This window comes from Candidatus Aalborgicola defluviihabitans, assembly GCF_016705985.1.
GTDB lineage: Bacteria > Pseudomonadota > Gammaproteobacteria > Burkholderiales > Burkholderiaceae_C > Allorhodoferax > Allorhodoferax defluviihabitans.
Genome location: NZ_JADJKN010000013.1, coordinates 113,742 through 156,309 on the forward strand (window position 1 = coordinate 113,742; position 42,568 = coordinate 156,309).

The 42,568-nt window shown below is 56.0% G+C and carries 40 protein-coding genes, 1 tRNA gene, 1 pseudogene and 1 riboswitch; of the genes and pseudogenes, 23 read left to right on the forward strand and 19 right to left on the reverse strand.

What is annotated here, in order from left to right:
• Positions 1 to 120: 120 nt before the first annotated feature.
• Together IPI80_RS13960 and IPI80_RS13965 are read right to left on the reverse strand one after the other, a co-directional pair.
• Entirely contained in the window at positions 121 to 1,005 is an 885-nt protein-coding gene (locus IPI80_RS13960) for a DmsC/YnfH family molybdoenzyme membrane anchor subunit (protein WP_413861074.1), read from the reverse strand.
• Complete coding sequence (locus IPI80_RS13965; protein ID WP_413861076.1) at positions 1,002 to 1,649, reverse strand: 4Fe-4S dicluster domain-containing protein; 648 nt, start codon at positions 1,647 to 1,649, stop codon at positions 1,002 to 1,004. The genes IPI80_RS13960 and IPI80_RS13965 overlap by 4 nt, the downstream gene beginning before the upstream one ends.
• A gap of 209 nt (positions 1,650 to 1,858) precedes the next feature.
• On the opposite strand from IPI80_RS13965, the gene IPI80_RS13970 reads away from it, so the two are divergent.
• Both IPI80_RS13970 and IPI80_RS13975 read left to right on the forward strand, forming a co-directional pair.
• Entirely contained in the window at positions 1,859 to 3,961 is a 2,103-nt protein-coding gene (locus IPI80_RS13970; protein WP_413861078.1) for a CoA-binding protein, read from the forward strand.
• An 8-nt stretch (positions 3,962 to 3,969) separates the two neighbouring features.
• The gene (locus IPI80_RS13975) at positions 3,970 to 4,371 is read left to right on the forward strand and encodes a thioesterase family protein (RefSeq protein ID WP_413861080.1); all 402 of its coding nucleotides are present in this window, start codon (positions 3,970 to 3,972) and stop codon (positions 4,369 to 4,371) included.
• Between the two features lie 27 nt (positions 4,372 to 4,398).
• Here IPI80_RS13975 and IPI80_RS13980 read toward each other — a convergent pair whose 3' ends face one another.
• A complete protein-coding gene (locus tag IPI80_RS13980; RefSeq protein WP_413861082.1) occupies positions 4,399 to 5,343 on the reverse strand; it encodes a LysR family transcriptional regulator in 945 nt (314 codons plus the stop codon).
• A gap of 172 nt (positions 5,344 to 5,515) precedes the next feature.
• Between IPI80_RS13980 and IPI80_RS13985 the strand changes: the two genes are divergently transcribed.
• The 5 genes from IPI80_RS13985 to IPI80_RS14005 all read left to right on the forward strand — a co-directional run bounded on the left by IPI80_RS13985 (position 5,516) and on the right by IPI80_RS14005 (position 10,419).
• The gene (locus tag IPI80_RS13985) at positions 5,516 to 6,073 is read left to right on the forward strand and encodes a 2-oxoacid:acceptor oxidoreductase family protein (protein WP_413861084.1); all 558 of its coding nucleotides are present in this window, start codon (positions 5,516 to 5,518) and stop codon (positions 6,071 to 6,073) included.
• Positions 6,070 to 7,743 (forward strand): NAD(P)-binding protein, encoded by a 1,674-nt coding sequence (locus IPI80_RS13990; RefSeq protein ID WP_413861086.1) that lies wholly within the window; start codon positions 6,070 to 6,072, stop codon positions 7,741 to 7,743. Before IPI80_RS13985 ends, IPI80_RS13990 begins: the two co-directional genes overlap by 4 nt.
• Entirely contained in the window at positions 7,740 to 8,897 is a 1,158-nt protein-coding gene (locus IPI80_RS13995) for a transketolase C-terminal domain-containing protein (RefSeq protein ID WP_413861088.1), read from the forward strand. Before IPI80_RS13990 ends, IPI80_RS13995 begins: the two co-directional genes overlap by 4 nt.
• A gap of 5 nt (positions 8,898 to 8,902) precedes the next feature.
• The gene (locus tag IPI80_RS14000) at positions 8,903 to 9,784 is read left to right on the forward strand and encodes a thiamine pyrophosphate-dependent enzyme (protein WP_413861090.1); all 882 of its coding nucleotides are present in this window, start codon (positions 8,903 to 8,905) and stop codon (positions 9,782 to 9,784) included.
• A 179-nt stretch (positions 9,785 to 9,963) separates the two neighbouring features.
• Positions 9,964 to 10,419, forward strand: coding sequence for a MarR family winged helix-turn-helix transcriptional regulator (locus IPI80_RS14005; RefSeq protein ID WP_413861092.1), 456 nt, complete (start codon positions 9,964 to 9,966; stop codon positions 10,417 to 10,419).
• Positions 10,420 to 10,424: 5 nt separating this feature from the next.
• On the opposite strand, the gene IPI80_RS14010 is transcribed toward IPI80_RS14005, so the two are convergent.
• From IPI80_RS14010 to bzdN, 8 genes are all read right to left on the reverse strand, one after another.
• Positions 10,425 to 11,057: a CehA/McbA family metallohydrolase gene (locus tag IPI80_RS14010; RefSeq protein WP_413861094.1), complete on the reverse strand. Its 633-nt coding sequence runs from the start codon at positions 11,055 to 11,057 to the stop codon at positions 10,425 to 10,427.
• A gap of 25 nt (positions 11,058 to 11,082) precedes the next feature.
• Positions 11,083 to 11,535, reverse strand: coding sequence for a GNAT family N-acetyltransferase (locus IPI80_RS14015; protein WP_413861096.1), 453 nt, complete (start codon positions 11,533 to 11,535; stop codon positions 11,083 to 11,085).
• 47 nt (positions 11,536 to 11,582) lie between these two features.
• Complete coding sequence (locus tag IPI80_RS14020) at positions 11,583 to 11,867, reverse strand: hypothetical protein (RefSeq protein WP_413861098.1); 285 nt, start codon at positions 11,865 to 11,867, stop codon at positions 11,583 to 11,585.
• A 7-nt stretch (positions 11,868 to 11,874) separates the two neighbouring features.
• Complete coding sequence (locus IPI80_RS14025; protein ID WP_413861100.1) at positions 11,875 to 12,159, reverse strand: hypothetical protein; 285 nt, start codon at positions 12,157 to 12,159, stop codon at positions 11,875 to 11,877.
• Positions 12,160 to 12,222: 63 nt separating this feature from the next.
• A complete protein-coding gene (gene bzdQ / locus IPI80_RS14030) occupies positions 12,223 to 13,122 on the reverse strand; it encodes a benzoyl-CoA reductase, bzd-type, subunit Q (protein WP_413861102.1) in 900 nt (299 codons plus the stop codon).
• Between the two features lie 32 nt (positions 13,123 to 13,154).
• A complete protein-coding gene (locus tag IPI80_RS14035) occupies positions 13,155 to 13,967 on the reverse strand; it encodes an acyl-CoA dehydratase activase (RefSeq protein WP_413861104.1) in 813 nt (270 codons plus the stop codon).
• 22 nt (positions 13,968 to 13,989) lie between these two features.
• Positions 13,990 to 15,297, reverse strand: coding sequence for a benzoyl-CoA reductase, bzd-type, subunit O (gene bzdO, locus IPI80_RS14040; RefSeq protein WP_413861106.1), 1,308 nt, complete (start codon positions 15,295 to 15,297; stop codon positions 13,990 to 13,992).
• An 80-nt stretch (positions 15,298 to 15,377) separates the two neighbouring features.
• Positions 15,378 to 16,514 carry a benzoyl-CoA reductase, bzd-type, subunit N gene (bzdN, locus tag IPI80_RS14045; protein ID WP_413861108.1) on the reverse strand — a complete coding sequence of 379 codons (1,137 nt, stop codon included), beginning with the start codon at positions 16,512 to 16,514 and terminating at the stop codon, positions 15,378 to 15,380.
• A gap of 362 nt (positions 16,515 to 16,876) precedes the next feature.
• On the opposite strand from bzdN, the gene paaX reads away from it, so the two are divergent.
• Complete coding sequence (gene paaX, locus IPI80_RS14050; protein WP_413861110.1) at positions 16,877 to 17,818, forward strand: phenylacetic acid degradation operon negative regulatory protein PaaX; 942 nt, start codon at positions 16,877 to 16,879, stop codon at positions 17,816 to 17,818.
• 145 nt (positions 17,819 to 17,963) lie between these two features.
• On the opposite strand, the gene IPI80_RS14055 is transcribed toward paaX, so the two are convergent.
• The 6 genes from IPI80_RS14055 to cysS all read right to left on the reverse strand — a co-directional run bounded on the left by IPI80_RS14055 (position 17,964) and on the right by cysS (position 23,429).
• Positions 17,964 to 18,056, reverse strand: a tRNA-Ser gene (locus IPI80_RS14055).
• Between the two features lie 38 nt (positions 18,057 to 18,094).
• Positions 18,095 to 19,363 (reverse strand): aspartate kinase, encoded by a 1,269-nt coding sequence (locus IPI80_RS14060; protein WP_413861112.1) that lies wholly within the window; start codon positions 19,361 to 19,363, stop codon positions 18,095 to 18,097.
• A 26-nt stretch (positions 19,364 to 19,389) separates the two neighbouring features.
• Positions 19,390 to 20,352 (reverse strand): tRNA lysidine(34) synthetase TilS, encoded by a 963-nt coding sequence (tilS, locus tag IPI80_RS14065; RefSeq protein WP_413861114.1) that lies wholly within the window; start codon positions 20,350 to 20,352, stop codon positions 19,390 to 19,392.
• Between the two features lie 18 nt (positions 20,353 to 20,370).
• Complete coding sequence (locus tag IPI80_RS14070; RefSeq protein ID WP_413861116.1) at positions 20,371 to 21,348, reverse strand: acetyl-CoA carboxylase carboxyltransferase subunit alpha; 978 nt, start codon at positions 21,346 to 21,348, stop codon at positions 20,371 to 20,373.
• 33 nt (positions 21,349 to 21,381) lie between these two features.
• A complete protein-coding gene (locus IPI80_RS14075) occupies positions 21,382 to 22,035 on the reverse strand; it encodes a DNA-3-methyladenine glycosylase family protein (RefSeq protein WP_413861118.1) in 654 nt (217 codons plus the stop codon).
• Positions 22,035 to 23,429, reverse strand: coding sequence for a cysteine--tRNA ligase (cysS, locus tag IPI80_RS14080; RefSeq protein ID WP_413861120.1), 1,395 nt, complete (start codon positions 23,427 to 23,429; stop codon positions 22,035 to 22,037). Before cysS ends, IPI80_RS14075 begins: the two co-directional genes overlap by 1 nt.
• A 185-nt stretch (positions 23,430 to 23,614) precedes the next feature.
• Between cysS and IPI80_RS14085 the strand changes: the two genes are divergently transcribed.
• Genes IPI80_RS14085 through IPI80_RS14105 form a run of 5 tightly spaced genes read left to right on the forward strand, consistent with a single transcriptional unit; the run spans position 23,615 to position 27,796 of the window.
• Complete coding sequence (locus IPI80_RS14085; RefSeq protein ID WP_413861122.1) at positions 23,615 to 24,628, forward strand: tetratricopeptide repeat protein; 1,014 nt, start codon at positions 23,615 to 23,617, stop codon at positions 24,626 to 24,628.
• 15 nt (positions 24,629 to 24,643) lie between these two features.
• A complete protein-coding gene (locus tag IPI80_RS14090; RefSeq protein WP_413861124.1) occupies positions 24,644 to 25,888 on the forward strand; it encodes a L,D-transpeptidase family protein in 1,245 nt (414 codons plus the stop codon).
• Positions 25,888 to 26,472 carry a peptidylprolyl isomerase gene (locus tag IPI80_RS14095; RefSeq protein ID WP_413861126.1) on the forward strand — a complete coding sequence of 195 codons (585 nt, stop codon included), beginning with the start codon at positions 25,888 to 25,890 and terminating at the stop codon, positions 26,470 to 26,472. The genes IPI80_RS14090 and IPI80_RS14095 overlap by 1 nt, the downstream gene beginning before the upstream one ends.
• 3 nt (positions 26,473 to 26,475) lie before the next feature.
• Positions 26,476 to 26,982, forward strand: a complete 507-nt coding sequence (locus tag IPI80_RS14100; RefSeq protein ID WP_413861128.1) for a peptidylprolyl isomerase — start codon at positions 26,476 to 26,478, stop codon at positions 26,980 to 26,982.
• A gap of 16 nt (positions 26,983 to 26,998) precedes the next feature.
• The gene (locus IPI80_RS14105; RefSeq protein WP_413861130.1) at positions 26,999 to 27,796 is read left to right on the forward strand and encodes a UDP-2,3-diacylglucosamine diphosphatase; all 798 of its coding nucleotides are present in this window, start codon (positions 26,999 to 27,001) and stop codon (positions 27,794 to 27,796) included.
• On the opposite strand, the gene IPI80_RS14110 is transcribed toward IPI80_RS14105, so the two are convergent.
• Both IPI80_RS14110 and IPI80_RS14115 read right to left on the reverse strand, forming a co-directional pair.
• Positions 27,793 to 29,412, reverse strand: a complete 1,620-nt coding sequence (locus IPI80_RS14110) for an HD domain-containing phosphohydrolase (protein WP_413861132.1) — start codon at positions 29,410 to 29,412, stop codon at positions 27,793 to 27,795. The genes IPI80_RS14105 and IPI80_RS14110 overlap by 4 nt on opposite strands.
• Positions 29,413 to 29,488: 76 nt before the next feature.
• Positions 29,489 to 32,293, reverse strand: coding sequence for a DUF349 domain-containing protein (locus IPI80_RS14115; protein ID WP_413861134.1), 2,805 nt, complete (start codon positions 32,291 to 32,293; stop codon positions 29,489 to 29,491).
• 881 nt (positions 32,294 to 33,174) lie between these two features.
• Between IPI80_RS14115 and IPI80_RS14120 the strand changes: the two genes are divergently transcribed.
• From IPI80_RS14120 to IPI80_RS14165, 10 genes and pseudogenes are all read left to right on the forward strand, one after another.
• Positions 33,175 to 33,984, forward strand: coding sequence for a lytic transglycosylase domain-containing protein (locus IPI80_RS14120; protein WP_413861136.1), 810 nt, complete (start codon positions 33,175 to 33,177; stop codon positions 33,982 to 33,984).
• Positions 33,985 to 34,002: 18 nt separating this feature from the next.
• Positions 34,003 to 34,134: riboswitch (ZMP/ZTP riboswitch) on the forward strand.
• Positions 34,135 to 34,191: 57 nt separating this feature from the next.
• Complete coding sequence (gene glyA / locus IPI80_RS14125; protein ID WP_413861138.1) at positions 34,192 to 35,436, forward strand: serine hydroxymethyltransferase; 1,245 nt, start codon at positions 34,192 to 34,194, stop codon at positions 35,434 to 35,436.
• Between the two features lie 4 nt (positions 35,437 to 35,440).
• Positions 35,441 to 35,890: a transcriptional regulator NrdR gene (nrdR, locus tag IPI80_RS14130; protein WP_413861140.1), complete on the forward strand. Its 450-nt coding sequence runs from the start codon at positions 35,441 to 35,443 to the stop codon at positions 35,888 to 35,890.
• A 65-nt stretch (positions 35,891 to 35,955) separates the two neighbouring features.
• On the forward strand, positions 35,956 to 37,131 hold the full coding sequence (gene pilV / locus IPI80_RS14135) for a type IV pilus modification protein PilV (protein ID WP_413861142.1): 1,176 nt from the start codon (positions 35,956 to 35,958) through the stop codon (positions 37,129 to 37,131).
• Positions 37,128 to 37,229, forward strand: a pseudogene (locus tag IPI80_RS14140) (PilW family protein); the annotation flags it as partial. The gene pilV and the pseudogene IPI80_RS14140, both read left to right, overlap by 4 nt.
• A 60-nt stretch (positions 37,230 to 37,289) precedes the next feature.
• A complete protein-coding gene (locus tag IPI80_RS14145) occupies positions 37,290 to 38,174 on the forward strand; it encodes a PilW family protein (protein WP_413861168.1) in 885 nt (294 codons plus the stop codon).
• Between the two features lie 24 nt (positions 38,175 to 38,198).
• A complete protein-coding gene (locus IPI80_RS14150) occupies positions 38,199 to 38,789 on the forward strand; it encodes a PilX N-terminal domain-containing pilus assembly protein (RefSeq protein WP_413861144.1) in 591 nt (196 codons plus the stop codon).
• Positions 38,790 to 38,806: 17 nt separating this feature from the next.
• Complete coding sequence (locus IPI80_RS14155; RefSeq protein ID WP_413861146.1) at positions 38,807 to 40,018, forward strand: hypothetical protein; 1,212 nt, start codon at positions 38,807 to 38,809, stop codon at positions 40,016 to 40,018.
• Positions 40,002 to 42,038 (forward strand): pilus assembly protein, encoded by a 2,037-nt coding sequence (locus IPI80_RS14160; RefSeq protein ID WP_413861148.1) that lies wholly within the window; start codon positions 40,002 to 40,004, stop codon positions 42,036 to 42,038. Before IPI80_RS14155 ends, IPI80_RS14160 begins: the two co-directional genes overlap by 17 nt.
• 148 nt (positions 42,039 to 42,186) lie before the next feature.
• On the forward strand, positions 42,187 to 42,568 hold a 382-nt coding region (locus tag IPI80_RS14165; protein ID WP_413861150.1), incomplete at its 3' end, for a type IV pilin protein.

The following is a 42,568-nucleotide window of genomic DNA, read 5'->3' on the forward strand; positions in this document are numbered from 1 at the left end:
GTGATGTGACATATAAAGCCTATCGTTACCTATCGATCGTTTCCAGACGAGAACAACGTCAGCAATTTGTCTGTTCGGCGCCTATCGACGCGCAGGCAAGTCACCCCTGCATCAATGCCATTACAACTTTGCGCCCTGTCGCTGAACCGGTACTCCCCGGCCTCGAACCGGCAGACGTGGTAGCGCATAGCCTTGCAGAAAGGCCGCTGGCACAATCACGGTGTACTTAAGCAACCATCCGCCCGAAGCTGCCAGCAAGCCAGCGGCCGCAGCCAACCATGCACCGCCCATAGAAGGCATTGCCAGTGAAAGCAGCAGCAATGCCAAAGCAACCCAATGACCGATTTTGACAAACGCGAAATCGATGGAATCCAATGCTGCCAATGTTTGCTTGGGTGCTGCGCTGTCACCCAGTTCCGCACGATACGATCGCCACAGCAAAGCGCGCGCAATGATCAATAGAGCCAACACAACCACAACCCCGGTTACCGGCGACCGAGCACCCAAAAGCACTGCGCCAAGCACCAACAGACCCGCACCTTCGGTCAGCCCTGTCACAAAAAACAATGGCCCCGTGCGCCGCGCACGCCAAGCGGGAACCCCTTTGGCTGCGTAAACCATACGAGCCTGGCAATACAAGAATGAAAACGCCAGCAGCGCGGTTAGCCAGATCCACAATGCGCTCCCAGTCCACACTGCCATCGCGCCGCACATGAATAGTGGGCCAGCCACCATGGCTTCGCGGGTCATCCAGGACGTATGGACGTGACGAAACACATTCAAAGAGCGGAATGGGCGTCCGATCTCCAGTGCAACCGAGAAAAGCCCCAACGCAATCAAAAGGAGCCCAGAAATACCAAACGGTCGATAAGCCACTTCGGCCCCCGAAAAGACGGCAGCGAAGATCAACAAACTGCAACCACTGCCGCCACAGATGAAATTCCCGGCGGCCCGCCAGTCCCAGTTCGTCTGGTGACGGGCTTTGAAGAATGATTCGCTTTTCATGTCTTGTCCCACAAGTAATACAGCCCAGGATCGGTTCCCAATTCTTCATGCATGCGGAAGTGTTGATTCTCACGCAACAGGGTTGAGACGTTGCTATTCACATCGTCACGATCGCCGAATGCCATGGCACTGGTGATACATGAATTGACGCAGGCCGGCGTCACCTCGGGATCTACCCCCGGAGTAAGACCACTCAACTCGGCAGAGTCAATGCGGCTGATGCAAAAAGTACATTTGGTGGCAACGTTGACACGTTTGGGGTCAGCGCGCATGGCTTCCGATGCACTGGCAGTTTCGTTATAGGCAAAGTCCATCTTGTGCACAACGTCTCGCGCTTGGTAGGGACACGCAACCACGCAGTAGCCGCAACCGATGCAGACGTCGTAGTCGATGGTGACCAAACCATCCGCACGCTTCTTTGTTGCCTGCGAAGGACACACCTCCACGCATGGGGGCTCACCGCAGTGCATGCAGCCGACGGGCACGAAGCTGCGTCGAACGTCAGGGAATTCACCGGTTTCAACGTCAAGAACCTTGCGCCACTGCACGCCGGGCGGCGTGGCATTGGCGTGGCGACAGGCTGCAGTGCAGGTCTGGCAACCAATGCAACGCCGTAGATCCACGACCATTACATAACGTGTCATGCAGCCACCTTTATTTGATTCAGTTTTACAAATTTATTTAAAATTCCGTATCAGTTTATGATGGAACATATTCGATGTCAACATCGGCAGGAATACAACAACATTTATGTTTTATATGAAACAGTTTTGTAAACAACTTAAATCCTTTAAGATCGCCGACTTCCTCGGGGCCACTGACCGTCAGTTGAGTAGAGAAATTGGACCGTTTTATGCAATCTAGATCTGAATCAAGTGCCAGTTTTGCCGCGGCGGGCGCGCAACTGGCTGCACTCTTTGTGAACGCTACGGCAGCCGGACGTGATGTTCTAAACCAGCAAGAACTCACAAGCCTGCTTTCCAGCGGCCCCATTCCGTTGGTAACAGAGCCGCAGCTTCCAAACTTGGTGCCATTCGGTGAACTTCAAATCTGCCTGAACAACACCCGTGAATTTGGTCTGGTGATAAGTGCTGGATCCGGTGGACTTGATCGTGAGCTGGATGCCGGCAACTTCAAGTGGGGCCGCGTTGCTGTCCACGCGGTCGTAGAACTGACAGATGCACACGACTTCCTGACGCAATTCAAACGCACATTGGCCTACCAGAAACTAACGATTACTGCCAATCGCCGCGCCCACGCCGTTCCAGATGAACAGCTTACGCAGTGCTTCAAGTTCCTGCTCGAATTGGCAGGCACGTCAGCCCCCTCAATACCGGGTTCACGGCACACGCTGACGGGACTCACGTTGAACGTCGAGCAGGACGACGACCGTCTTGTGGTGCGCGGCGCAGAATGCACATTTGGCATCCAGCAAGCAGCACGCTTGGGTCGGCCCATCCACAAGATCGACAAGTTGATCCACCCTGGCTCGATTGGAATCATCGGGGTATCTGCCAGCAACATGAATTTTGGACGCATCATTTTGCACAACCTGCTGGGTAGCGGCTACAGCAAAGACAAACTGACCATCATTCGCGCTGGAGAAACGGAGATCGACGGTGTCCGGTGTGTTGAGAGCCTCAAAGCGCTGAGCGGAAAACTTGATCTCCTGATCGTTGCCGTAGCTGCCAGCGCTGTCTATGAACTGGTTGATGAGATCATCGATACCGACGCAGTGGAATCGGTGATGCTAATCCCCGGTGGACTGGGTGAAACCCAAAAGAGCAAGGAACCAGCAGCAGGGTTAGCAGACCGTATCAACGCAAACCACGGCAGGCCAGGTGGAGGCCCCATATTTCTCGGAGCAAATTGCCTCGGCGTTGTGTCGCATCCTGGTTCGTACGACTCTTGGTTCATCCCGCTGGAGCGACTTCCAAAGCCGCCAAAGAAGCCACAAAGAAATTCAGTCATGCTGAGCCAGAGCGGCGCCTTCATGATTACGCGACTAAGCCAGAATCCGTGGCTGGATCCACGCTACATGCTGGCGTTGGGAAACCAGACTGACCTGACCCATGGTGACCTGCTCAGATTCTTCGCCGAACAGCCTGAAATTGATACCATCGGCATTTACATTGAGGGATTCAAGGATCGGGATGGGCTCGACTTCGCTATAGCAGTGCGAGCCGCCGTCAAGAATGGCAAGCAAGTCGTGGTCTACAAGTCCGGAAAGACATCGCCCGGCGCAAGCAGCGTGATGGGGCATACCGCATCAATCGCCGGCGACACTGCGTTGTTTGTCTCGGTACTACGTCAAGCCGGCGCGATGGTAGCTGAAGACATCAGCACTTTTGACGACCTGCTTTATATCGCGGGCGCCCTGCACCATAAAACAGTCGGCAAACGACTAGGGGCAATCAGTGGGGCTGGCTTCGAATCTGTCGGCATAGCGGACTCAATCGATTCGGACAATTTTTCCATGGAGATGGGCACGCTGGAACCCGCAACCATCAGGCGAGTGGAAGACATTCTGATAGCCAAGAAATTGCAAGCGCTAGTGGAAGTTAGGAATCCGATTGACATCAATCCTGGTGCCGATGATGAAACGCACTTACAGATCACCGAAGCCTTTGTTCAAGACCCCAACATTGATGCCGTCGTCGTCGGGCTTGACCCCACAGCGCCATCGGTACGAGCGCTGGTCGAAAGCACACTACGCCCTGGCTTCGACATCCAGGACCCCAAGAGTACCGTGTACCTGATGCCCCCGATTGTCTTACGCAACGGAAAACCGATCATCGGCATTATTGATGGCGGTAGCCTTTACGACGCCATGGCGGCTAAGCTGATGGACCAAGGCGTATGCATCTTCCGCAATTGCGCACGAGGAACCAAAGCGCTGGTTCGCTACATCGAAGTGCGAATGTATGCAGACAATATCAATCACCGTAACCGATAGGAAAAAACATGAGCAACGCATTGTTACCTGGACTCACCGCATCCCGACACGTCGATATTGACCTCAATCGCACCATCAGCTTTATGGGCGATGACTGCAGGGTCTATTCCACTCCCAACCTTCTGTACGACATTGAGATGGCCTGTCGTGACCTTTTGCTCGAACACATTGAAGCGGGGAAAGATTCGGTTGGCACCCGGGTTGAGCTAGATCATGTCGGAGCAACATTGCTCGGGATGTGGGTCGATATTACGATCACCGTGACCGAAGTAAACGGTGGTGCAGTTTCGTTTGATTTTTCAGTGAGCGACGCCGTGGAGGAAGTTGCACGCGGTAAGCACAGCCGAGTTATTGTGGGAGTCGAAAAAACTGCGCAACGACTGAAGGCCAAAAAGGCCAAGGCTGGGTAGAAGACCGGAGAATCCGTGCGATAAGCCCTATTTTTGGGGATTGGTCGTGTCAACAGCGCTACGCTGAAACAAGCGTCGAACGACTGAGCGTAGCCAGCTATGTGACATATCCGAGGTCGCACTTTGGTGCCATACCATGCATACGTCATAGCTTGGTCCGTGCTCCGGCAGTTCCCAAGTGCGTACGTCATAGCGCGGCGCCAACGAATTGGCATACATTTGCGGGACTATTGCCATAAGGTCGGTCCGGGTTACCAATTCAGGCAGTGCTCCATAGTGGCGGGCGCGCAGCATGATTCGGTCATTGAGTTTAAGTCGGGTGAGCATTGAGTCCACACTCCCATGAAAGGTCGCTGCTGGCGCGGCCACTGCCAACGAGGCTGCAGCCAGTTGTTTGGCGCTCAGACTTGCCCCAACGCGACCACTTGCGGGACGCCAATCACCGGCAGTGATTGCAACGAAATGCTCCTGAAAAAGACGCTCACTGGCAATCGTGCCGTGACTCGGATCCAGAATACCTATCGCCAGATCGATGTCATGTGCATCCAGAGCACTGCTAACTTGGCGCGCCGCCACCGACACGTTGGACAGCTGGCTGTGCGGTGACTCTGCCCGCATGGCCTGCGCCAAAGGTGGCAAAAACATCATCTCCCCCAGATCGGACAGTGACAGACGCCATCGAACGCTGCTGCTGGCTGGCTCGAACCCCTCAACGCTTACTACGGTTTCCTCCAGCACTTGGAGCTGGGTGAGCAACGCCGGAACGATACGCTGTGCCTTGCGCGTGGGATGTAAACCACGCGGTGATCGAACAAATAATTCATCGTCGAAGAATGTGCGAAGGCGTGCCAACGCATTGCTGGTTGCAGGCTGAGACAAGGACAGCATGCGACCTGCCTCCGTCACAGATCCAGAGCGATAGATGGCACATAAAACGCGCAATAGGTTCAAGTCAAGTTGTCTGAAATTCATAGTCTGGCTTCATTCCGCTTATCAGCTTCATCAATACGCCAAATCTTAACAATCAATTAGACGAATGACTGAATAAGCCCTACATTGCGTCAACAAATAGCCGCATGCAATGCGCAACCAGAAGAGTCCTGTGCGAAGCACAACTCTCAGAATTTAAAAAGGAGACGAATTCGTGCTTCAAATCATCATCCAGGGTCGTGGGGGTCAGGGTGCCCAGACAGCCGGCAACCTGTTGGCGAGTGCCTTTCATGCTCAAGGTCGTCATATTCAGGGCTTTGCCAGCTATGGCGGCGCGCGGCGCGGAACACCGGTAACTTCGTATATCCGCGTGGATGACCGACCCGTGCGGGTGCGCTGCGATATCGAACGTGCAGACGCGATACTTTGCTTTGATGCCAGCCTGCTGGTTGGGCAACTAATCGCTACCGCAGGTCCGAACACGCTGATCGTTGTGAATTCCTCAAAAAGCGCTTCGGAGTTCGAAAAGGCCCTGCCTGGACTGCGTGTGATCCCGATTGACGCGCTCGCCATTTCCCGCCAGAAGGGACTCGGACGCATCGTTAACTCTGCGTTACTAGGAGCGTTGGTACGCGTGATAGAGGCCCCATCTCTTGAAATTTTGACCCAAACACTTGTGGAAAACGCACCCAAGCAGCACGATGAAAATATCGCTGCCTGCACCGAAGGCTATCGCTGGGCCGATGAGCAGTTGATGGAGATTGCAGCATGAACACCCCCAATCTAGCACCCATTCCAACCATCTGGACCACCGGCACTACCGAGTCCATAATGACCGGCACTTGGCGTGCTGCGCTGCCGCAGCATATTCGAGCACCCGCTCCCTGCCATGGCGCATGTCCGGTCAACGGCGACATCGCCGAGTGGATCGGCTTGGCGCGTGCTCGCGACTTCCATGGCGCATGGCAAGTGCTGACACGCCACAACCCCTTTCCAGCGATCGCCGGACGCATCTGTCATCACCCATGCGAGACGGCTTGCAACAGGGGCAGTTACGATAAGGCGCTGTCAATCTGCAAGCTGGAACGCTTTGTCGGCGACCAAGCATTGGAACAGGGTTGGACTTTCGACGTCGCTGATACACCGCCAAAGGGACGCGTGGCGATCATTGGCGGCGGCCCATCGGGTCTGTCAGCTGCGTTTCAGTTGCGTCGTAGTGGTTTCGCAGTAACCATATACGAATCACAGCCAGAGCTCGGTGGGTTGATGCGCTATGGCATCCCCGCCTATCGTCTGGCACGCAAAATTCTGGACGGAGAGGTCAATCGAATTATTGCAATGGGCATTGAGGTGCGGTGCAACCACCCGCACAACACGCCGGATGCAATCGCGCAGGTACGTCAGAAATATGATGCGGTTTACCTGGCAACCGGTGCTGCGGCCCAAAAGCACTTGCCAATTTTGGACTACAGTCAATCTTGGGTAACTGGTGGCGCAACATACCTGGCTGCCGCCAATGCTGGATCGCCTCTAACAATGGGCAAGCGATTGGTGGTCATTGGTGGCGGCAGCGCCGCACTAGACGCCGCCCGCAGTGCACGCCGCGCCGGCCATGACGTAACCCTTGTGTCCCTCGAACTGCGTGCTCAGATGCCCGCTCAACACGAGGAAGTCATCGAGGGCCTTGAAGAAGGTATTGTCTTGGTGGACGGAACACAACTTGACGGCGTCATCGATGATGGTGTTGCTGGTCTGCGGCTAACCTGCAGCCGGGTGCAATCAGCTGTGACCTCACGGCAGGGGCAATTCAGCGTGACGCCTATCGAAGGCAGCACATTTACGTTAATGGCCGACGCAATCGTCACATCCATCGGACAGAATCCCGACCTTACCCCGCTCGGAAATCATTTCGCCACCACTGGCCCGTTACTAAAAACCGATGCACACCATGCGACCAGTGAGTCGGGCTTTTACGCAGGCGGTGACTTAACCAGCATGGCACGGTTCGTGACCGAAGCGGTCGGCATGGGCAAGCACGCAGCGCACGCAATTGAGCGCAATCTGTGCCGCCATGATAAAGAATTGCCGGAAGATGATCTATACGGGCACGAAGCGATGGTACCGATCAGTGCCATCAATACCTACTACTACTCCAAGCAACCGCGAGCCGAAGCGCAACTGCTGGGAGCAAGTGAACGCTTGACACACAACGCCGAAGTGCAACTGGGTCTGGACATGGAACAGGCGCTGGCTGAGGGCGAGCGGTGCTTCTCGTGCGGCACTTGCATCGACTGCGACAACTGTGTCATCTACTGTCCGGACCTTGCAGTACAGCGAACAGAAGATGGCTACACCGTGCTGACCGACTATTGCAAAGGCTGCGGCCTATGCGTAAAAGAATGCCCAACGGGCTCTATGAAGATGCGAGAGGAAGTGCGATGACTAGCCAAGACAAACCGATACTACTGAACGGCAATCAGGCCATCGCTTGGGGTGCGCGACTAGCCCGACCCAAAGTGGTTCCGGTGTACCCAATCACACCGCAGACTCCGGTTCTGGAGCAACTCACCGAGTTCCAGGCACAAGGCACTTTCGATGCTGAGATCGTCCTACCGGAGTCAGAGCATTCCGTCATGTCGGCGTGTATTCCGGCATCACTGGTCGGCGTACGGGTGTTTACCGCTACAGCCTCGCAAGGATTGCTGCTGATGCATGAGTTGTTGCACTACGCGAGCGGTGCACGAGCACCTATCGTCATGGCCAACGTCAACCGCACGGTGGCCTCACCCTGGGCCTTTTGGCCCGACCAGACAGACAGCCTGGCGCAGCGCGATACCGGTTGGATTCAGTACTATGTGGAAAGTGCCCAGGAGGCGCTGGATACAGTGATTCAGGCCTACCGCGTAGCCGAGGAGGTCTTGGTACCCACCATGGTCAATCTTGATGCGTTTTATGTTTCGCACGCGGTTGAACCGGTCCAAGTGCCCTCGCAAGCATTGGTGGATGCCTATCTGCCCGCTTTCGCACCTCTGCATCGTCTCGACACTGAAAACGTTGAGTCATGGGGAAATGTGGTCACGCAAGACATGTTTTACCGTCACCGCCAAGCGTTGGACGAAGCAATGGCACTTGTCCCAGAACTGGCTGAGCAAGCCGATCAAGAGTGGCTTAAGCGAACCGGGCGCAGCCACGGCGTGGTCGAGCGATACCGCTGTGACGGAGCGAGTACCGTGATTGTCACCATGGGCAGCATGTGCGGAACAGCCCGCGATGCGGTCGATTCCATGCGAGCCGCCGGCATGTCGGTTGGGCTTGTCAAGGTGCGCCTATTTCGACCTTTGCCAACGGCTGCGCTACGCGAGGCATTAACAGGCATAGAGGAAGTCATCGTACTAGATCGCAATTACTCACCCGGTCTTGGCGGCGTATTACACCAAGAACTGCGTGCGGCCTTGTACGGCACATCGGTAACGCCCCGCATCCACGGCCTGCTGGCCGGCGTTGGCGGCGTGAATGTCTCCGTCGACAAAATCATCGAATTCGTCAATCAAGCGGGCATGCACGAAGCACAGCCCGAATCGCTATGGGTAAGGTGAGCGACATGATCAAAATTGAAGTAGCCAGTGACCCGATGTTGTGTTCAGGCCATGCGGCCTGCCCGGGATGTATTGACGCTTTGTCGGTGCGCCACGTGCTGGCCGCAATGGGGCCCGACACCATGGCAGTGATCCCACCCTCGTGCATGGCGATCATTGCTGGGCCACAGCCTATGAGTTCGCTTCGCATACCAGTTTACCAGCCAACGCTGGAAGCCAGTGCCGCTGCAGCAACCGGCTTACGCCGCGCACTCAACGCCCAAGGAAAGCATGACACACAGGTCATCGTTTTAGCCGGCGACGGGGGCACGTACGACATTGGGTTCCAGTGCCTGTCGTCGGCCGCCGAGCGCAACGAAGACTTCTTGTATTTTTGTCTCGACAATGAAGGCTATATGAACACGGGCGCTCAGAAGTCATCATCGACTCCTCATTTCGCGCGCACTGGATCCACACCTGCGGGAAAGACCTCGCGCAAAAAGAACCTGACAGAAATCATGGCCGCTCACGGTGTTCCGTACGTAGCTACGGCCAGCGCTGGTCACCTGCCGGACTTGCTGCGCAAGGTGGCCAAAGCAAAGGCTATGCGCGGCACTCGCATCATCTCGCTGCTGATTCCGTGCATGGATGGATGGGGAGTCGCTGACGATGACGGCTTAAAAACTGCACGCTACGCGGTCGAGTCTGGAGCCTATCCTTTGTATGAAGTCGAAGACGGGCGCAACTACACACTCAACCACACCACCAAAACCCGCCCAATTGCCGACTACTTGGCGCTACAGCGTCGCTATCGACACATGCAAGCCGATGACATCGAAACGTTGCAAGCAGAGATCGACGATGGTTGGGAGACGCTGCAGCATCGCGCTGCTGCAAGCCGACGTTGAGTCCGAGCGGCCTAGAATACGTGAGCACCATGAGACTTTCTGTATGATGCAGGAAAATTGTTTTATGTAAAAGCAACCAATACCGGGATACGCCCGGCATTGGATCAAGCGCTTTAACGCCTGCTCTGGGCGAACAGCCGATTGTTGGATCAGAGAAACAACTCTAATCCACTATTTCTATGAACAGTGAACCTTTAGCGGACGTCGATCTCGGCACCCTTCCCGACCTGGTTGGCTACCGTCTCAGAATGGCGCAACTCGTTGTTTTCAAAGACTTTGACCGCGAGTTCGTAGATGCTGACATGACCCCCGCAATATTTGGTGCACTGGAGGTTCTTTTTCACAACAAAGGCCTGACCCAAACCCGGCTTGCAACCGCAATCGGCTTGGATCGGTCTTCGTTGGTTCCGTTACTGGACAAGCTGCAGAGCCGCAACCTAGTCGCTCGTGAATCGTCTGTTCAGGACCGTCGCCGCAATCACTTATTCCTCACGCCAGAGGGGCGGCAGCTTTTGGTAAAGGCAAACAAGCGCGTCAAATCACATGAGCAGCGGGTTCTTGCTTCGCTCACTGCATCAGAGATCAAGACGCTGCTCAAGCTACTATCAAAAGTGGGTGACAAGCTCGTCGTATAGCGTATTCAGGGCTCCATGCTGTAGCCAGGGTAGTAGCCGCCAAGACAGTTGCCAGCTCGCACTGCACCAATAAAGTCGGCCATGTTGCTTACCGGTTGAAAGAACTCCGTCGCACACCGTCCTACGGCGGGCACCTTGTGGCAGTCGCTGCCACCAAGACCCGGTAGTACCATGTGCTTGGCCGCGTGGATCGCAAGGTCGTTATCGGTGTCCTGATTGTTGCCATTGTGCGTTTCGACAGCATCTAAACCGACGACATCCAGCAAGCGCTCTAGCAGGCAACACACTCCAACCTCCCGAAACGGATGTGCGGGAACGCAAATTGCACCAAGCTTCTGCAAGCGTTCAATCACTTCTTCCATCGGTAGCCAATGGTCTCGTCCCCATATGTTCCATGCGTCATCCTCAACGCCGTAAGCCAGCAGGTGACCGCGATCAGTTGCAATCTCGACACCTCGTAAAAGTAGCAGCCCTTCACCCTGTGCGATCGCTTCAACTGGCGCTGACGCTTCATAGGAGTAGTGCTCGGTAATGACGATACCATCCAACCCAAGCGCTTTGGCGCGGCGAATAAGCGCCACGGGCTCCAGCCAGTTATCGTACGAGTACTTGGTATGACAGTGAGTGTCTATCCACATGAGGCGCCAAACTCCAGCGCAACGATCAGGGTAGCTGGAGCTCCAGATTGACCCGCTTGGATGGTTGGAACTTGTGGTTGGCGAAGAACCTCTCCAACGTGAAGTCATTCCAGTTCACCAAGGTATAAATTCGCTTTACACCAACTGCTTTCATGTTGGTCAAAAACTGATCCATCAAGTCGTGTGCAACACCCCGGTTTTGAAAGTCAGGATGCACGCCGATGGTGTCAATGGTCGCACTGGTTTCAGGAATTCCGTACTCGCCAAAATATACATCCCCCATCATGAATCCAACAATTTTTCCATCCACTTCGGCTACCAGTGAAGTATTGATGTTGTTTGAGTTGGTCACGATCGAGTCAATCTTGCGCTCGTAATACTGGCGACGTTCCTGCTTTGACACCAGCGTATCAATTGCGACAACAGCATCAAGGTCATCGCGTTTCATCAAGCGCATGTTCGGTTCATTAATTGCCATGGGTTATCTCCTAATTGGGTATTGGTTCGTCAGCAATTTCGACAAAACTAGAACAATTCATCTTCTAGCGGTTTTGCAGCGCCGTTCAAACGGACATAGATATCGCCATACATCTGGGCAGCTTCCGCACCACCGGTAAAGCATGTGTTACAGCCACCTGCAGTCGTTTCGACCGGGTGCTCTATGACATGTACCTCGTACCCCATGTTCCGGTAGTTTTCAACAACTTCAGACAGGCGCGGCTCCCCAAGCGTTGTCTTCTTGGTCCAGCCTTGCTCGATGAGCACGCCTTCCTGTCCACCCTTCAGCAGCTTCAATAAGATCGGTTCCATACGATTCCTACCATGAGTGTTTGATGGCACCAGGCGTACAGGCTTTCGTGCACGGAAGGTCGGTGTATCCACTGGACGGCTTGCAGTCGGCGCAGTCGTAAGCGAGCGTCCGGCGAAATGGAGCTTTCACCGCAATGACTTCATCATCGTAGTCGTCTGTCATAGGTTCAAACATTTCCTTTGGACACGCCGTAAGGCAAGCCCGACCGGCCGTGCAAACAATGCACTGATCGGTGTCGATGCTGATGTAATACTCACCCGACCCGTCTTTGTAACCGTAGTTGGCAATCATGGGGCTCTCCTCTCTGCGCCAAGGGCGCATTGAATGTACGATTCCGTCGAATTTCGACCCGTTTTACGCTGCGACGGCCACCTTCGTTGCGGCCTGTTTTTGCATTAACGTATAGCCGAACAGCGCAGCGCCCAGGGCGCCAGCAATCTGACTGTCATACTTGGTCTGCACCGCTGTAGTGCCAAGCAGGCGTTCAATCCGCTTCACAACACCTGGGTTTTTGGCGATGCCACCAGTGATGAAAAAGTCGTTTTCAACCCCAATACGCGTAATCAACGAGACCACGCGCTCAGCCATCGCCTGGCAGTAAGCGGCAATCACCTTGTTTTTGGTGTACCCAGACTTGAGAAGGCCCAGTGCTTCCGACTTGGCGAACACCACGCAAGTCGATGACACCGCTTCCGGCTCAATATCCACATCAAACGAGCGTGCACCCAATTCTGCAATGGGTATCTGCATCAGGTCTGCAATTACTTCCATGCCACGGCCGGTTCCAGCAGCACACTTGTCGTTCATTAGAAAATTGGTGACCTTGCCCTTCTCGTCGCAGTGGATGGCCTTGCAGTCCTGCCCACCCATATCGAGAATGGTACGGACCGTTGAACCACCCATGTAATTGGCGCCCCGCGCATGGCAGGCGATCTCAGTAATCGCCTTGTGTGCGAACGGTACGTTGACGCGGCCATAGCCAGTACCAATCACATAAGTCACGTCTGACAGCTTCATGCCGGCCTTATCCAGCACACCGTTGATGGCATTGGTGGCTGAATCCGGACTGTTGTTACCCGTACGCATGCTGTTGTAGCCAAAAATCTCGCCATCGACACAAATCACCGCCTGCGAACTGACTGAGCCTACGTCAATGCCCGCCGTGATGATTTTGGCTGTGCGCCAGTCCTTGGATTCATCGATCCAGCAATTTTCTTGCCAGCGCCAGTACTCTTTCTTTTCCTCTGCTGCCATGATTTTTTCCTTTCAGATTGGACTAAGGGCGTTTACGCGGTTTCTTTTTCTGTCGCAATCAGCGCCGCACCCAGCGCGCTGACGTATTCGGGCATGTCGGGCAAATTCACATGATCCACTCCAAGAGCGTCTTTCAAGGAACGTACGAATCCCGGGTTATTGACCATGCCACCGATCAGGATTACATCGCCTTCGATTCCGACACGGCGCACCATCGCGCAAACGCGGCTGGCAACTGCATCCAAAACCGACTTGGCAATATCTTCCTTGGGAGTTGCCGAGTGAATCAGCGACACCACTTCAGATTCGGCAAATACCGTGCACTGCGCATTCATCGGAATGGTCCGATCGGAACGCAGGCTGGCTTCGCCAAATTCCTTGAGCGTCAACTGGAGTGCGCGTGCCATGGATTCGGCGAATGCACCGGCACCAGCAGCGCACTTCTCATTGCCTGCAAAGTCAACCACCTTGCCCGACCCGTTTGCCTTGATGCCGCGACCTTCTTCAGCGCCGACATCCACAACCGTCTGCGCCGACGGCAGCATAAAGACTGCACCGCGCGCACCAGCCGATACTTCGGTCACATCGGTATCTGCAAAACGGACCTGCTTGCGACCGGCACCGGTTGCCACGATGCGTGTGACCTGGTCGCGTGACAAGCCACACGCAGCCATACCGTCGGCCAAAGCCTTGTCGGCCGCAGCGTCCATGTCGAGTTCGTCCGGAAACATCATGTGCTTACCCTTGACGCCCCATTTCAATTCCGGTGCGCCGTCTACGTTGAGCTCCTCCAAAAAAACCACCTTGACGGTGCGAGAGCCCATGTCTATGCCTGCGGTAATCATCTTAAGCATCCTCCTAAGTTATTCATGCGTACGCGAATTCGCGTTTGAGGTTAAGGGTTTCCATGAAGGAATCAACACGGTTTTGCGTACGACCCAGATCGAATTCGCGTTCGTCACCCATGTTGCCTTCGTAGGTCATGACCGGTATTCCGGCAGAAGCCAAGCCCAAGCGGTTTTCCATAATTCCGAGCGACAGTCCTTCGCAACCACGGTTCAGGTGCAGCATGACGCCATCGACACCCCACTCCTTGACGATGGTCTTCATCATCTCGGTCTTCAAGCGCGGATCGTAAAAGTGCTGCCACTGGGGTTTGGACAGATTCCAATCGCAATACAGACGCATCGCCTGCTCGCGCGTGGTGATCTCAATACCCTGCTGCATTGGCGTGGTACGCGGTCCCCAGCTACCGTCCGGCTTGGTTTCCCAGATGCCTTCGAGGCCAAAGGTATAGAGCGAACCGATTGACACTGCACCGTACTCTTCCAGGTACCGGAAAATTTTTAGAAAACCCCATGGCGGTTGGGTGTCGGACATTACGCGGCAACGCTCATTGGCGACGGCAGCAATGCCACGGTTTACGCGATCCTGGACTTCATCACGACACTCTTCGTAAAAATCAGCGCACCACTTTGATGACTTCGACAAGGTTGCCAGAACGTACAGCGAGTACATCGTTTTTTCGTCAAGTGGCGCTGGCTTGGCCTTATTGAGCGTGCATATTTCAGCCCACAGCGATGTGGATCGCATTTCATTTTTGACCGCCTCAATGAACAACTCATCGTTGTACTCGCGGCCAGTCACTTTTTCCATCCACTCAATCGATTCCAGCCCCTGATTGACCACATACATGAGCCGATCTTCGGTCAGATCCTTGTAGGGTCCGACTGACACATCGATGAAGTTGACGGGCGTGTTTTCAATTTTGGAAGCATGCTGATACCACTTTGCGTGTGAACAGCAAATTTGGGACTGGAAATTGAAGTCTGGCTTTGGAAACTTGCCGCCGTCAATGTACTTGTCGAGATAGAGTGAACCCCAGTAAGTGCGCATGTAAGCACACAGATCGCGGGCAAATCCGGCTGATTCGGCTGCGTTTTGGGCCTCGGCATTGAGCTTTTTGTCCAACGCTACCGCAGCACCGTAGGGCTCGCCGGTAAGCGAATAGACATCGTTGCCAAGACCTGCAGGAATGGCATCCAACGCCCAGGCCGATCCGGACCAGCGTATGCCACCCGTTTCCTTGCAGCGGGCATAGTTGATGTAATACTGCTCGCGCAGTTCCTTTGCTTTCTTCCAGCACTTGAGCGGCTCGGTCTGATATTTCGCCATTTTTCGTAACTCCTGAAATTGATGTCTGCTCTGTCGTCTGCCGTCATTCCTGACGGGCTCAGTTATCTGAAGCGATGTGCTTAGAACAATTCTTCTTCGCTCATCGTTTCCAGGAAGGCCTCGATCCGGATGCGGAAAGGTCCTATTGGATTGGTGATGTCGAACTCCAGGAACAGAGTCGGAATACCGTTCTTTTCCAAGTGCTCCTTGAGATCCGGGTAGTCGCCCTCATGCGGGTCGCAGAATTTTTGCTGCAGGAAAACTGCGGCACGTGCGTTGTAGTCTTTGGCCAGTTTGAGCACATGGTCAAAGCGCGTGTGAACCGGATAGTCCTTGGTAGGGCATGCGGGCCTCTCGCAATAGCGGTCAGCAATGGTCGCGATGGGGTCGTCCTGGATGCGCGCCTCGTTCCAAAAATTGCGCGTACCAGAGCACTGGTCATCGATGACGATGGTTGAACCAACAGACTCGACCATGGCCATGAAAGATACGTCGTCGTTCTCCGACCCAATCGTCATGAAACGCACACCTTCGACGCGGTTGTTTGGCTGGCTTGGCAACAACGCCAGAACCCGCTTCAACTCACGGTTGTGGTCCTCTTTGTCGATGAACTGCGCGGTGATAGACGCATACAGTGCGTCAACACCGGTTACACGCGGATTGACTTCCTTGCGGTACTCGTAGAGTTCGTGCAGCAAGCGGCGGTTTTCGTTGACCAGTTCAGTCGATTTCCTGAGTTCGTCATCGGTGATCGGCTTGCCAATCACACCTTCCACAAACTTGCGGAATTCTTTGACTTCAGACTGATGCAACATCTTGGCGAACTTTGACTGCACTTCATTGGGCATGGGCAGGTAGTAGTCCCACTGCACGGTCGGCACGTGCTGGCGCCAGGATGTGAAGGTCTGGCGATACTGGATGCAGGACTGCGTCAGCGTTACACCCTCGCAGTAGTCATAGCGGCCCAACAATCCTTGGGCTAATGAATCACGGCTGAAAGGACAAAACATGCCAAAGATATGCGGCTCGGTCACGTTTTGCGGTTCGTGCGCGCCCAACACCCGCACCGGCAGCATGCCAGCGGCAATCAGGACTTCTTCAGGTGTGTAGGTACACATGGTCGCCACGACTCGACCGCCGGTTCTCTTCTTCCACTCCCTAGCGTAATCGTGCCGGTCTTCGTACCAAGATTTGAACTGGTCAAATAATTCGCTCATAAATGCGCCTCTTTATTGGTCGGTTAGGGTCTAGATCACTGCATGCAATATGCTGCATTTCAGATTAATCAAACTGCATTATAGTGCAATTAATTTGTTTTGGTGTGAAATAAGTTGCCTGTCGAAAAATAAATGCAAATTTGTTGAAAATGCGCTCCTACGCCAAGCAAACCAGCAGTTCGCCCACTTCAACCGACCAAAACGGGCAGTTGCAGAGGTCATTTGGCCTTTCGGTCTCACTGTCACTCGATCAAACGGGCCGAACGTCCTCATAGGAGTCTCGTATACGCAGACGCTCCCTGTATCATTTGACGCAGCGGCGATCTGCCGTTACTACTTAGCGAATTCGAACCTCGTTCACTATGCTTACCGCAAAAAGCCCAGCCATCAAACGGTGGCTCGACCACCAAATCGAAGAGAATCCGCCCCGAGCAAAGTCCGTTGTTATGACCTTGTTTGGCGATGTGATCGCCCCACACGGTGGACAAGTCTGGCTTGGTTGTCTGATAGAACTGCTGGCACCCTTTGGCATTAATGACCGCTTGGTGCGCACCAGCGTCTTCCGACTGGCCGAAGAAGGCTGGTTAGACGCACAACGCGAAGGCCGTAGGAGCCGGTACCTGCTAAATCCATCATCGGCTCACCGCTTTGAGCGCGCTTACCAGCGCATCTACACACCGCCGTATCGCCAATGGAAAGGCACTTGGACACTTCTGTTGGCCACATCCAGCACGTTCACTGCAGAGGAACGGGCCAACTTACGCAAGGAGCTGCTTTGGGAGGGCTTTGGCTTGATAGCGCCATCGGTATTTGGACACCCAAACGCAAACTCCCAAACAGTCGAAGAAATCCTTAAGCGGGTAGGTGTTGAAGACCGGGTATTTGTCTGCGATGCCGTCGAATCAAAGTCCATCTCGACACGACCGCTGCGCGATCTCGTCTCGCAATGCTGGGATCTGGAATCCGTATCCGCCGATTACGACCGCTTCATTCAGTGCTTTGCAGCTCTGCCAAAGTTGCTGAGTGCCCGTAAAACGGTTGCCCCGGAGCAGGCGTTCGCCATTCGCACGTTGTTAATCCATGAATTCCGACGCGTCCAGTTGCATGATCAGCAATTACCTCTGGAACTGTTGCCGGAAAACTGGCCGGGCAAGACCGCATATGAATTGTGCAGCCAGATCTATCGTTCGACTTACGAGGCCGCAGATCAGCACGTGCTGAATGTATTGAAGCATGAGGACGACGCAGTGCCAGAATCTGCACCTTACTTTTACCAGCGCTTTGGAGGCTTGGTTTCACCGTGAAGATTGCAGTCGGGGACATTGGAGCACCAGGCTCATTTTTCTTTGGCAATAACACCCTTTAAACACCAAGAAACAAAAAAGCCCCGTAAACACTGGGTTTGCGGGGCTCTTTAGGGGCTTTGTTGGACGACAAAAAACCCATTTTTGGCGGAAACGGAGGGATTCGAACCCTCGATGAGGCTCTACACCCCATACTCCCTTAGCAGGGGAGCACCTTCGGCCACTCGGTCACGTTTCCTGAATGACTCGTATTATTGCACGAGTCGGCGCGATTTTTCAGCTAGCGGGCTGGTCAAGATCAAAAGCTTTGTGCAACGCCCGCACGGCCAGTTCCATGTACTTCTCGTCAATAACTACAGATGTCTTGATTTCGGAGGTTGAGATCATCTGGATGTTGATGCCCTCTTCACTCAGCACACGGAACATGGTGCTGGCCACACCGACGTGACTGCGCATGCCGATACCCACGATGGACACCTTGCAGATTTTGGTGTCGCCCACCACTTCTTCTGCACCCAGGCTGGGCAGAACCGTGTTTCTGAGTAGGTCCACCGTCTTGATGTATTCACTGCGGTTAACCGTGAAGCTGAAATCGGTCTTGCCGTCTTTGCTCAGGTTCTGGATGATCATGTCCACTTCGATGTTGGCGTCCGCCACGGCACCTAAAATTTGGTAGGCAATACCGGGCTTGTCGGGTACACCCATCACAGCAATCTTGGCTTCATCGCGGTTGAATGCAATGCCCGAAACAATGGCTTGTTCCATGTTCTCGTCTTCCTCAAAAGTAATCAGGGTGCCGGATTTGGCTTCCTCGTCGATATCAATATCCCAGTTGGTGAAGCTGCTGAGCACGCGCAGTGGCACCTTGTACTTGCCAGCAAACTCCACGGAGCGAATTTGCAGCACCTTGGAGCCCATGGAGGCCATTTCCAGCATCTCTTCAAAGCTCACCGTTTTGAGGCGGCGCGCTTCGGGGACCACGCGGGGGTCAGTAGTGTAGACGCCATCCACATCGGTAAAGATCAGGCATTCGGCCGCTTTCATCGCGGCAGCCACCGCTACAGCCGATGTGTCGGAGCCACCGCGACCCAGCGTAGTGATATTGCCCTGGTCATCCATACCCTGAAAGCCAGTCACAATGACCACCTTGCCGTTTTCCAGGTCGCCACGCACCCGGGCGTCGTCGATTGACTCGATGCGGGCCTTGGTATACGCACTGTTGGTGCGAATCGGCACTTGCCAGCCGGCATAGCTGACCGATTCAACGCCTTCGGCTTGCAGCGCAATGGCCAGCAAAGCCGACGAGGCCTGTTCACCGGTGGCAGCCAGCATATCGAGCTCGCGGCCATAGGCTTCGTTCATTGTGGAAGGTGCCAATTCCTTTGCTAAACCCAATAGGCGATTCGTCTCGCCGCTCATGGCCGAGGGAACCACCACCATCTGGTGACCAGCGCGCATCCATTTGGCAACGCGTTTGGCAACATTGCGAATACGGTCCGTAGAACCCATCGATGTGCCGCCGTATTTGTGAACGATCAGTGCCATGAAATCAAGAATTTTTGTAGCAAAACCTAGGGATTGTACCAAGTCAAGCAGTCGATATTGCGCTGCACAAATCCAGAACCAACCTTGATGTGGATGCGGTGACCCCGCGTGGTGCAGGCGCTGACCTGGTCCAGCAGCTCGGTCAACTGTGCCGCGGTGGGCACCGCAGCATGCACAGACCGCAGCCAGTGCCGCAGGACGTTGGCCTGGCGCGCCCGGCTGAGCGCCTGCAGAACTTTGATTCTTGGTGCGCCGTCGCCATCACGCCCAATACTGTACAAGTCCCCAACGGCCACTTCCTCCAGTAGCTGTTGAGCCTGCGCCGCATGGGCTGCACTGCGCGCAAAGGTGTCGCGGTAGTGCGCAAACGCGGTTTGCAATGCCGGGGTCACCGTCGCCCGAATCTGATTGCGGGTAAATCGGGCGTCATGGTTGGTTGGGTCTTCCACAAAGGGGATGCCGCGCAGCGCCAGCCAGGCGCGAAGATCAGCGCCGGCCACGGTTAGAAACGGGCGGTAGTAATCCACCCCTTCGCGCTGCCAGTGCGCGGGCATGGCGCTCAGGCCCGCCAGCCCGGCACCGCGACTCAGGGCTAGCAATAGCGTTTCAACCTGGTCATCGGCGTGCTGTGCAATTGCTATTGATCTGATAGTGGGTTGCGTAGTATCCACGAGGGCTAGAGCACGAAAAGCCCTATAACGTGCCTGACGTGCGGCATCTTCCGGGCTTTGCCCGGGCTGCTTGCCGGCATCTACCTGCTGCACACGCAAGGGCACGTTCAGCTGTAGGCACAGGGCACGGCAATGGGCCTCAAAGCTGTCAGCGGCTGCCTGCAGGCCATGGTTGATGTGCAAGGCCACTACCTGCTCGGGCCACTTCTGGGCACAAGCCACCAGCAACGCAACCGAATCAGCACCGCCACTCAGCGCCACTGCCAATGGCAAAACGGGGTTAAAACCCCGCATGGCATCGTCAACCGATTGGGTCACGCCGGACCCCGCAGCGCGTTAGCGCCCCGTTGCCTTGGTGTCGGTGAAGCGCCCATAGCTTTGCAGGCGCTCATAACGACGATCCAGCAACTCCTTGACCTTGAGGTCGCTGATCTGGCGGTAGGCATCGGCCAGTGCGCGCTTGAGGAACACGGCGGCCTGCTTCATGTCGCGGTGGGCGCCACCCACGGGCTCGTTCACAATCTTGTCAATCACACCCAGGGCCTTGAGGCGGTGTGCGGTAATGCCCATAGCCTCGGCAGCGTCGGATGCCTTATCCGATGTCTTCCACAAAATGGAGGCGCAGCCTTCGGGGCTGATGACGGCATAGATGGAGTACTGCAGCATGACCAGTTGGTCCGCCACCGAAATGGCCAACGCACCACCAGAGCCACCCTCGCCAATGATGGTGGTGATGATGGGCACTTCCAGTTGGGCCATCTCAAAAATATTGCGGCCAATGGCTTCGGACTGGCCTCGTTCTTCGGCGTCAATGCCAGGGTAAGCGCCAGGCGTGTCCACAAAGGTAAACACCGGCAGCTTGAATTTTTCTGCCAATTTCATCAGCCGCAGAGCTTTGCGGTAGCCCTCTGGCTTGCTCATGCCGAAGTTGCGCAGGCCGCGTTCCTTGGTGTCACGCCCTTTTTGATGGCCCAGCACCATGCAGGGTGTGCCGTTGAAGCGGGCCAAGCCACCAACAATGGAGAGGTCATCCGCAAAATGGCGGTCGCCATGCAACTCTACAAAATGCGTGAACAGTTCGTTGATGTAGTCCAGCGTGTAGGGGCGCTCGGCGTGACGGGCAATTTTGGTGATTTGCCAGGGGGTCAGGTCACTGTAGATGTCTTTGGTGAGCTGCTGGCTTTTCTTGCTGAGTTGATCAATCTCCGCGGAAATGTCGACGGCAGATTCGTTTTGTACGTAACGCAATTCTTCAATTTTGGTTTCAAGATCCGCAATCGGTTGCTCGAAATCCAGAAATGTCTTCTTTCCCATGGTCCTATCCTTTTCTTTTGCGTGCCGGCAGGATCAATATTCCACCGGTACGGGATCCAGCGATCGCCAAATATACCAAGTTGCAACGGTGCAATACGGCTCCCAAGCAGCGGCCACCTCGCGCGCGTCGCTGCGGCTCACCACATCACCTGAAAAATAATTGTGGCTGATGCCGTTGATCAGGCCCACATCGTCCAGCGGCAACACGTTGGGCCGCATGAGGTGAAAAATCAAAAACATCTCAGCCGTCCAGCGACCAATACCGCGGATGGCTACCAGCTCGGCCACGATCTCATCGTCGCTCATGGCATCCCATGACTTGACGTGCAAGGCCCCGTTGTCAAAGTGCAGCGCCAGATCGACCAGGTATTCGACCTTGCGCGTACTTAAGCCCGCGGCGCGCATGTCGTCGACCTTGAGCTTGAGCACGTTGGCCGCTGTGATCTTGCGCGGCAACAGTGCAGCAAAGCGGTCCCACACCGTTTGCGCGGCCTTGACGGAAATCTGCTGCCCCACGACGCTACGGGCCAGGGTGACAAAGGCATCACCCCGAGTCTCCAGGCAAGCATCGCCAAACTGCGGGATCAGGCGCTTCATCACCCGGTCCTTCTTGACCAGATGCTTGCAGGCATCCGCCCAAAAATCGGGAATACGCTGCGCGACCGCAGCTGGCTTGGGAGGCACCATTACTTCACGACTTCCCAAGTGGTGCCGGACGCTGAATCTTTGAGCACAATGCCCTGCGCCAGCAAGTCTTTGCGAATGGTGTCCGCCAGTGCAAAGTCGCGCTGAGCCTTGGCTGCTGCGCGCTGGGCAATGCGATCCAGAATGGCCGTTTCATCCAACACCGCACCAGCCTGCAAAAACACCTTGGGGTCGGCCTGTAACAACCCCACGCAAGCGCCCAACGCGCGCAACAACCCAGCCAACGCCTTGGATTGGGTGCGGTTGATCTCGCTAGCCAGGTCAAACAGCACAGCTACCGCTTCAGGCGTACCAAAGTCCTCATCCATGGCCGCCTTGAAGCGGGCGGCAAAGGGCTCGGTCCAGTCAATTGCATCCAACACCTGAGCCGGGACCAGATCCAGCGCCGTGTACAGGCGCTTGAGCGCGGTGCGCGCGTCGTCCAGGTGCGCGTCGCTGTAGTTCAGGGCACTGCGGTAGTGGGTGCGGATCAGGAAAAACCGCACCGTCTCGGCATCGTACTGTTTCAGCACGTCGCGGATGGTGAAGAAATTGCCCAGCGATTTGGACATCTTCTCGTTATCCACCCGCACAAAACCGTTGTGCACCCAGAATTTGGCAAGCGGCTTGCCATTGGCACCTTCACTCTGGGCAATTTCATTCTCATGGTGGGGAAACTGCAGGTCGGCACCACCACCGTGGATATCAAATGTTTCGCCCAGGGTCTTGCAGCTCATCGCAGAGCACTCGATGTGCCAGCCCGGGCGGCCCTTGCCAAAGCTGTAGCCCAGCGCCTGCGCGTCCCACTTGGCATCTTCGGGTTCGCTGTCTTTGGCGGATTTCCACAACACGAAGTCCAGGGGGTCTTCCTTGCCATCTTGCACAGCCACGCGCTCGCCGGCGCGCAGTTCGTCCAGCGACTTGCCCGACAACTTGCCGTAACCCGGAAACTTGCGCACCGCAAAGTTCACATCTCCATTGCTGGCTTGGTAGGCCAAGCCTTTTTGCTCCAAGGTCTTGATGATGGCGAGCATCTCGGGCACGTACTCGGTGGCGCGTGGCTCCAGGCTAGGCGATTCAATTGCCAGTGCACCAATGTCCAGGTGCATCGCGGTAATCATCTCGTCAGTCAGGGCGCGGATGGTAATGCGGCGCTCCACCGCGCGCTTGATGATCTTGTCATCAATGTCGGTGATGTTGCGCACATAAGTCACCTTCAATCCGCTGGCCTTGAGCCACCGCTGGACAATGTCAAACGCCATCATCATGCGCGCGTGACCAATGTGGCACAGGTCGTAAATGGTCATGCCGCACACATACATGCGCACGTGGCCGGGCTCAATGGGGGTAAACGGTTCCAGCGCACGCGACAGCGTGTTGTATATGCGCAAACTCATGGGTATTTCAATGCCACCCGCCCAGGCATTTTGCATCCTGGCAAGGGCTTTCATTCGTCCGAGTGTCGTAAGGGGTAAGTTCGTGGCCTTCACCAAAGGGCGGCTCCACCCCTCAGCTACAATTCAACGCAGTATAAAGCCCCGTGCCAGAGGGGTCATTTAACGCCTGAGAATCTGAAAGCTTTATGACGTACTCCCGCCTACCCGTACTTGGATCCCTGCGATTGCTGACCCTTGCCGCTGCCCTTGCGGTGGGTCTGGCGCATGCAGACGACTATGCAGATGTGTCCCAACTGGTGCGGACCGGCAAATTGGCGGATGCACTGACCAAGGCAGACCTCTACCTTGCCGGTAAACCACGCGATCCACAGATGCGATTTCTCAAAGGGGTCATTCAGCGTGACTCCGGCAAGACGAACGATGCGATCGCCACCTTTACCCATCTGACTGAAGACTTTCCAGAGCTACCAGAGCCCTACAACAACCTGGCGGTTATGTATGCCGGTCAGAGCCAATACGACAAGGCCCGCACAGCACTGGAAATGGCTATTCGTACCAATCCCAGCTATGCAACCGCCCATGAGAATTTGGGCGACGTCTACGCCAAGCTGGCCAGCCAGGCCTACAACAAAGCACTGCAGTTGGACGCAACCAATCCCGCAGTAGCGCCCAAACTTGCCCTTATCCGCGAACTCTTCAGCCTGACGGGCGCCAAGGGCCAGCGCCCTACCGCGACCTCTGCGGTTGCACCCGCCACACCAGTTCCGGCTACACCGGCGGCCACTGCTCCTGCAGCCGTCGTTGCCAAGAATCCTTCGATGCCAACCCCTGCTGCGCCTAGTGCGGCCCCTAGCGATAACGCATCCCGGGATGCGGAGGCTGCTGTGAATGCCTGGGCCAAGGCCTGGTCGTCCCGCGACATGAAAGCCTATCTGGCCTCATACAGCAAAGACTTTGCCACACCGTCTGGCATGAGCCGCAGTGCTTGGGAAGAAGAGCGCCGCCAGCGCATCATCAATAAATCCAAGATCAGCGTGAGGCTGGAACACCTGACCGTAACCGTTTCAGGCAATATGGCGGTTGCCAAATTCAAGCAGGAATACAAAGCCAACGACCTATCCGTTTCCAGCCGTAAGACACTGGACTTGGTCAAAAATGGCGACCGCTGGCAAATTGTCAAAGAATCCACCGGCACCTGATGCTTGACGGTTGACATGGTCAGGTTGATTCTCAAGACGCTGCTGTTGGCCCTGGTGGTCAGCAGCGGCGGTTCCGCCTATGCAGTGCATCCCAAACGGCATGGCAAGTCCAAGCCGCCGGTGCGCAAGGAAGTTGCCGTCGTCAAAGACACCGACGGTGTGGCGGAAGCCCGACTGATCGAGGTATACAAACTGATAGCGCAGGCTCACAACCGCGAAGCACTGATCAAGGCCGACGCACTGGTGGCGGACTACCCTCACTTCCAACTGGCGCAACTGGTGCTCGGCGACCTGCTGGCTGCCAAAACACGGCCGATCAAAGCCTTTGGCGACGTGTCAGACACGGTTGCGCGCAACGCTGGCGCAGCGCTCGCCGAGTTGCGTGAAGAGTCACGACAACGGGTACGTGCCCTGCGTGAACGCCCTGTGCACGGCACAGTGCCATCGCAGTTCCTTGCTCTTTCGCAAAAAACCCGCCATGCGATTGCGGTGGATGCGTCTCGATCGCGGCTGTACCTGTTTGAGAACACCCCCAGCGGACTGAACTTGGTGGCGGACTACTATATCTCGGTCGGCAAGGCGGGCACTGCCAAGGCTGCCGAGGGTGACCAGCGAACACCCTTGGGTGTGTACTACATCACCAGCAACCTGGACCCGAAGTCGCTCAAAGACTTTTACGGATCGGGTGCGCTGCCCATCAGCTACCCCAACATTCTGGATGCCAAGCGTGGCAAAACGGGCAGCGGCATCTGGTTGCACGGCACCCCACCCAACCAATTCTCGCGTGCACCGCAGGCCACCGATGGCTGCGTGGTGCTAGCCAACCCGGACCTGCAACACATCATCCGCACGGTGGAAGTTCGCTCCACCCCCGTGGTGATCGCGACGCAACTTCAGTGGGTGGCACCGCAAAGCACACGCGCGGCGAGCAAGCCGTTTGAAGACGCGCTGCTGGGTTGGCGCAACGCCAAGACTGCAGGTAATCTGCAACAATTGCTTGCCTATTACACGCCTGACTTCAACAGCAACGGCAAAAACCTGGCGCAATGGACGCCAACGCTCAAGACCGAGTTGGACCAGACCCAGGGCCGCACCATTCAGCTCAAGGATTTGTCCTACCTGCACTGGACCGATACCAACGACACCATGGTCGTGACCTTTGGTGAAGTGGCTAATGGCACACGCATGGGCTTGAACAAGCGTCAATACTGGATTCGCCAGGAGAATCAGTGGAAGATATTTTTTGAAGGAGTGATTTGATGATGAAACAGAGGAACACATGGAGCCGCCGTGCCGTGGTGACTGGTCTGGCAATGGCTCTGCTGCCCGCAGCGGCAATGGCCGATGCAGCGCCCAAGGTAAAGTTCCAGACCAGCATGGGCGACTTTGTGGTGGAGGTCTATCCCGACAAGGCCCCCAAGACCGTGGAAAATTTTCTGCAATACGTCAAGTCAAAACATTACGACGGCACCATCTTCCACCGGGTGATTCCCAACTTCATGGTCCAGGGAGGCGGCTACACCACCAAATTCGATGAGAAGATCATGCGCCCGCCCATCGTGCTGGAAGCCAACAACGGCCTCAAGAATGATGCTGGCACCATTGCCATGGCCCGCACCATGGACCCCAACTCGGCCACCTCACAGTTCTTCATCAACGTCAAGGACAATCTCGCACTCAACGCCCGCGGCAATGCGGACGGCTATGCAGTGTTTGGTCGCGTGGTCTCCGGCATGGACACGATTCAAAAAATCCGAAACGTACCCACTGGCCCCGGAGGGCCCTTTCCCACGGATGCACCGCAAACCCCTGTCGTTATCAACTCCGCCACTTTGGTGAAATAAATCATGAGCAATCCACAAGTCGAACTCCACGTCACGAACTACGGTGTCATCACCCTGGAACTGGATCAGGACAAAGCGCCCCAATCGGTGGCCAACTTCCTGTCCTACGTGAACAAGGGCCACTACAACAACACCATCTTCCACCGCGTGATTCCCGGCTTCATGGTCCAGGGCGGCGGCATGGAGCCCGGCATGAAACAGAAGACCTGCGATGCCCCCATCCAGAATGAAGCCAACAACGGCCTCAAAAACGCCAACTACACGGTGGCGATGGCCCGCACCGGCGACCCCCACTCTGCTACAGCCCAGTTCTTCATCAACGTGGCCGACAACGGCTTTTTGAACCACACTGCGCCCAGCGCACAGGGCTGGGGCTATACCGTGTTTGGCAAGGTAATTTCCGGCGCTGACGTGGTGGACAAGATCAAGGCCGTCAAGACCGGCCGCACCGGCTTTCATGATGACGTGCCCAAGGAAGACGTCGTGATTGAAAAAGCCGTCGCCCTCTAAGCAAGGTTCGTGCGGGATGGAACTTCACGCGCCATCCCGCTGGCAATGCATTGACTTCATTTCGGACCTGCACCTGCAGGCGTCCGAATCAGCCACCGTTCTGGCTTGGCAACGCTATCTGCGTGGTACGGTGGCTGATGCCGTCTTCATCCTCGGTGATTTGTTTGAAGTCTGGGTGGGTGATGACACACTGGCGCAAAGCGGCAGCTTTGAAGCACAGTGCGCCAACACCCTGAGCAGCACTGCCAACCGCCTTGATTTATACATCCTGCACGGCAACCGCGACTTTCTGATGGGCCCTGCGTTGGCTGCGGCTTGTAACTGCACCCTGCTGGACGACCCTACCCTGCTGTCATTTGCCGGTGAGCGCTGGCTGCTAACCCATGGCGACGCGCTGTGCCTGAGTGATACCGACTACCTGCGGTTTCGCACCCTGGTGCGCAGTGCGCAATGGCAACAAGACTTTATGAGTAAACCGCTAGCTGAGCGCACGGCCGTCGCCCATTCGCTGCGCGCCCAAAGCGAGGCGCGCAAACGCAGTACAACGGTGTATGCCGATGTAGACGTCAGCGCTGCCAACAGCTTGTTGCAGGCCCAAGGCGCGCGCCACATGATTCACGGCCACACCCACCGCCCCGCAACGCACCATCTGGATACCGAACGTGAACGCCTCGTGTTGAGTGATTGGGATCTGAGCGCCCAACCACCCCGTGCCGATGTGCTGCGCTTACGCCTCAGTGGCTCCGGTGACGGCGAGCGTTATACCGTCGAGCGCATCCCACCCAGCATGGCCGTTGGGCAGGCCCAAGGCTAAACCCAAAGTTGCGGGTCTACCGCATCTATCTGCAACGGGTCCAAATATGTCTTGGCATAGCGCTCGTAAACACGCTCCTGTACAAAAATATCAAACAAATCCGGGTCAATGTGCCCGTTCATCTTGAACTTGTGCATGATGCCCATAGCCTGCGACAGCTTCATACCCTGCTTGTAGGGGCGGTCGCGCGCTGTCAGGGCTTCAAAAATATCGGCAATGCCCATGACCCGCGCCTGCACCGACATTTGGTCGCGCGTCAGGCCTTTAGGGTAGCCCTTGCCATCCATGCGTTCGTGGTGGCCACCAGCGTATTCGGGCACATTTTTCAGATGCTTGGGCCAGGGTAGCTGCTCGAGCATCTTGATGGTAGCCACGATGTGGTAATTGATGACATCGCGCTCAGCCGCCGTCAGGGTGCCGGCGCGAATGGTGAGGTTCTCAATCTCATTGGCCGACAGGAATTCTGCCTCAACGCCAGCAACGTTGCGCCAGGTGTGCTGGCGACCAATGTCGCGCACCCGCTGCAAATCGGCTACCTGCATGGATTCGGCCCCGTGGTTGGCTTTGCGCAGGAACTCGCGGTCATCGTCCAGGGCATCAATCGCTTCACGCGCCTGTGTCCACAGCTGCGCCTCTGCCGCTGCGTCATGTTGCTCGCGCAGTGCCAGTTGGGCGTACAGAGCGGAAATTTCCTGGTCGCGCTTGAGCACCTCAAAGCGGGTGTCTATCAGGTCGATGCGGTCAAACAATGTCTGCAGCTTGGTAGCCTTGTCCACCACATGCACCGGCGTGGTGACCTTGCCGCAGTCATGCAAGAGTCCCGCAATTTTGAGCTCGTAGCGATCACGGTCATCCATGGTAAATGCCGCCAACGGCCCCGACTTGTGGGCATTGACCGCCTCGGCCAGCATCATGGTCAGCGCTGGCACCCGCTGGCAATGGCCGCCGGTGTAGTGCGATTTTTCGTCTATGGCCAGGTTAATCAGGCTGATGAACGATTCAAACAGCGTTTCCAGCTGTGACATTAAATTGCGGTTGGTAATGGCGATGGCCGCCTGTGAGGCCAATGACTCGGCCAGGCTCTGGTCAGCATTGGAGAACGCTACTACCGCTCCACCGGGTGGGGGCGTGCAGTTAAGGAGCTGCAGCACACCAATCACATCGCCCTCATGGTCCTTCATAGGAACCGTCAGAAACGACTGGGAGCGGTAACCGGTGCGCGCATCAAACTGTCGTGTTCCCGAAAAATCGAAGTTTGGCTCGGTATAGGCGTCAGCGATGTTGACCGTTTGGTTGTGGATGGCGGCGTAGGCTGCCACCATGGCATCGTTGGGGCGCCCTTCGGCGTCGTGCAGGGGCAAATTGGGAAAGTCGATGGATTTGCCCGATGTCCCACCCATGGCGATCTTGAGGGAATCGGTTTTTATGATCTCAAAGCGCAGTGCCTGCCGGTCATCGGTCACACGGTAGAGTGTGCCACCATCCGCATGGGTGATGGTCTTGGCCGCCACCAGGATGTTTTCCAGCAGGCGGGTGATGTCACGCTCTTTGGACAGCGCCGCGCCAATGGTATTGAGTTGCTCCAGCCGTCGCAGCAAGTCTTCGATTGAGTCCACGGATACCCCTTGTCAAAGAAAACACGTTCGCCAGGGCGAACGCGCCATTCTTTCACAGCTGTATGCCGGGGTGCCGCTATTTTTTTAGCAGTACCTTGAGCACGCTCTGCACCCGACGTGCTGCCGTGGCGTTGTACGGGCCGGCAAGCACCGAGGCCGTGTCCTGGCCCCAGGTCTGCGCTGGCGGCGGATCGTTCCGTTTGGTGAGCAACTGCAATTGCAGGTTGCGCCGCGCATCCAGGTCTTCCGCTGGCGTGGGCACTTCAGCGGCCATTTCCAGACGCAGCAAGGCTACATGCGGATCGACCGGTTTGGCGGCAACAGCTCCCTTGGCTTCCCCTCCCAGGGCTTGCACCCACGCAGCGCGCACTGCAGGTGCCGCGCGGTTGCCCAGTTCTTGCGTACCAGGGACCAAGCTGGCATCGCGCTTTTCCCAGGCGGTGAGCAATTGGGTCAGGGCTTCACCATGCGCTTGCATGGCCAGTTTTTTGAGCGCATGTTGTGCATGTTCCAGTGCGTCGCGTTGCGCGCGGAAGGCTGCGTCGCCCAGACGCGGTGCTTCGGGACGACTCTCGGCACCAAAGCGGCTCGATGGACGGCCACCGTCACGCCCTTCAGGACGCGGACCACGATCACCGGGGCGCTGGCCAGGCTTGGAATCTCTCGGACCACGAGCGCTGTCGCTGCGCTCACCCCATTTGCCCGGGCGGCCTGCCGCTGCCGGGGAGGTATCTTTGCGGGTACCGGGGCGGTCGTCGCCCCGAGCTGCCACCACCCGTTTAGGCGGGGCCTTGGGTGCGGCAACTGGCTCTGCGGGTGCGGGTGCGATAGCTTCTGCATCTGCAGTCGCTTCGGAATCTGCAGTTGTTTCCGAGTCCGTGCTTGCTATCGCTTCAGTTGCTATTGTTTCAGTAGCTTCTTGCGTAGATTCCACGAGGGCTGGCGGCATATTCTCTGCGGAGTCGCTGGTTTGGGCAGCGGCCTTGGCCTGGCCTTCTTCGGAACCAGCTGTCTGCACATCAGCCTGCGCCTGCGCCTGACCTTGCAAAGCCGCTTCCAGTGCAGCCATGGCAGCGCGGATGGTTTGGGCGTCTCCGCTGGCATTGGCGGTATCCAGCGCCTTGGCAGCTTGCAGCACTGCACGGTCACGCAGACCCAGAGCGGCCTCGGCCTTTTCACGGTCGGCAGTTTTGCGGTTGAACGCATCGTCAATGGGTTTGCGGAAGGCATCCCAGAGCTTTTGCTCCTGGCGGCGGTCCATGGGCACGCGGTGCGCCACGGCCTGCCAGCGTTGCTGCAAGGCTTTAACGGCATCAATGCGCAATTCCGCGGCAGCGCCCAGCATCTTGGCCTCTTCAATCATGGCATGGCGCAGGGCCATGCTCTCGGCCTGCAGGGCCTCCAGTGGCGCAGCCGCTTTGGCTATGGCCGCCTTCCACAGCGGTTGCATCTCGGCAAAAGCCTTTTCGCCCAGGTGCCCTGCTTCGCGCCAACGGTCGCCAAACTGGTGCAGGATGCGGTTGAAACCTTTCCAGTCGTCATCCAGCGCAGTGGTGTTGGCATCGGCCCAAGCCTTTACTTCTTCAATCAGCGCCAGGCGCTGGGCTTTATGTTCGGCAGACTCGGCACGCACCTTGTCCAGCCAGGCTTCGACCACCTTGTGGGCATCGTTGCAGGCTTCGTCAAAGCGCTTCCACATGGAATGGTTGGGCGCGCCGCCCTGGTCGGTTTGCTTCCATTGCTCGCGCAGGGAGCGCAAGGTCTCCTGCATCTTGCGCCCACCGATGGCCTGGCCTTCGGGGCGCTTGAGTAGGCCTTCCGCCTGGGCGACCAATGCTTCACGCAACTGGTCGGCACGCCAGCGCTGCCAACCTTCCAACTCACCGGCTGCTGCCAGAGCCGCATGGGCCTGGTTTTCCAGCTTGTCGTCAATCAGGCGACCATTTTCTTTCAGCGCATGGCGCAAAGCATTGGCGGCGCCGGCACTGGCTTTGCCGTGCCCTTCGGCAATTTCCAGCTCCAGCGTGGCCAGAACTTCTTTGACTGTGGCACTGGCCTGTGCGCGCACCTCAGGGTCAATCTTGGGTTTGGCCTGCTTGGGCGCTGCCTCGATCGGAACGCCACGCGCCACGCGCAGCTCATCCGCCCAAACCAGAACGGGCGGCAGAGGAGCCGAAGCATCCTGAGCCGCGGCCACGGCTTGGCCCAGAGCTGCCTGAAAGGCATCCCAAACGACCAGCAACTGGCCTTTGGATGCTTCCAAAAGGGGCGGAAATTTCACATCCACGCTGGCCCAACTGCTGTCGGCCGCCAATTCGGCGGCCTGCGCCTGCCATTGCCCCACATCCACGCGCAAGGCGTCCAGCGCCGCCTGGGCGTCTTGCCAGGACTTGGTGGACAGCACCTCAATGCGCTGTGCCAGCAGCACGGCGGCTTCGCGTTGCACCTGGACCCTGCGTTGCAGGTCTTCAATTACGCGCACGCGCTCAGCCAATTGGGTTTTGAGTGCGGCCAGCGGCTCCCGGCTCAGTGGCGCACCGGCCTTGGCGGCATCACGTTGCCACGCCAAGGCATCGGCAATATTGAGCTTGGCCGTGTCCAACAAGGCCTGTGCCTTGGTGGCCCAATCGGCAGCCAGCGCTTCCTGGCTCTTGATACGACGGGCTTCGTCGATCTTTTCGCGCACCAGTTTGGCGGCACCCTTGTCTTTGACACTGAGTTCCTTGAACACATCTGCCAGTTGCTCTGGCGCGGGAGTGCTCTGCAGCCACTCGCGCACGCGCGCAGCGCGCTCGCCAGAAGTGGGGGCTGTAAAGGCACCACCGGTCAGACTATCCAAATGGGCAATATCGTTGTTTTTAGCGGTAGAAGTCGACGTCACGGTGGGCTCGGGTGTAGTTGGAAAAGAAAATCTGCAACTGCGTATTTTCGCCGCGATTTGGCGGCTTCCCGCCGGTTTTTGTCAGCAGCCAATTGTTTGAACAAAAATCAGGCTATAGCCCTCGTCAAATATACGTTATGCGCTATTAAATTATGAGCATTCAACAAAAAACATTGACCCAATCGCGTTGACTTCCCTCAATGCCGCCCCCGGGAACTGCACCACGACACTACATATATATAGAGCACTGCCTGGATATATGCGGTTTTCTGGGAGAACCAACGAAAAAAGCCCGGAGTCCAAACCTGCGTTCGTACTCCGGGCTCGACGGCGGACCACAGGTCCATGCCGTCTGGGTTGGCATCGCAGAGATTGAAGTCCACGTTGCACTAGAAGCAATAGATTGCCTCCGTAAGTTACCGGGGCCGCTTCATCACAAATACCGTCACGGTACGGACTGGCTACTGCCGGAACATAACCTGAATCAACAGGCAACTTCAGTCTAACAATTGGCCGATAACTTTGCAAATTCTGTTTTCAATGGATCTGAGCGCCGCGATTGCGAGATTTTCCAACCCACGAAAACCACTGGGAAGCCGCATAAACGCTAGAAAAGTCGTTTTCATACGACCAAATTTAGAATAACAAACCTATTTAATATTGTTGACTAGGTATATCCAAGCCCCCTAGAATCCGCCCATCCCGAGTTTTGAACTAGGGATAACCCGTACCCGCTGCCGAACCCGGCATATTCAAATCGCTGCACATGTCGAATCGACGCCGCAGGATATTGATAGCGTACCAACCCAAACGAGGTGGCTGACGTCGCCGCTCTGCACGCAGAGCATGACGCAAGCCCCCGCGCCTAAGAAGGAAGAGCTATGACAGCGACCGAAAAATTTACCAAGGGCTTGGCAACATTTGCCAGCGACATTGCCCAAGGTTTCTTCGAAATCACACACAACGGTTTTGCCCTTCTGGGCTTGGCCGTGATGTTTGCCGTAATCACCCTGACCGCAAGGCCAGAAATCCGCCAGGCGGGAGAAGTCCAGTTGATGAGCTGGCTCCAAACCCGCCAGCCACTCGTTATCGCTGTGGCCAATAACATCGACGCCATTGACCGTGCCACAGCCACCAACCCACAAAGCCTGCCCAAGCAGCAAGCCGCAGTGGCCTATTGGCTGAGCAAAAAGTACGGCGTTGCGCCAGAACCCATCAGCGCATTGGTGGCTGAAGCGTTTGAAACCGGCAAAAGTGCCAAACTTGACCCCACGCTGATCCTGGCCGTCATGGCCATCGAATCGGGTTTCAACCCATTCGCACAAAGCTCCGTGGGTGCACAGGGCCTGATGCAGGTCATGACCAAGATCCACAGCGACAAATACGAAGGCTTTGGCGGCAAGCTGGCCGCCTTTGACCCGATTGCCAACCTGCGCGTAGGCGTCAAGGTCCTGCGGGATTGCGTCAATCGGGCCGGTTCGGTTGAAGGCGGGCTCAAGCTCTACGTGGGTGCCGGCAATATGGAGACCGACAATGGCTATACGGCCAAGGTCATTGCCGAACACAACCGTCTGCAGCTGGTATCCAGTGGCCGAATCACCCCCTTTACCGCGCCCCAGATCGTTCCTGTGAGCCTCCCCATCAAACCAGTGGAAGCGCCAGAGAACGTAGCCAGCTACGTCGCCTCGTAAGCCGGTTCGGGTAAACTCGACACCGCACGCAACTGGCGATAGGCGCCCAAATCCGAGCGGTTTGAGGCGCTGACGTGGGATCACCACTAGGAAGCGTGCCGCAGCATCTACGCAGGTGCGTGCGTTCAGCCGTTCGCCTGGGCAGCCCTTGTTTCATTTCGTCACATTGCGTAGATGACCCAAGGTTCATTGTCTTAAAGGACTGCCATGTACAACCGCACTATCCTCGTCGAACAGACCGATCCCGAACTGTGGGCCGCCATCCTGGCTGAAAATGCCCGCCAAGAACACCACATCGAGCTGATTGCCAGCGAAAACTACGCCTCCCCCGCAGTCATGGCGGCCCAAGGCAGCCAGCTGACCAATAAATACGCTGAAGGCTACCCTGGCAAGCGCTACTACGGTGGCTGCGAGCATGTCGACGTGGCCGAACTACTGGCCATTGACCGCATCAAGCAAATTTTTGGCGCCGAAGCCGCCAACGTGCAACCCCACTGCGGTGCATCCGCCAACGAAGCCGTATTTCTGGCCTTTTTGAAGCCTGGCGACACCATCATGGGCATGAGCCTGGCCGAAGGCGGCCACCTAACGCATGGCATGGCGTTGAACATCAGTGGCAAATGGTTCAATGTCGTCTCCTACGGCCTGAATGCCAAGGAAGAGATTGACTACGAAGCCATGGAACGTAAAGCCCATGAAACCAAGCCCAAACTGATCATCGCCGGTGCCAGTGCCTATTCCCTGGCCATCGACTTTGAGCGCTTTGCCAAAGTAGCCAAAGATGTGGGTGCTATTTTTATGGTGGATATGGCCCATTACGCCGGCCTGATCGCCGCCGGCATCTATCCCAACCCCGTTCCCCACGCCGATATCGTCACGTCCACCACCCACAAGAGCCTGCGCGGCCCACGCGGTGGCATTATTTTGATGAAGGCCCAGCACGAGAAGGCCATCAACAGTGCCATCTTCCCCGGCTTGCAAGGTGGCCCGCTGATGCACGTGATTGCCGCCAAGGCAGTGGCATTCAAAGAAGCGCTGAGCCCAGAGTTCAAGACCTACCAGCAGCAAGTGCTCAAAAATGCCCAAATCGTGGCCGAAACGCTCACGCAACGTGGTTTGCGCATCGTCAGTGGCCGCACCGAAAGCCACCTCATGCTGGTGGACCTGCGCGCCAAGGGCATTACCGGCAAAGAAGCCGAAGCCGTGCTGGGCGCTGCCCACATGACCATCAACAAGAACGCCATCCCCAACGACCCCGAAAAACCCATGGTCACCAGCGGCGTGCGCATCGGCACACCGGCCATGACCACGCGCGGTTTCAAGGACGAGGAAGCCCGTGCAACGGCCCATCTGATTGCCGACGTGCTGGACAACCCGCGTGACGAAGCCAATATCGCCGCCGTGCGCGCCAAGGTGCATGCATTGACAGCGCGCTTCCCGGTTTACGGCTGATCGCATGAAATGCCCGTTCTGCAGTCACTCCGAAACCCAGGTGGTGGAAACGCGGATCTCAGAGGACGGGGATTTCATTCGTCGACGCCGCCAGTGCGCCTCTTGCACAAAGCGCTTCACTACCTATGAGCGCCCCGATGTCAATTACCCGTCCATCGTCAAAAAGGATGGACGGCGTATCGAATACGACCGAAGCAAGCTGCTGGCTTCGTTCAAGCTCGCATTGCGCAAGCGCCCGGTTAGCACCGAGCAGGTCGACGGTGCGATGGAGCGTATTGAAGAAAAACTGCTGAACCTGGGCCTGCGCGAGGTACCCTCTGCGCGCATTGGCGAGCTGGTGATGCGCGAGCTAAAAAAGCTCGACAAGGTAGCCTACGTGCGCTTTGCCAGTGTTTACCGCAGCTTTGAAGACATTGATGAGTTCAAGACGCTGGTGGATGAGGTGCAGCGGTAATCTATCCATCGCCCGCCGTTTATCCGTACGTCCCAACCATTGGTCATGTGGTCGTGGTGTTTGCGATGGATTTGCGCCATGCTCACCCCATGAGAAGATCAAACGGCTTTACTTTGATAGAAATTCTGTTGGTGATTGCCATCTTGGGTATTCTTGTCACCATAGCGGCCCCATCGTTCAAACGGCAGATTCAGGCCAACAACATGACCAGCGCCGTCAACTCCTTCCTGGCAGACGTCAGATTTGCACGTAGTGAGGCCGTGCGACGCGGTGGTGGCGTAGTAATGTGCAGAAGCGACGCACCAGAGGGTGCCACAGCAGTATGTGGCGCAGGTACTGGACCAGGGGGCAACGGCTGGGTCAGCGGTTGGATTGTTTTTCACGACAAAAACGGCAATAGCAACCGCAATTACAACGTAGACCCCATCGTCGACGACACAATTCTTCGTGTTCAATCACCCATTACGTCACTGGACTCTATTCTCGAAAGTGGCGTGTCCTCTTCCACCAAGCTGGTGTTCACAGCCACTGGGCGCCTGCAAAACCTCGGTTCCCGCAACATCGATCCAATTTGGAGGCGGCGACTATGCCGCCGAACTTCAACGGATCGTCTGCGTAAGCTTGGGTGGGCGGGCAAGGGTTGCGGGCGATGGAAACACAGCGTGCGGAGCAAATGGGCTATGAAGTATCAGACTCGTCATTTTCGGCAGCAAAACGGCGCCACGCTCATTGAAGTGTTGGTGGCGATATTGATTTTGTCGTTCGGCTTACTGTCTTTAGGCGCCATGTTGTCTTACTCGGTGCAATTGCCCAAGTTGTCAGGGCACAAGATGATCGCGACAAATATTGCGTCTGACTATATTGAACGCATCCGCGCCAATCCAGGCGAGTTCACTTCTGGCACATACACCGTGGTTTCAAACTACAACGGCAGTTTTGACCCAGTCGATTTGGACGAGTGCGTTTTTCCTAATTGCACGGCTTCAACACTGGCTGCCATGGACACTGCCGCCGCCAAAAATGCAGCGCGCGCCTTATTACCTGCTGGCGGTCTGATGGTGAACTGTGACGGGGGCAATTGTGCATCGACCAATGCCTTTGGTAATTTGTGGATCATCTGGCAAGAACCCAGTACCAGCGCGGTGCTAAACGCTGCCAACTCCGACACCTGCCCCACTGAAGTGACAGATGCCCACTATGACCCTGCCCCACGCTGCCTCTATTTGAGATTTAAGGTATGACACGCAAGCAACATACACCGCGGTCACGGCATGGCGCCGGCTTTTCACTGATTGAATTGCTGGTATCCCTGGCCATTGGGCTGATCATCATGGTTGCAGCCATATCAGCATATGTGGGGTCCGCCGGTGCAAGTAGGATGTCCGATGCACAAAGCCGCATGAACGAAGATGCTCAAGCAGCGCTAGGCATTCTGGCGCAACAGATACGAATGGCCGGCAACAACCCTGATCAGCCTAACCGTGTGGGCAATGCAAATCCAGCACTATCCAGTCTGCGCAACCCGGTCTATGGGACTACGTCTTTAACGCTCGCGGGGACCAATACCACCAGCCAACTCTCTATGCGTGGCTGTGATGGCACTTTTACCAACATCAACTCAACCAACACCACCACAACCGGCATAGACGCATTGACCTGTGTTGCAGGTGGCACCAACACGGTGCCAGACTCTATTGCCGTTAGCTATGAAGCAGACCGGTTTAACACCATCCCCACTGGTGGCACCAGTAGTTTGCCAACTGACTGTCTGGGCAACAAGTTGCCGGTTGTCACAGCCACCGTCTCCACAATCGTTGCCGGCACGGCCAGTTCGGCCGATGTCACCTACACCGTGGCGGACAATCGGTATTACATTGGCACTGCATCGGTAGCGAATGTGGTCACGCCATCCTTGTATTGCAAAGGCAATGGCGGTGCCAGCGTACAAATGCCCATGGTAGAAAATATTGAAACTCTGCAACTCCGCTATGGTACGGTTAGCACCGCCTCAACAGCTACAACTGCAACCGTTGCGGGCTATCTGCATGCGACAGAAGTCCTGACAGAGACCAGCATGGCTCTGCTCGCCAATGATGCTGAGCGTTGGGCCAAGGTGGCTACTGTTCGTATCTGCGTACTGGTACGCAGTGAGAATCCGGTCGCGCCCAATGCCGCGTCGGCTCAGTACACAGATTGCGCTGGCAACTTGGTCGACAACCCACCCGACCTGCGACTGCGCAGAGCCTATACCACCACGGTTGTTCTGCGAAATCGACGCCTCTAAACCTCTTTGAACAATTGACCCATTATGGAATATCGTTTTTCAAACAAGCGCCCGCTCACCCGGCCCCCACACACGCAAAAGGGCGTGGTGCTAATCATTGCCATGATTATGTTGATTGTGGTTTCCATCTTGGCTGTCACCAGCATGCGCAATGCCGCTTCCACCGAAGCTCTGGCGGGCAATGTGCGCACCACCGAACTCGCGACCCAGGCCGCAGATATCGCTCTACGGCATTGTGAATCATCCGTTGTCGAAATCAACTCAGTCGCTGGTGGAGCAACGCCCAGCTATGCCACCACAATTACCGCTGCCGATATATTGCCAGCGGCCACACCACCCAATTGGCAAAACACCTCAACCTGGGACAGTGTGTCTGCCAATGTTCTGGTCCTTCCCAATGCATTGGTTGGTGGCAACGGCACCTACAAGCGCCCGCCAGAATGCATGATCGAGAATATTCCCATCATTAAGGCGGGCACCTCCACCGTGAATAACACAGCTTCTTACGTCATCACTGCCCGCGGGTTTGGCCCCGAGGTAGCCGCCGCCGATGCCAGCCGCACGCGCCCTATGGGCAGCGAGGTTTGGCTGCAATCCCACCTTGAACTTCAATAGCGTCTAGAGGTACCACCATGTTCCATTTCAAACCGAAAAATGTGTTGTTGACCTTGAGTCTGGCCGCAGCAGCCCACACCACCCTTGCGGCCATTTCGCAAGAGCCTTTGCTCAACCGGCCCAACACGGTGCCACCCAATTTGGCACTGGTTCTTGATACCTCTGGCTCGATGAATGCGTCCTATATCTACCAGTATGGTGACATTGATGGAAGCGGGATGGGCATGACTGGACCAGACGACGATACCTACGCAAAGTATTCGCCTGATGTCAACATGATTTATTACAACCCCAAGACACGCTACCTGCCGCGGGTTGATTACTTGGGTAATCCGAAAGCTACCTCTACTTCAACATCCAATTGGAAGACCTACTTCCGAAAAACGACCGGCGCTTACACGAAAACTCAACTTGACAAGGCGTCGGACTACTACGACCCCTATACACCGACCACCGCTGAAGTCGTTAGTGGCGGAACAGGCATCACCTACCCTGTGAATACCAGTTCAGCCGTTTCGTCTACCAAGTTTCCGAAATTCGTTGCCCGTGACGACTGCGCGAATACAACCTACTGCACCCGCACGGAAGAGCGTCAGAACCATAAAAATTGGGTTGATTGGTATGACACCCGCGGCTCAATGGCTGTCACTGGCATCTTGGCTGCTTTTGCGACTTTAAAGCCTGGTGCCATTCGACTGGGCTATGGAACGATTGGCGGGCTGGATAGCGGCAATTTGTCACGTGGTGTTAGCTTGTATGGCGACCCGACGGTAGTCGCACCAACAGTGGAACCCGCGACCGGAACCAAGGGCAAGTTCTTTGATTGGATGGAAGCACAAACCTTCACCACGAGCACGCCCAACTTGACCGCCATCAACAATGTTGGTAAATACTTTGAACGCACGGACAGCGATGGTCCTTGGGCAACCCTTCCCAATGCAGGCTCGACAGGCATCAGCACGGTTACAGCAACAGGGCCGGGCAAGAATGAGGCAAGTAAGGACCATGCCAGTTGCAGGCGTTCGTTCTCCATGCTGGTAACTGACGGTTACTCCAACGGTGCTGTGCCAACCACGGCAGGTAATGCAGACAACACTGGATTTAGCATTTTGCCGGCGGTTGGACTGCCATTTGTCTACACCCCCTCTGCACCCTATCGCGGTGTCGACAAGAATACCATGGCAGATATTGCTATGTATTACTGGGGGCGATTTGCGTACCGGCACTGATGGTCTGGCCAACCGGGTTCCAACCATCAACACGGCCAGCGTGCAAAACCCGTCCACTTGGCAAAACATGTCGTTCTACGCAGTGACGTTGGGCATTGACGGAACCCTGCAGCAAAACGCGGCTACTCGGGCATCTCTGAATACAGGGGCCATATCTTGGCCGACGCCTGTCAACAACAAACCCAGCACCATTGACGACATGTGGCACGCCACCATCAACGGCCGTGGTGAAATGCTGAACGCCAGAAACAGCAATGAACTCACCAGTGGATTGTTGCGCATGTTCGAAAGTATTGCGGGTTTGCCAGAGACTCTATCTGGCGTTGCAGTATCCGCCACCTTCCTGCAGGACGGCACCCGCAAGTTCAAGCCCGAATACATTCCCGGCGCCTGGACGGGAAGATTGTCTGCCATTGAACTGGATGGGGCCACTGGTAACGACAAGGTACCCAGCAACGTATTTTGGCAAGTAGAGAAAGGCGTAAACACCACAACCCTGGACCCTATCAGCCTGATTGATCCGGTGGCCACTCGCAAAAGCAAAGTGTTTACCTGGAATGGCACATCCGCAGTGCCCTTTACAGCGGGTAACACAGGCTTGAGCGCCGATTTGGTAGACTACATTTTGGGTGATTCAACCAAAGAATTGCGCAAGGCCGGTGGCATATATCGCAGCCGAACCGCCAAGCTTGGGGACATTATCAACTCCAGCCCCGCATACATATTTGGTAACGTGGATCTCAGCTACGAAAAGCTGGTGGGTTCTTATGGCACCGCAGCTACCCATACCGATTACCGATCTTTTGTTGCAGATAAACTTGCACGGACCGAAGGTGTCTTGTTTGTTGGCGCCAACGATGGAATGTTGCACGCGTTTGGCAACAATGCTGGTACTGAGTATTTCGCCTATGTTCCCAAAGCAGTTGTGCCCAACCTCTACAAACTGTCGGAATCTCCTTACACGCACCAATACTATGTAGATGGCCCAAATATCGAGACCGATGCGTTTCTAGATGGTGCGTGGAAAAATGTATTGCTGGGTACTACCGGCGCTGGTGCCAAGGCAGTCTATGCATTGGATGTAACCACACCTACAACTATGAATGCCAGCAAGGTGCTGTGGGAAGTTAATAGCAGTACCCCAAGTTTTGCGAGCCTTGGCTATGTGCTCTATAACGTTCAGTCCGGCAAGGTTGAAGCAACCGGTGGCACCAATGACGACTGGGTGGGGATATTTGGTAACGGTGTGGGTAGCACATCAGGTTACGCGAGCCTTTTTGTTGTTAACCTCAAAACCGGTGCATCACAGCCGGTCACAGCCACACCAGCCATCGTACCCCACCCCAATGGTGGCTATGTGGTTAACTTTGGCACGGGCAAGTTTTACGAGCAAACCGATACGGCACCCATTGCGCCTGCTACGACATTCATCACCCAACGGCTCTATGGTGTATGGGACAAGCAACCGTTTGACGGCGCCACATCTGCACCCGTTGGCGCAACCTTGAACAATACATCGTTGTTGCAACAGCAAACCATAGGAGCCGTGATGATTGGTGGGACAGAGTGGTACACGGTATCGACCAATGCAGTGAATTGGGGTGATGGTCTGGCTGGTGTGGGAGCAGGTGGCGGCTATCAGCGTGGCTGGTACATGGACTTGCCCAACAGTGGTCAGCGGGTCGTTTACCCAATCGAACGACTTGCTGAAAGGATCGGCAGCACCAAGGTGTTGGTCAGCACGATCTCGCCCGTCAGTTCGGCTGCTGCAGACTCTGTGTGCAGTCTGGAAGCGGTTCAGGCTGGGCTTACATCATCGATGGGGCCACCGGATCTGGGTCGACCAAACCCACATTCGATACCAACAATGATGGTCGGATCGATGATGGCGACATGGTTGTTTCCGGCTACCGGGATAAGATTGACGGAGTTCCTACACCCATTGAAATTGACAGTACCAGCAGCAAAACAACGATCTGCATCGAATCGGCAGATACCAAGTGTGTCAAAGTTGAGTTGAAGTGTGGTGATATTGGTATGCCGGCTTGCCCGCCAACTCCGTACCCAGGCGCAACAACTATCAAAAAACGCGAGTGGCGCCAACTCTTTATGCGTTAAGCCGCCATCGGTAACTTGGCTAGGTCAAATCAATAACGGGCTCTGTATATATGGACAACCGAAAACCACACACAACCACCAGGCACGGGCCCAAGGGCTCGGCGGGTTTTACGCTGATTGAGGTGATGATTACGGTCGCTATCGTCGGACTACTGGCGTCTATAGCACTGCCGTCTTACTCCAGCTATATAGCCCGATCCCGACGAGCCGATGCCCGAACGCAACTGGTACAGGTGGCGCAATTCATGCAACGCTTCTATGCAGCCAACGATGCGTATAACCTGGACCGCGCAGGCAATGGAACACTGACGCAGGTTCCAGCCAGCCTTACCGTATCACCATCAGACGGTACCAAGCTTTATGACCTTGCCATTCCGGCCGGTACATTGACTGCTACTTCGTATGTGATTCAAATGGTTCCAGTCGTTGGTG

Excerpts from the sequence above, each read along its gene's own strand:
- IPI80_RS13960 (WP_413861074.1), bottom strand. The coding sequence starts at position 1,005 with ATGAAAAGCGAATCATTCTTCAAAGCCCGTCACCAGACGAACTGGGAC.
- IPI80_RS13965 (WP_413861076.1), bottom strand. The coding sequence starts at position 1,649 with ATGACACGTTATGTAATGGTCGTGGATCTACGGCGTTGCATTGGTTGC.
- IPI80_RS13970 (WP_413861078.1), top strand. The coding sequence starts at position 1,859 with ATGCAATCTAGATCTGAATCAAGTGCCAGTTTTGCCGCGGCGGGCGCG.
- IPI80_RS13975 (WP_413861080.1), top strand. The coding sequence starts at position 3,970 with ATGAGCAACGCATTGTTACCTGGACTCACCGCATCCCGACACGTCGAT.
- IPI80_RS13980 (WP_413861082.1), bottom strand. The coding sequence starts at position 5,343 with ATGAATTTCAGACAACTTGACTTGAACCTATTGCGCGTTTTATGTGCC.
- IPI80_RS13990 (WP_413861086.1), top strand. The coding sequence starts at position 6,070 with ATGAACACCCCCAATCTAGCACCCATTCCAACCATCTGGACCACCGGC.
- IPI80_RS13995 (WP_413861088.1), top strand. The coding sequence starts at position 7,740 with ATGACTAGCCAAGACAAACCGATACTACTGAACGGCAATCAGGCCATC.
- IPI80_RS14000 (WP_413861090.1), top strand. The coding sequence starts at position 8,903 with ATGATCAAAATTGAAGTAGCCAGTGACCCGATGTTGTGTTCAGGCCAT.
- IPI80_RS14005 (WP_413861092.1), top strand. The coding sequence starts at position 9,964 with ATGAACAGTGAACCTTTAGCGGACGTCGATCTCGGCACCCTTCCCGAC.
- IPI80_RS14010 (WP_413861094.1), bottom strand. The coding sequence starts at position 11,057 with ATGTGGATAGACACTCACTGTCATACCAAGTACTCGTACGATAACTGG.
- IPI80_RS14015 (WP_413861096.1), bottom strand. The coding sequence starts at position 11,535 with ATGGCAATTAATGAACCGAACATGCGCTTGATGAAACGCGATGACCTT.
- IPI80_RS14020 (WP_413861098.1), bottom strand. The coding sequence starts at position 11,867 with ATGGAACCGATCTTATTGAAGCTGCTGAAGGGTGGACAGGAAGGCGTG.
- IPI80_RS14025 (WP_413861100.1), bottom strand. The coding sequence starts at position 12,159 with ATGATTGCCAACTACGGTTACAAAGACGGGTCGGGTGAGTATTACATC.
- bzdQ (WP_413861102.1), bottom strand. The coding sequence starts at position 13,122 with ATGGCAGCAGAGGAAAAGAAAGAGTACTGGCGCTGGCAAGAAAATTGC.
- IPI80_RS14035 (WP_413861104.1), bottom strand. The coding sequence starts at position 13,967 with ATGATTACCGCAGGCATAGACATGGGCTCTCGCACCGTCAAGGTGGTT.
- bzdO (WP_413861106.1), bottom strand. The coding sequence starts at position 15,297 with ATGGCGAAATATCAGACCGAGCCGCTCAAGTGCTGGAAGAAAGCAAAG.
- bzdN (WP_413861108.1), bottom strand. The coding sequence starts at position 16,514 with ATGAGCGAATTATTTGACCAGTTCAAATCTTGGTACGAAGACCGGCAC.
- paaX (WP_413861110.1), top strand. The coding sequence starts at position 16,877 with ATGCTTACCGCAAAAAGCCCAGCCATCAAACGGTGGCTCGACCACCAA.
- IPI80_RS14060 (WP_413861112.1), bottom strand. The coding sequence starts at position 19,363 with ATGGCACTGATCGTTCACAAATACGGCGGCACATCGATGGGTTCTACG.
- IPI80_RS14070 (WP_413861116.1), bottom strand. The coding sequence starts at position 21,348 with ATGGGAAAGAAGACATTTCTGGATTTCGAGCAACCGATTGCGGATCTT.
- IPI80_RS14075 (WP_413861118.1), bottom strand. The coding sequence starts at position 22,035 with ATGGTGCCTCCCAAGCCAGCTGCGGTCGCGCAGCGTATTCCCGATTTT.
- cysS (WP_413861120.1), bottom strand. The coding sequence starts at position 23,429 with ATGAGTTTGCGCATATACAACACGCTGTCGCGTGCGCTGGAACCGTTT.
- IPI80_RS14085 (WP_413861122.1), top strand. The coding sequence starts at position 23,615 with ATGACGTACTCCCGCCTACCCGTACTTGGATCCCTGCGATTGCTGACC.
- IPI80_RS14090 (WP_413861124.1), top strand. The coding sequence starts at position 24,644 with ATGGTCAGGTTGATTCTCAAGACGCTGCTGTTGGCCCTGGTGGTCAGC.
- IPI80_RS14095 (WP_413861126.1), top strand. The coding sequence starts at position 25,888 with ATGATGAAACAGAGGAACACATGGAGCCGCCGTGCCGTGGTGACTGGT.
- IPI80_RS14100 (WP_413861128.1), top strand. The coding sequence starts at position 26,476 with ATGAGCAATCCACAAGTCGAACTCCACGTCACGAACTACGGTGTCATC.
- IPI80_RS14105 (WP_413861130.1), top strand. The coding sequence starts at position 26,999 with ATGGAACTTCACGCGCCATCCCGCTGGCAATGCATTGACTTCATTTCG.
- IPI80_RS14120 (WP_413861136.1), top strand. The coding sequence starts at position 33,175 with ATGACAGCGACCGAAAAATTTACCAAGGGCTTGGCAACATTTGCCAGC.
- glyA (WP_413861138.1), top strand. The coding sequence starts at position 34,192 with ATGTACAACCGCACTATCCTCGTCGAACAGACCGATCCCGAACTGTGG.
- nrdR (WP_413861140.1), top strand. The coding sequence starts at position 35,441 with ATGAAATGCCCGTTCTGCAGTCACTCCGAAACCCAGGTGGTGGAAACG.
- pilV (WP_413861142.1), top strand. The coding sequence starts at position 35,956 with ATGGATTTGCGCCATGCTCACCCCATGAGAAGATCAAACGGCTTTACT.
- IPI80_RS14145 (WP_413861168.1), top strand. The coding sequence starts at position 37,290 with ATGAACGAAGATGCTCAAGCAGCGCTAGGCATTCTGGCGCAACAGATA.
- IPI80_RS14150 (WP_413861144.1), top strand. The coding sequence starts at position 38,199 with ATGGAATATCGTTTTTCAAACAAGCGCCCGCTCACCCGGCCCCCACAC.
- IPI80_RS14155 (WP_413861146.1), top strand. The coding sequence starts at position 38,807 with ATGTTCCATTTCAAACCGAAAAATGTGTTGTTGACCTTGAGTCTGGCC.